The organism is Kitasatospora cystarginea (assembly GCF_039533515.1).
In the GTDB taxonomy this organism is placed as follows: domain Bacteria; phylum Actinomycetota; class Actinomycetes; order Streptomycetales; family Streptomycetaceae; genus Kitasatospora; species Kitasatospora cystarginea.
Genome location: NZ_BAAATR010000009.1, coordinates 110,693 through 168,149, shown reverse-complemented (window position 1 = coordinate 168,149; position 57,457 = coordinate 110,693). Strand labels below are relative to the sequence as shown.

Annotated in this window: 47 protein-coding genes (1 of these 47 only partly in view); 21 read left to right on the top strand and 26 right to left on the bottom strand. The window is 72.1% G+C overall.

The window, feature by feature from the left end; all coding sequences use genetic code 11:
- A protein-coding gene (locus tag ABD369_RS13130; RefSeq protein ID WP_344636518.1) for a transglycosylase domain-containing protein crosses the window boundary here: on the bottom strand, nucleotides 1-1,263 show its 5' portion. 1,059 nt of this gene lie to the left of the window's left edge; the window shows 1,263 of its 2,322 coding nt (coding positions 1-1,263); it begins with the start codon at nucleotides 1,261-1,263; its stop codon lies off the left edge, out of view.
- Nucleotides 1,264-1,363: 100 nt separating this feature from the next.
- The gene (locus tag ABD369_RS13125; RefSeq protein WP_344636517.1) at nucleotides 1,364-2,239 is read right to left on the bottom strand and encodes an alkaline phosphatase family protein; all 876 of its coding nucleotides are present in this window, start codon (nucleotides 2,237-2,239) and stop codon (nucleotides 1,364-1,366) included.
- A 210-nt stretch (nucleotides 2,240-2,449) separates the two neighbouring features.
- On the opposite strand from ABD369_RS13125, the gene coaE reads away from it, so the two are divergent.
- The gene (coaE, locus tag ABD369_RS13120) at nucleotides 2,450-3,043 is read left to right on the top strand and encodes a dephospho-CoA kinase (protein WP_344636516.1); all 594 of its coding nucleotides are present in this window, start codon (nucleotides 2,450-2,452) and stop codon (nucleotides 3,041-3,043) included.
- A 31-nt stretch (nucleotides 3,044-3,074) separates the two neighbouring features.
- Here coaE and ABD369_RS13115 read toward each other — a convergent pair whose 3' ends face one another.
- The 3 genes from ABD369_RS13115 to soxR form a co-directional block, all read right to left on the bottom strand.
- The gene (locus ABD369_RS13115; protein ID WP_344636515.1) at nucleotides 3,075-3,461 is read right to left on the bottom strand and encodes a VOC family protein; all 387 of its coding nucleotides are present in this window, start codon (nucleotides 3,459-3,461) and stop codon (nucleotides 3,075-3,077) included.
- Between the two features lie 65 nt (nucleotides 3,462-3,526).
- A complete protein-coding gene (locus ABD369_RS13110; protein WP_344636514.1) occupies nucleotides 3,527-4,375 on the bottom strand; it encodes an SAM-dependent methyltransferase in 849 nt (282 codons plus the stop codon).
- A gap of 37 nt (nucleotides 4,376-4,412) precedes the next feature.
- Nucleotides 4,413-4,931 (bottom strand): redox-sensitive transcriptional activator SoxR, encoded by a 519-nt coding sequence (gene soxR, locus ABD369_RS13105; protein WP_344636513.1) that lies wholly within the window; start codon nucleotides 4,929-4,931, stop codon nucleotides 4,413-4,415.
- Nucleotides 4,932-4,986: 55 nt separating this feature from the next.
- Between soxR and ABD369_RS13100 the strand changes: the two genes are divergently transcribed.
- Both ABD369_RS13100 and ABD369_RS13095 read left to right on the top strand, forming a co-directional pair.
- A complete protein-coding gene (locus tag ABD369_RS13100) occupies nucleotides 4,987-5,703 on the top strand; it encodes a transketolase (protein WP_344636512.1) in 717 nt (238 codons plus the stop codon).
- A gap of 58 nt (nucleotides 5,704-5,761) precedes the next feature.
- Nucleotides 5,762-6,655 (top strand): transketolase family protein, encoded by an 894-nt coding sequence (locus ABD369_RS13095; RefSeq protein WP_344636511.1) that lies wholly within the window; start codon nucleotides 5,762-5,764, stop codon nucleotides 6,653-6,655.
- A gap of 40 nt (nucleotides 6,656-6,695) precedes the next feature.
- Here ABD369_RS13095 and treZ read toward each other — a convergent pair whose 3' ends face one another.
- The 3 genes from treZ to glgX form a co-directional block, all read right to left on the bottom strand.
- A complete protein-coding gene (treZ, locus tag ABD369_RS13090) occupies nucleotides 6,696-8,435 on the bottom strand; it encodes a malto-oligosyltrehalose trehalohydrolase (protein ID WP_344636510.1) in 1,740 nt (579 codons plus the stop codon).
- Nucleotides 8,432-10,849 carry a malto-oligosyltrehalose synthase gene (treY, locus tag ABD369_RS13085; protein WP_344636509.1) on the bottom strand — a complete coding sequence of 806 codons (2,418 nt, stop codon included), beginning with the start codon at nucleotides 10,847-10,849 and terminating at the stop codon, nucleotides 8,432-8,434. The genes treZ and treY overlap by 4 nt, the downstream gene beginning before the upstream one ends.
- Before the next feature lie 75 nt (nucleotides 10,850-10,924).
- Entirely contained in the window at nucleotides 10,925-13,045 is a 2,121-nt protein-coding gene (glgX, locus tag ABD369_RS13080) for a glycogen debranching protein GlgX (protein ID WP_344636508.1), read from the bottom strand.
- A gap of 399 nt (nucleotides 13,046-13,444) precedes the next feature.
- On the opposite strand from glgX, the gene ABD369_RS13075 reads away from it, so the two are divergent.
- From ABD369_RS13075 to ABD369_RS13035, 9 genes are all read left to right on the top strand, one after another.
- Nucleotides 13,445-14,704 (top strand): SAV2148 family HEPN domain-containing protein, encoded by a 1,260-nt coding sequence (locus ABD369_RS13075; RefSeq protein ID WP_344636507.1) that lies wholly within the window; start codon nucleotides 13,445-13,447, stop codon nucleotides 14,702-14,704.
- A gap of 653 nt (nucleotides 14,705-15,357) precedes the next feature.
- A complete protein-coding gene (locus tag ABD369_RS13070) occupies nucleotides 15,358-15,507 on the top strand; it encodes an FDLD family class I lanthipeptide (protein ID WP_344636506.1) in 150 nt (49 codons plus the stop codon).
- A gap of 162 nt (nucleotides 15,508-15,669) precedes the next feature.
- The gene (locus ABD369_RS13065; RefSeq protein WP_344636505.1) at nucleotides 15,670-17,001 is read left to right on the top strand and encodes a lanthionine synthetase C family protein; all 1,332 of its coding nucleotides are present in this window, start codon (nucleotides 15,670-15,672) and stop codon (nucleotides 16,999-17,001) included.
- An 89-nt stretch (nucleotides 17,002-17,090) separates the two neighbouring features.
- A complete protein-coding gene (locus tag ABD369_RS13060) occupies nucleotides 17,091-20,306 on the top strand; it encodes a lantibiotic dehydratase (RefSeq protein ID WP_344636504.1) in 3,216 nt (1,071 codons plus the stop codon).
- Nucleotides 20,303-22,141 (top strand): ABC transporter ATP-binding protein, encoded by a 1,839-nt coding sequence (locus ABD369_RS13055; protein WP_344636503.1) that lies wholly within the window; start codon nucleotides 20,303-20,305, stop codon nucleotides 22,139-22,141. The genes ABD369_RS13060 and ABD369_RS13055 overlap by 4 nt, the downstream gene beginning before the upstream one ends.
- Entirely contained in the window at nucleotides 22,141-23,094 is a 954-nt protein-coding gene (locus ABD369_RS13050) for an MsnO8 family LLM class oxidoreductase (RefSeq protein WP_344636502.1), read from the top strand. The genes ABD369_RS13055 and ABD369_RS13050 overlap by 1 nt, the downstream gene beginning before the upstream one ends.
- A gap of 192 nt (nucleotides 23,095-23,286) precedes the next feature.
- Nucleotides 23,287-25,425, top strand: coding sequence for an iron uptake transporter permease EfeU (gene efeU, locus ABD369_RS13045; RefSeq protein ID WP_344636501.1), 2,139 nt, complete (start codon nucleotides 23,287-23,289; stop codon nucleotides 25,423-25,425).
- Nucleotides 25,425-26,708, top strand: a complete 1,284-nt coding sequence (efeB, locus tag ABD369_RS13040; RefSeq protein ID WP_344636500.1) for an iron uptake transporter deferrochelatase/peroxidase subunit — start codon at nucleotides 25,425-25,427, stop codon at nucleotides 26,706-26,708. The genes efeU and efeB overlap by 1 nt, the downstream gene beginning before the upstream one ends.
- Before the next feature lie 162 nt (nucleotides 26,709-26,870).
- A complete protein-coding gene (locus ABD369_RS13035) occupies nucleotides 26,871-27,572 on the top strand; it encodes an exonuclease domain-containing protein (protein ID WP_344636499.1) in 702 nt (233 codons plus the stop codon).
- An 84-nt stretch (nucleotides 27,573-27,656) separates the two neighbouring features.
- Here the strand turns inward: ABD369_RS13035 and ABD369_RS13030 are convergent, their stop codons facing one another.
- Nucleotides 27,657-28,586 (bottom strand): polysaccharide deacetylase family protein, encoded by a 930-nt coding sequence (locus ABD369_RS13030; protein ID WP_344636498.1) that lies wholly within the window; start codon nucleotides 28,584-28,586, stop codon nucleotides 27,657-27,659.
- 143 nt (nucleotides 28,587-28,729) lie between these two features.
- On the bottom strand, nucleotides 28,730-29,614 hold the full coding sequence (locus ABD369_RS13025) for a phosphotransferase enzyme family protein (RefSeq protein ID WP_344636497.1): 885 nt from the start codon (nucleotides 29,612-29,614) through the stop codon (nucleotides 28,730-28,732).
- A 417-nt stretch (nucleotides 29,615-30,031) separates the two neighbouring features.
- On the opposite strand from ABD369_RS13025, the gene ABD369_RS13020 reads away from it, so the two are divergent.
- From ABD369_RS13020 to ABD369_RS13005, 4 genes are all read left to right on the top strand, one after another.
- Nucleotides 30,032-32,209 carry an MMPL family transporter gene (locus ABD369_RS13020; protein WP_344636496.1) on the top strand — a complete coding sequence of 726 codons (2,178 nt, stop codon included), beginning with the start codon at nucleotides 30,032-30,034 and terminating at the stop codon, nucleotides 32,207-32,209.
- A 321-nt stretch (nucleotides 32,210-32,530) separates the two neighbouring features.
- Nucleotides 32,531-32,737 (top strand): cold-shock protein, encoded by a 207-nt coding sequence (locus tag ABD369_RS13015; protein WP_153460276.1) that lies wholly within the window; start codon nucleotides 32,531-32,533, stop codon nucleotides 32,735-32,737.
- 236 nt (nucleotides 32,738-32,973) lie between these two features.
- Nucleotides 32,974-34,665 (top strand): DEAD/DEAH box helicase, encoded by a 1,692-nt coding sequence (locus ABD369_RS13010; RefSeq protein WP_344636495.1) that lies wholly within the window; start codon nucleotides 32,974-32,976, stop codon nucleotides 34,663-34,665.
- Nucleotides 34,666-34,830: 165 nt separating this feature from the next.
- A complete protein-coding gene (locus ABD369_RS13005) occupies nucleotides 34,831-35,415 on the top strand; it encodes a hypothetical protein (RefSeq protein WP_344636494.1) in 585 nt (194 codons plus the stop codon).
- Nucleotides 35,416-35,523: 108 nt separating this feature from the next.
- Here ABD369_RS13005 and ABD369_RS13000 read toward each other — a convergent pair whose 3' ends face one another.
- The 12 genes from ABD369_RS13000 to ABD369_RS12945 all read right to left on the bottom strand — a co-directional run bounded on the left by ABD369_RS13000 (nucleotide 35,524) and on the right by ABD369_RS12945 (nucleotide 46,415).
- A complete protein-coding gene (locus ABD369_RS13000) occupies nucleotides 35,524-36,063 on the bottom strand; it encodes a hypothetical protein (protein ID WP_344636493.1) in 540 nt (179 codons plus the stop codon).
- A gap of 69 nt (nucleotides 36,064-36,132) precedes the next feature.
- On the bottom strand, nucleotides 36,133-36,864 hold the full coding sequence (locus tag ABD369_RS12995) for a sirohydrochlorin chelatase (protein ID WP_344636559.1): 732 nt from the start codon (nucleotides 36,862-36,864) through the stop codon (nucleotides 36,133-36,135).
- Nucleotides 36,865-37,123: 259 nt separating this feature from the next.
- On the bottom strand, nucleotides 37,124-38,056 hold the full coding sequence (locus tag ABD369_RS12990; protein WP_344636492.1) for an ABC transporter permease: 933 nt from the start codon (nucleotides 38,054-38,056) through the stop codon (nucleotides 37,124-37,126).
- The gene (locus ABD369_RS12985) at nucleotides 38,043-38,846 is read right to left on the bottom strand and encodes an ABC transporter ATP-binding protein (protein ID WP_344636491.1); all 804 of its coding nucleotides are present in this window, start codon (nucleotides 38,844-38,846) and stop codon (nucleotides 38,043-38,045) included. The genes ABD369_RS12990 and ABD369_RS12985 overlap by 14 nt, the downstream gene beginning before the upstream one ends.
- A 193-nt stretch (nucleotides 38,847-39,039) precedes the next feature.
- Complete coding sequence (locus ABD369_RS12980; RefSeq protein WP_344636490.1) at nucleotides 39,040-40,188, bottom strand: aliphatic sulfonate ABC transporter substrate-binding protein; 1,149 nt, start codon at nucleotides 40,186-40,188, stop codon at nucleotides 39,040-39,042.
- A gap of 212 nt (nucleotides 40,189-40,400) precedes the next feature.
- Nucleotides 40,401-41,759 carry a sulfate adenylyltransferase subunit 1 gene (locus ABD369_RS12975; protein ID WP_344636489.1) on the bottom strand — a complete coding sequence of 453 codons (1,359 nt, stop codon included), beginning with the start codon at nucleotides 41,757-41,759 and terminating at the stop codon, nucleotides 40,401-40,403.
- 2 nt (nucleotides 41,760-41,761) lie between these two features.
- The gene (cysD, locus tag ABD369_RS12970; RefSeq protein WP_344636488.1) at nucleotides 41,762-42,727 is read right to left on the bottom strand and encodes a sulfate adenylyltransferase subunit CysD; all 966 of its coding nucleotides are present in this window, start codon (nucleotides 42,725-42,727) and stop codon (nucleotides 41,762-41,764) included.
- Between the two features lie 208 nt (nucleotides 42,728-42,935).
- The gene (cysC, locus tag ABD369_RS12965; protein ID WP_344636558.1) at nucleotides 42,936-43,517 is read right to left on the bottom strand and encodes an adenylyl-sulfate kinase; all 582 of its coding nucleotides are present in this window, start codon (nucleotides 43,515-43,517) and stop codon (nucleotides 42,936-42,938) included.
- A gap of 55 nt (nucleotides 43,518-43,572) precedes the next feature.
- Nucleotides 43,573-44,265, bottom strand: a complete 693-nt coding sequence (locus tag ABD369_RS12960) for a phosphoadenylyl-sulfate reductase (protein WP_344636487.1) — start codon at nucleotides 44,263-44,265, stop codon at nucleotides 43,573-43,575.
- Nucleotides 44,255-44,425, bottom strand: a complete 171-nt coding sequence (locus ABD369_RS12955; protein ID WP_344636486.1) for a hypothetical protein — start codon at nucleotides 44,423-44,425, stop codon at nucleotides 44,255-44,257. Before ABD369_RS12955 ends, ABD369_RS12960 begins: the two co-directional genes overlap by 11 nt.
- Entirely contained in the window at nucleotides 44,422-46,146 is a 1,725-nt protein-coding gene (locus ABD369_RS12950; RefSeq protein ID WP_344636485.1) for a nitrite/sulfite reductase, read from the bottom strand. The genes ABD369_RS12955 and ABD369_RS12950 overlap by 4 nt, the downstream gene beginning before the upstream one ends.
- Before the next feature lie 185 nt (nucleotides 46,147-46,331).
- Entirely contained in the window at nucleotides 46,332-46,415 is an 84-nt protein-coding gene (locus tag ABD369_RS12945; RefSeq protein WP_317634116.1) for a putative leader peptide, read from the bottom strand.
- Between the two features lie 269 nt (nucleotides 46,416-46,684).
- Here ABD369_RS12945 and ABD369_RS12940 point away from each other — a divergent pair, with 269 nt between their 5' ends.
- From ABD369_RS12940 to ABD369_RS12920, 5 genes are all read left to right on the top strand, one after another.
- Nucleotides 46,685-47,941, top strand: coding sequence for a YihY/virulence factor BrkB family protein (locus tag ABD369_RS12940; RefSeq protein WP_344636484.1), 1,257 nt, complete (start codon nucleotides 46,685-46,687; stop codon nucleotides 47,939-47,941).
- 197 nt (nucleotides 47,942-48,138) lie between these two features.
- Nucleotides 48,139-49,617: a glycosyltransferase family 39 protein gene (locus ABD369_RS12935; protein WP_344636483.1), complete on the top strand. Its 1,479-nt coding sequence runs from the start codon at nucleotides 48,139-48,141 to the stop codon at nucleotides 49,615-49,617.
- 482 nt (nucleotides 49,618-50,099) lie between these two features.
- Nucleotides 50,100-51,188 (top strand): ribosome small subunit-dependent GTPase A, encoded by a 1,089-nt coding sequence (gene rsgA / locus ABD369_RS12930; RefSeq protein WP_344636482.1) that lies wholly within the window; start codon nucleotides 50,100-50,102, stop codon nucleotides 51,186-51,188.
- Nucleotides 51,189-51,354: 166 nt separating this feature from the next.
- Entirely contained in the window at nucleotides 51,355-52,980 is a 1,626-nt protein-coding gene (locus tag ABD369_RS12925) for a DNA-3-methyladenine glycosylase 2 family protein (protein WP_344636481.1), read from the top strand.
- Nucleotides 52,977-53,480: a methylated-DNA--[protein]-cysteine S-methyltransferase gene (locus ABD369_RS12920; RefSeq protein ID WP_344636480.1), complete on the top strand. Its 504-nt coding sequence runs from the start codon at nucleotides 52,977-52,979 to the stop codon at nucleotides 53,478-53,480. Before ABD369_RS12925 ends, ABD369_RS12920 begins: the two co-directional genes overlap by 4 nt.
- Nucleotides 53,481-53,646: 166 nt before the next feature.
- Here ABD369_RS12920 and ABD369_RS12915 read toward each other — a convergent pair whose 3' ends face one another.
- The 4 genes from ABD369_RS12915 to ABD369_RS12900 form a co-directional block, all read right to left on the bottom strand.
- On the bottom strand, nucleotides 53,647-54,189 hold the full coding sequence (locus ABD369_RS12915; RefSeq protein ID WP_344636479.1) for a MarR family winged helix-turn-helix transcriptional regulator: 543 nt from the start codon (nucleotides 54,187-54,189) through the stop codon (nucleotides 53,647-53,649).
- A gap of 285 nt (nucleotides 54,190-54,474) precedes the next feature.
- Complete coding sequence (locus ABD369_RS12910) at nucleotides 54,475-55,095, bottom strand: DUF305 domain-containing protein (protein ID WP_425557603.1); 621 nt, start codon at nucleotides 55,093-55,095, stop codon at nucleotides 54,475-54,477.
- 137 nt (nucleotides 55,096-55,232) lie between these two features.
- Entirely contained in the window at nucleotides 55,233-55,913 is a 681-nt protein-coding gene (locus ABD369_RS12905; protein ID WP_344636478.1) for a thioredoxin-like domain-containing protein, read from the bottom strand.
- A 113-nt stretch (nucleotides 55,914-56,026) separates the two neighbouring features.
- Nucleotides 56,027-56,560 (bottom strand): hypothetical protein, encoded by a 534-nt coding sequence (locus tag ABD369_RS12900; RefSeq protein WP_344636477.1) that lies wholly within the window; start codon nucleotides 56,558-56,560, stop codon nucleotides 56,027-56,029.
- Between the last annotated feature and the right edge of the window lie 897 nt (nucleotides 56,561-57,457).

Here is a 57,457-nt window from a genome sequence, read left to right as displayed (position 1 = left end):
TTCCAGCGCGGCTGCCGCGACGATCGGCTTGAAGGTGGAGCCGGTCGGGTAGCCCAGGCCGCCGCCCATGTTCTTGGGCACGTTCAGGTTGATCTGGGTCTGGTTGTCGTCCACCCCGTACGGGCGGCTCTGCGCCATGCCGAGGATCTTGCCGGTGCCCGGCTGCACCAGGGTCATCACCGCGGCCGGCTTGTCGGAGGCGTCCGCGTTGTTGGTGACCGCGTCCTGCACCGCCTTCTGGTCCTTGGGGACCAGCGTGGTGTGGATCTGCAGGCCGCCGCGGGCCCACAGCGCCTGGCGCTCGTCGGCCGTCCGCCCGAACGCCGGATTGGAGAGCACCGTGCGGTGCACGTAGTCGCAGAAGAAGCCCTCGCCCAACTGGGCGGTGATGCAACCCTGCTGAGGGTGGGTGACGTTCAGCTTGAGGTCGGTCGCGATGGCGTCCTGGGCCTGCTGCTGGGTGATGTGCCCGAACTCGGCCATCTTGCGCAGCACGGTGTCGCGGCGCTGCTTGGCCTGGGTCGGGTGGGCGATCGGGTCGTAGCCGGAGGGCGACTGGACCAGGCCCGCCAGCAGCGCGGCCTGCGGCAGGCTCAGCTCGTCCGCGTGGACGCTGAAGTACCGCTCGGAGGCCGCCTCGATGCCGTAGGCCCTCTCGCCGAAGAAGGTGATGTTCAGGTAGTTGGTGAGGATCTGGTCCTTGGTGAGGGTCTCCTCGACCTTGATCGCGTACTTGAGTTCCTTGATCTTCCGGTCGAGCGTGGCCCGCTGGGCCTGGAGGACCTTCGTCTGGTCGTCCCCGGCCTCCTCGACGAACACGTTCTTCACGTACTGCTGGGTGAGGGTCGAGCCGCCCTGCGCGGTGCCGCCGGCGTTGGCGTTGGTGTTGACGGCACGCAGGACGCCCTTCAGGTCGATGGCGCCGTGCTGGTAGAAGCGGTTGTCCTCGATGTCCACCAGTGCGGTCTTCACCAGCGGGGACATCTGCTTGCTCGGTACGACCGTGCGGTCCCGGTCGTAGACGGTGGCGATCACACCGCCTTCGGCGTCGTAGATGGTGGACGCCTGGGAGAGCGGCGGAGTCTTGAAGTCGTCCGGCAGGCTGTCGAAGTCCTGCACCGCCGCCTGTGCACCGAGTCCCGCCGCGCCGACCGCCGGCAGCACGAGCCCGGCGGCCAGTACGCCCCCCACGACGCAGGCGCCTATGAAACTGGCGCTGAGTCGTATGTTCTTGCGGAGACCGTTCGGCGTTCTGCGTGGCATGGGCCGACCATACGTCGACCCCGGTAAAGCCAGTACCTGATTTTCGACACACCTTCGTCACAGGATTGTGACGACTGGTCAGATGAGTAAAGACTGGGTGTCAGCTGACCACAACCGGTGTGCCGGCCTGGGTGAACGGGCGGCCGTCCAGGGTCCAGTGCGGGTCGGGGACGATCTCCAGGGCGGCGTAGACGTGCGCGGCGACATCGGTGTGGTGCAGCGACCCGAGGGGTGCGCCCGGGATGATGCCGGGGCCCTGGGCGGCGATCCAGGCGGTGCGCTCCAGTTCGCTCCGGCCGCCGTGGCCGCCCTGGTCGACGTGCCCGTGATCGGTCACCACGATGACCGTCCAGTCCTCGTCGGGGCGGCCCTCGACCGCCGTCAGCAGCCGGCCGAGCCGGGCGTCGGCGGTCTCGATCGAGCGGCGGTACTCCTCGCCGCAACCGAGGAAGTGCGCGGTCTCGTCCACCGCGCCGAGGTAGACGAAGGACGCCTGCGGTTGGTCCTCGCCGGTCAGCACGTGCACCGCCTCCGCGGTGACCCGCTCGTCGCAGACCTCCCACGCCTCGGGGGTGTCCTCCAGCGGCGCTATGTAGGACAGCCGGCTCGGCGCGGCGAACAGCGGGCCGCCGCTGCGGGCCAGGAACAGCGGCTCCCAGCCGCCCACGGCGAAGGTCCGGCGGCGGTGCACGGCGGCCAGCCGGGTGGTGAAGTCCGGGAAGACGTCCAGCCGGTTGCCGCCCAGGTGGTTGCCGAGCACACCGTGCTTGGCCACGCCGACGCCGGTGGCGATGGTCGCCCAGCACGGGCCCGACATGGTCGGGGTCACGTCGTCCACCTCGACGGGGGCGAGGAAGCCGGCGGCGGCGACCGAGTCCAGGTGCGGGGTGTGCAGCTCGGGCAGCAGGTCGAGGCGGACGCCGTCGATGCCGACGACCAGGACGCGACGGGGGCCGGCGGACCACAGGCTGGACACGGGAACTCCAAGGGGACGAGCGGCTGGGCAGGGGTCTCTCCGGCACCCTAGCCCGGGCGAACGGCTGCCGGTCGCGGCCCGGTCGCACCTTTCCCGGAGTTCCCGGGGACACGACTCGCACAGTTCGCCGAACGGGTGTGTGATGTTCATCCGCCGTTCCAGTGCTCATCCGCCGTCGGGGCGGCCGACGGGCGGCGGTAGCCTGGCGGCATGCTGAGGATCGGACTGACGGGTGGGATCGGCGCGGGCAAGAGCGAGGTGTCACGGCAGTTCGCCGCACTGGGTGCGGTGGTCGTGGACTCCGACCTGATCGCCCGTGAGGTGGTGGCACCGGGCACCGACGGTTTGGCGGCCGTGGTCGCCGAGTTCGGCTCCGGGATCCTCCGGGAGGACGGGTCGCTCGACCGCCCCGCGCTCGGCGCGGTCGTCTTCGCCGACCCGGCGCGACTGGCAGCGCTCAACGCGATCGTCCACCCGTTGGTCCGGGCGCGCTCCGCCGAACTCGAGGACGCGGCGGGGCCCGAGGACATCGTGGTGCACGACGTGCCGTTGCTCGCCGAGAACGGGCTGGCGCCGCTGTACGACCTGGTGGTCGTGATCGACGCCGACGACGAGGTACGGCTGGACCGGCTCGTGCGCCTGCGCGGCATGACCGAGGCGGAGGCCAAGGCCCGGATGGCGGCCCAGGCCTCCCGCCAGCAGCGGCTCGCGGTCGCGGACCTGGTGATCGACAACAGCGGGACGCTGGCCGACCTGACCCCCCGGGTCCGGGGGGTATGGGAGCAACTGCGGGCGCGCCTCTAGCGGTTGACCGAAACGCCCCGGGGCGAGGCCCCTACTCGGGCTGGAGGAGATCCCAGCGGTTGCCGTACAGGTCCTCGAAGACGGCGACCGTGCCGTAGGGCTCGTGGCGGGGGTCCTCGAGGAAGGTGACCCCGGCGGCGGTCATCCGGCGGTGGTCGGCCTCGAAGTCCTCGGTGTACAGGAAGAGGCCGACCCGCCCGCCGGTCTGGTCGCCGATCCGGGCCCGCTGCTCGGGCCGGTGGGGACGGGCGAGCAGCAGAGCGGTCTCCCGGGACCCGCGCGGCGCGACCACGACCCACCGCCCGCCGTCCTCGCGCGGGCTGTCCTCGCGCAGTTCGAATCCGAGCGCGTCCACGTAGAAGGCGATGGCCTCGTCGTAGTCGCGGACGAGCAGGGCGGTGAGTCCGATGTGTGCCATCCCGCCATGCTGCCATCGCGGCGCACGCGCACCGGGGAGTCGACACCCACGGCCCGTCCGCGACCCTACGGCTTGCGGGCGACCCCGGCCCAGAGCCCGGTGGTGGCGTCGGTGCTCCGGGCCTCCTGGTCGGGGCGCCAGAGCGGGGCGGTGACCAGACCGGGCTCCAGCAGCTCCAGGCCGTCGAAGAAGCGCAGCACCTGCTCCCGGCTGCGGGGGGTCAGCTGGGCGGTGGCGGTGCGGTAGACGGCCGTGCCCTTCTCGTGCTCGGCGGGCGACGCGAAGTCCGAAGTGCCGTGCGAGAGCGCGAGATAGCTGCCGGACGGGAGGTCGTCGACCAGCTGCCGGACGATCCCGTACGGGTCGTCGGACTCGTCGATGAAGTGCAGGATCGCGAAGAGCAGCAGGGCGACCGGCTGCCCGAAGTCGATCAGTTCGCGCACCTCGGGGGCGGCCAGGACGGCGGCCGGATCGCGCAGGTCGGCCTGGACGACGGTGGTGGTGCCGTGGCTGCCGGCGAGCAGTGCGCGACTGTGCACCAGCACGATCGGGTCGTTGTCCACGTAGGCGACCTTGGCGTCGGGGTGCACCTGCTGGGCGATCTCGTGGGTGTTGCCGGCGGTGGGGATGCCGGTGCCGATGTCCAGGAACTGCGTCACACCCAGCTCGGCGAGGTGCCGCACGGCCCGCTGCAGGAAGTCGCGGTTGGCGCGGGCGCCGAGCCGTACCATCGGCCCGAGTGCGATGACCCGCTCGGCCGCCTCCCGGTCGGCGGGGAAGTTGTCCTTGCCGCCCAGGTAGTAGTCGTACATCCGGGCGGGGTGGGGTATCTCGGGACGAAGGTCGGCGGGCGGGCGCAGCTCCGTGCCGTCGGGCGACATCCAGTCCAGTGAGATGTTCTGATGGTCGGTCATGATGAACCTCGTTCCCCCGCAGGCTTCCCCGTGACTGCTATGTGTCTTGGCACGCAGCATAGATGGACGATCCGGCCGGCGGGTGCGGTTCCGGTCCGCTGGACGGGTCCCGGGTGAGCAGGTAGCGCGCTCCGGGGCCGGTCGCGGCGGCGCGGTCCTCGGCGTTGTACAGCGAGCAGCGGGAGAGGGAGAGGCAGCCGCAGCCGATGCAGCCGGTCAACTTGACCTTCAGCTGCTCCAGTTCGGCGATCTGCTGGTCGATCCGGGACTGCCAGGACTGCGCCACTCCGCTCCACTCGGCGGTGCTGGGCGCCCGGTCCTGAGGGAGTCGGTCGAGTGCGGTGCGGGCCTCTTCCAGGGAGAGGCCGACCCGCTGGGCGGCCCGCACGAAGGCGACCCGGCGCAGCGTGGAGCGGGCGTAGCGGCGCTGGTTGCCGGCGGTGCGCTCGGCGTGGATCAGTCCGAGCCTCTCGTAGTAGCGCAGCGCCGAGGTGGCCAGCCCGCTGCGTTCGGCGAGCTGACCGATGGTCAGGAGGTCGTGCCTGGAGGGTGCCATGGGCGGAGAATAGCGCGCTTGACTTGAAGTCGACTTCAACTTGCATGCTCTACCCATGACCACCGCACTCGCTCCGCAGCGCTCCGCCCGCCCGTACGGCTTCGCCGACCTGCCCGGCCTGATGGCCCGGATGACCGGTGACGAGAAGCACGGACCGGCTGCCACCTCCACCCTCGACGCCCTCTGGGTGCTCTACGACCGGGTACTCGACGTCTCCCCTTCGAGCGTGGAGAGCCCCGACCGGGACCGCTTCCTGCTCTCCAAGGGCCACGGCCCGATGGCCTACTACGCGGTGCTGGCCGCGAAGGGCTTCCTGGACCCGGAGATCCTCGCCAGCTTCGGCACCTACGACTCGCCGCTCGGCCACCACCCGGACCGGCTGCTGGTCCCGGGCGCGGAGATCTCCTCCGGTTCGCTCGGTCACGGGCTGCCGCTGGCGGTCGGCACCGCGCTGGGCCTGCGCGCCCAAGGGCTGCTCGACCCGGCGGTGTGGGTGCTGATCGGGGACGCCGAGTTCGACGAGGGCAGCAACCACGAGGCGGTCGCCTTCGCGGGCGCGGCCGGGCTGGACCGGCTGCACGTGGTCGCCATCGACAACTCCTCGGCCACGCACGGCTGGCGCGGCGGGATCGCCTCCCGCTTCGAGGCCGAGGGCTGGTCCGCGGTCACCGTGGACGGGCGCGACCACCAGGCCCTGTACGAGGCGTACACCGCGCCGCACCCGGGCCGGCCGCATGCCGTCGTCGCCCGGGTCGAGCCCAAGAACTCCTGAGTCCCCCGGGTCCCGTCCCTTCCCGCGTCCTGCCCTCCCGAGCCGAAAGAGACCACCGATGGAAACCATGCGCGAGCGCTTCTTCGACGTCACCACCGACCTGCTGGACCGCGACCCCAGGATCGCGCTGCTGCTCGCCGACATCAGCGCTGACCCGTTCACCGAGGCCGCGCGCCGCCACCCCGACCGGGTGGTGAACGTCGGCATCCGGGAGCAGCTGCTGATCGGCGCCGCCGGAGGGATGGCGCTGACCGGGATGCGGCCGATCGCCCACACCTTCGCCAGCTTCCTGGTGGAGCGGCCCTTCGAGCAGGTCAAGCTGGACCTCGAACACCAGGGTGTCGGCGCGGTGCTGGTCAGCGCGGCGGGCTCGTACGACTGGCCGGCCGGTGGCCGTACCCACATGGCGCCGGGCGACGTCGCGCTGCTGGACACCCTGCCCGGCTGGACCGTCCATGTGCCCGGCCACCCGGACGAGGCCGAGACCCTGCTGCGGCACGCGGCGGCGGACGGCGACCGCAAGGTGTACGTCCGGCTCTCCGCCCACCGCAACGCGGAGGCCCGGCCGGTCACGCCGGGCCGGTTCCTGCGGGTGCGGGAGGGGAGGCGCGGGGTGGTGCTGGCGGTCGGGCCGATGCTGGACGCGGTGCTCGACGCCACCGAGGGGCTGGACGTCACCGTGCTCTACGCCGCAACCGTCCGCCCCTTCGACGCGGCCGGGCTGCGCGCCGCCCTCGGCGACCGGCCGGACGTGGTCCTGGTCGAGCCCTACCTGGCGGGCACCTCCGCCAACGAGGCCCATGACGCGCTGGCCGACCGCCCGCACCGGGTGCTGGGCCTCGGCGTCCCCCGCGAGGAACACCGCCACTACGGCTCCATCCCGGAGCACCTCGCCGCCTACGGCCTGGACGCGGCCGGCCTGCGCGACCGCATCACCGCGTACCTGTGGTAGCCCGCCCCGGGCTGGCCGGGGGTCCCGCGCCCGGCGGAAGTCAGCCGACCTCGACCACCGCGACCGAGTCCGGGGCGAGGAAGAGCGAGTTCTCCCCGCTGCCCGGCCAGCAGTCACCGAACAGCGCGAGCGTCCCCGCGTAGGGCCGGTCCAGCACCACCTCGCGCGGAGTTCCCCCGCCGAGGTTGACCACCACCCGGTACGGTCCGCGGTGCACCACCAGCCAGCCCTCCTGCTCGTCGTAGGCCACCCGCACGGCCGAGAGGTCGGGGTCGGCCAGCTCGGGATGGGCCCGCCGGAGTCTGATCAGCCGCCGGTACCAGTCCAGCAGCCCGAGGTGCGGCTCCCGGCGCGGTTCCGTCCAGTCCAGGACGGAGGCGAGCACCGTGGCCGGCGCCTGCGGGTCGGGCACCTGGTCCGAAGTCCAACCGAACTCGGTGAACTCCCGCCGTCGGCCCTCCCGTACGGCCTCGGCGAGGGCCGGGTCGGTGTGGTCGGTGAAGTACTGCCAGGGTGTGGTGGCGCCCCACTCCTCGCCCATGAAGAGCATCGGCGTGAACGGCGAGGTGAGCACCAGTGCCGCACCCCCGGCCAGCCGCCCCGGGGAGAGGGTGGCGGAGATCCGGTCGCCGGTGGCCCGGTTGCCGACCTGGTCGTGGGTCTGCAGGTAGCCCAGCAGCCGGTGCCCGAAGGCCGCCGGGAACGGCCGGCCGTGGCTGCGCCCGCGGAAGGACGACCAGCTGCCGTCGTGGAAGTAGCCGCCGGTCAGGGTCTTGGCCAGGGCGGCCAGCGGCCGGCGCGCGAAGTCCGCGTAGTAGCCCTGGCTCTCGCCGGTCAGGACGACGTGCAGCGCGTGATGGAAGTCGTCGCTCCACTGCGCGGTCAGCCCGAACCCGCCCGACTGGCGCGGATCCGTCACCCGGGGGTCGTTCAGATCGGACTCGGCGACCAGGAACAGCGGACGTCCGGTGGCTTCCCCGAACTCCGTCACCGCACAGCCGAGTTCCTCCAGGAAGTGCAGCGCCCGCCCGTCCACCAGGGCGTGCACCGCGTCCAGCCGTAGGCCGTCCACCCGGTAGTCCCGCAGCCAGGCCAGCGCGCTGCCGATCAGGAAGTCCCGCACCTCGTCCGAGCCCGGTGCGTCCAGATTGACCGCCGCTCCCCACGGGGTGTGGTGCCGGTCGGTGAAGTACGGCCCGAAGGCGGAGAGATGGTTCCCGGACGGGCCGAGGTGGTTGTGCACCACGTCCAGGACGACGCCGAGGCCCTTGCGGTGGGCCGCGTCCACGAAGCGCTTCAGCCCGTCCGGGCCGCCGTAGGGCTCGTGCACCGCCCAGAGCGAGACCCCGTCGTACCCCCAGCCGCTGCGCCCGGGGAACGGACAGAGGGGCATCAACTCCACGAAGTCCACGCCGAGTTCGACCAGGTGGCCGAGCCGCTCGGCCGCCGCGTCGAAAGTCCCGGCCGAGGTGAAGGTGCCGACGTGCAGCTCGTACACCACGCAGCCGGGCAGCGGCCGCCCGTGCCATGGGGTGTCCGACCAGCGGAAGTCCTCGTGCGCCACCGGACGGCTCAATCCGTCGGGCCCGTACGGCTGGCGCCGCGAGCGCGGGTCCGGCAGCGGCGGGCCGCCGTCCAGTCGGAAGCCGTAGTCGCCGTTCGGCGCGTCGGCCTGCCACCAGCCGAGCCGCCCCGCCTCCGGCACCATCGGGTGCGCGACGCCGTCCACCTCGACCTCCACCAGGGTGGCCTCGGGGGCCCAGACCCGGTACGTGGTCACCGGCCACCACCCTGCTCAAGGCGCAGCAGCGCGACCGGATACCGCTCGAACAGCGAGGCCACCGGCACCGCACCCCCGGCGATCCGGTGCGAGGTCAGCTCGTCCCTCCAGCGGCCCCCCGGCAGCTCCAGCACCGTGTCGCGCCAGCCTCCCTGCCGTTCCAGCCCGTACGGCAGCCTGGTCACGGCGGTGACCGTCTCGGGCCCGCGGGCGAAGGCCAGCAGATGGGCGGCGGCCGGGCCCTGCGCGGCGAGCGGACGGTACGGCCCGAGCGGATGGTCACGGCGCAGGTGCAGGGCGGTGGTGGTCAGGTGCAGCTTCTCCCTGGCCAGGTCGCCCGGGCGGTCGACAGCGGAGTCGGTGAGCCGGACCGCCACGGCGGAGAGGTCCACCGGGGCCCGGTTGTCCGGGTCCACCAGGGTGTACAGCGGCTCCTCGCTGCCCTGGTACAGGTCGGGCACGCCCGGCATGGTCAGGTGCAGCAGGGCGGCCGCCAGGGTGTTGCTGCGCGCGTAGGGGGAGATCATCTCGACGAAGCCGGCGATCCTCGGGCAGAGGCCGGGATCGGCGAGCACACCGCGTGCGTAGTCGGCCAGCGCCTGCTCGAACCGGGTGTCCGGCGCCGTCCAGGAGGTGTGCAGCTTCGCCTCGCGGGCCGACTTCAGCAGCACGGACACCAGCCGGTCGGCGGAGAGCGGCCAGGCGGCCACCAGGGTCTGCCAGAGCAGCCAGGCGGTGCTCCGGTCCGGGCAGAGACCGGCCGAGCAGGTCCAGGCCAGGCACTCGTCGGCCCAGTGGCCGGGCACTTCGGCCAGCACCGCGAGCCGGGCCCGGGCGTCGGCGCTGCGCTTGGTGTCATGGGTGGACAGCGCCGTCATGGAGAGCGGCCAGTGCTGCTCCGAGTCCCGGCACCAGGCGTGGAACTCGTCCGGCCGCACCCCCGGGTGGGCGGGATCGCCGCCGACCTCGTTCAGGCTCAGCAGTGCGTTCCAGCGGTAGAAGGCGGTGTCCTCCACGCCCTTGGCGGCCACCGCCGAGGCGGTCTGCGCGAACCGGGTGCAGAACTCGTCCTTCGCCGCCCCGCGCCCCAGCCGGCCGAGCACCAGATCGCGGACCAGCGCGGCGGTCGCCGCCGCCCCGGGCAGGTCCGCGAGCGCCGCCGGGCCGTTGCCGAGCGCCGCCTCGACCTGCGCCACCGACTCCTCGGGCGCGCTCTCGCCCGGCCGGACGTAGGGCCGGTAGCCGGGGTACGCCGTCAGCAGGTGGCGCAGCGTCTCCCGGACGGTCCACGGCGCGTGGTCGGCGAGCGCGGGCTCGGTGGCGCAGATCCGCTGCACCAGCCGCACCAGGCGGTCCAGTTCGGCGGCCAGTTCGCCGTCGGGAGCGGTGAGTTCGGCCCGCCCGCGGGCGGCGGCGGCCGCCGCCGTACCGGCGCCGGTGTCCCGGCGGTAGGCCGTGATCAGTTGCTCGGCGCCGGCGTGGTCGGTGAGTACGCCGTCGATCCGGCGCAGCGCGTCGTAGCCGGTGGTGCCCGCGCACGGCCAGTCGGCGGGCAACTGCTCCCGGCCGGTGAGGATCTTCTCCACCACGGTGTACGCGCCGCCGGTGGCCTCGGCCAGTCGCTCCAGGTAGCCGCGCGGATCGGCCAGGCCGTCGGGGTGGTCGATCCGGAAGCCGTCCAGGACGCCGTCGGCGTGCAGCCGCAGCAGGGTGCGGTGGGTGGCCTCGAAGACCTCGGGCACCTCGACCCGCACCGCGATCAGCTCGTTGACGGTGAAGAACCGCCGGTAGTTCAGCTCGGCGCTGGCCAGTTGCCACCAGGCCAGCCGGTACCACTGGTGCCGCAGCAGCTCGGGCAGCGGCAGGTGGGCGGTGCCGGGGCGCAGCGGGAAGGTGTGCTCGTGGTAGCGCAGCACCTCGCCGTCGGTCTCCAACTCCTCCAGTACCGCGCCGAGTCGGTCGCCCAGCAGCGGCAGTAGCAGCCGGCCGCGGGCGGGAGCGTCGGCCGGCCCCGGCTGGGCCGTCCAGTCGATGTCGAACCAGTGCGCGTACGCCGAGTCGGGGCCGTCCCGCAGCACCTGCCAGAGCGGCTGGTTGAGCTGCTCGGGCACCGGGAGCGCCATGTGGTTGGGCACCACGTCGGCGATCAGGCGCAGACCGTGCCGTTGTGCCTCGGCGGCCAGCGACCGCAGGGCGCGCTCGCCGCCGAGCTGTTCGCTGATCCGGCCGTGGTCGACGGTGTCGTAGCCGTGGGTGGAGCCGGGTACGGCCTCCAGCAGCGGCGACAGGTGCAGATGCGAGACACCGAGCGCGGCGAGGTAGGCGACCGCGTGCTCGGCGTCGTGCAGGGTGAACCCGGGCTGGAGCTGCAGCCGGTAACTGGCCGTCGGACGGGGTGCGGCGGCGGATGTCATGGGGGGATGCCTACCCGGGCTCGGGGGCCGCTATGGCCGCGTGGTGCGAATGGTCCAACCGGCGCGGCACGCCGGTCAGGTCACTCGCTGCAGTACCAGCAGCGAGTGGTCGGTGAGCCAGATGCTGTCGCCGGCCTTGACCCTGGTGCCGGTGCCCGGCGCGGGCAGCACCGGCAGGGTGGTGTCCACCACGACCTGCCAGGTCTCGCCGTGGTCGGCGGGCACGGTGAACTCGAGCGGTTCGAAGTGGGCGTTGAACAGCAGCAGGAAGGAGTCGTCGACGATCTTCCCGCCGCGCCGGTCGGGTTCGGAGATGGCGTCGCCGTTCAGGAAGACCGTCAGGGACTTGGCGTAGCTGGTGTCCCAGTCCCGCTTGGTCATCTCCTCGCCGGCGGGGGTGAACCAGGCGATGTCGGTGAGGTCGTTGTGGGTGCCGGAGACCGGGCGCCCGTGGAAGAACCGGCGGCGCCGGAAGACCGGGTGGTCGCGGCGGAGCCAGATCATGCCCTGGGTGAACTCCAGCAGTCGCGCCTCCGGGCCGTCGCTCTGCGGCCAGTGCACCCAGGTGAGTTCGTCGTCCTGGCAGTAGGCGTTGTTGTTGCCGCGCTGGGTGCGGCCGAGCTCGTCGCCGTGGGACACCATCGGCACGCCCTGGGAGAGCATCAGGGTGGCGATGAAGTTGCGCTGCTGGCGGGCGCGCAGCTCCAGCACGCCGAGGTCGGTGGTCTCACCCTCCACGCCGCAGTTCCAGGAGCGGTTGAAGGATTCGCCGTCCCGGTTCTCCTCGTGGTTGGCCTCGTTGTGCTTCTCGTTGTAGGAGACCAGGTCGCGCAGGGTGAAACCGTCGTGGCAGGTGACGAAGTTGATGGAGGCGATCGGCCGGCGGCCGTCGTCCTGGTAGAGGTCGGAGGAGCCGGTCAGCCGGGAGCCGAACTCGGCCAGCGTGGCCGGCTCGCCGCGCCACAGGTCGCGGACGGTGTCCCGGTACATGCCGTTCCACTCCGTCCACAGCGGTGGGAAGTTGCCGACCTGGTAGCCGCCCTCGCCGAGGTCCCATGGCTCGGCGATCAGCTTGACCTGGGAGACCACCGGGTCCTGCTGGACGACCTCGAAGAACGAGGAGAGCCGGTCCACCTCGTGGAACTGCCGGGCCAGGGTGGCCGCGAGGTCGAAGCGGAAGCCGTCGACGTGCATCTCGGTGACCCAGTAGCGCAGCGAGTCCATGATCATCTGTAGTACGTGCGGGCTGCGCATCAGCAGGCTGTTGCCGGTGCCGGTGGTGTCCTCGTAGAACCGGCGGTCCTTGGCGGCCAGGCGGTAGTAGGAGGCGTTGTCCAGGCCGCGGAAGGAGAGGGTGGGGCCCAGGTGGTTGCCCTCGGCGGTGTGGTTGTAGACGACGTCCAGGATGATCTCGATCCCGGCCGCGTGCAGCGACTTGACCATCGACTTGAACTCCTGCACCTGCTGACCCCGGTCGCCGCCGGAGGAGTAGGAGGAGTGCGGGGCGAAGAAGCCGATGGTGTTGTAGCCCCAGTAGTTGGACAGGCCCAGGTCGCGCAGCCGGTGGTCCCGGGCGAACTGGTGCACCGGCAGTAGCTCGATCGCGGTGATGCCCAGCTTCGCCAGGTGCTCGATCACCGCCGGGTGGGCCAGGCCCGCGAAGGTGCCCCTGATCTCCTCGGGGATGCCCGGGTGGAGCCTGGTGAGCCCCTTCACATGGGCCTCGTAGAGCACCGTGCGGTGGTAGTCGGTGCGCGGCGGGCGGTCGGTGCCCCAGTCGAAGTACGGATTGATCACCACCGAGTGCATGGTGTGCGGGGCCGAGTCCAGGTCGTTGCGGCGCTCGGGGGCGCCGAAGTGGTAGCCGTAGACGGATTCGTCCCAGTCGATGTGACCGCTCATCGCTTTGGCGTACGGGTCCAGCAGCAGCTTGGCGCTGTTGTGCCGCTGGCCCAGGCCCGGGTTGTGCGGGCCGTGCACGCGGAAGCCGTACCGCTGTCCAGGCTGGACGCCCGGGAGGTAGGCGTGGCGGACGAAGGCGTCCGTCTCGCGCAGCTCGACGGCCGTCTCGGAACCGTCCTCGCCGAGCAGGCAGAGCTCGATCCGGTCGGCGCTCTCGGAGAACACCGCGAAGTTGGTGCCGGCGCCGTCGTATGTGGCGCCCAGCGGGTACGGCTGCCCTGGCCAGACCTGCATATGCCTCAACTCACCTTTGGATGACGGCAATTGGTGCTCGAACGGACCTCGCACCGCGGAATGCTCCACCATGCGCGGCCCGGCTGCACCGTGATGTACGGCACATGGGGCATCCTCCCCAATGGCCGCCCGCGGGCCGTGCTCATTCGTTCGTTGTTCGCCCGAACGGGTGTCCGTGAGCCGGTTGCGGCGCGCTCGCACTGCGTCACGGTCCGTTCTCGAAGGGGTCGTTGTCCGGTCAACGGGCTGCGTCGCGCGTCGCGCGCGCAGTACCCTTGATCGTCCGGCGCGCTCCGGACCCCATGCGGAGACAGGCCTCGCCGGGACCGCCAGGGTTGAGACTGTGTCAGCGGATGGTCCGTCACTCCAGGTGATCGGGACAAAGAGGTGAGGTAGCGCATGGTGGTCCCCGCAGACGGCCGGGGCGGCCCCGAGGGCCCCGGGCGGAGCGAGGCGCCGACGGTGGTCATGCACACGTCCTCGCCCGGCCGGATCGCCATCCCCGCCCAGTCGGGGTCGCCCGAGGGCCCGGTCCTCGCCTGGTCCGCCGACCAGTGGGAGCAGGCCCATCAGCGGGTCCGGCTGACCGGACGCGCGTACGTCTGGCTCAACCTGGTCGAGCAGCGGCTGCGCGCCCTGGTCGGCGAGGTGCTGCGCCCCGTCTACGCCCCCGCCCACGGCGAGGACTGGGTGACGGCCGCCGCGGGGCCCAGCGGCGAGGAGTGGGTCTACCGGGCCGGCGCCGTCCGCGAGGTCAGCCGCCGCAAGGGCTATCTGCTCGACCCGGCCGACGACGACCCGCTGGTCTTCCTCACCATGCCCCAGCTGCGCGAGCTGATGGTGCAGCACTGGCCCTGCTTCGAGCCGTACGTGCTGGACCGCCGCGAGGTCGAGCTGGCGCTGGACGAGCTGGAGGTCGCCCGGCACGTCGTCTCGCGCAACCGCAGCCTCTCGCAGACCGTGCTGGCCCAGACCGAGCGGGCGGCCGCCCGGCTGCTCGCGCTGCTCGACGGCGGCGCCGGCGGAGTGCCGGCCGACGTGGTCGAGCAACTGATCGCCGGACGCTACGCGGACGTGGTCGCGGTGCACGCCGACCGGGTCAGGCTCCAGCGCGACCTGCCGGTGGAGGACCTGCTGGACGGCGCCCGGCGGCTGGACGCGATCGGCATCGGGCTCGGCATGCTCTGCCAGAACTACACCGGCAAGCGGCTGATCCGGCTCGCCTCCGAGGGCTGCCGGGTGCGGCTGCTCTTCCTCAACCCGGCGAGCAGTGCGGTGCGCCGACGTGAGCGCGAACTCGGGCTCGGTCGAGGCGAGTTGGCCCGATCGATCGAGATGAACATCATGCATGTGCGCCGGGTGCGGGCCCGTCTGCGCGACCAGGGCGGCTTCGAGATCCGGGTGTTCGACGAGACCCCGCGGTTCACCGCCTACCTGGTGGAGGGCCCCCGCTCGGTGGCCTCGGCCGGCGGCCGGCGGCGCTCCGAGGGGCTCGGCGTGGTCCAGCCCTACCTGCGGCGCTCCCGGGGTATCGAGTCCCCGGCCCTGGTGCTGCGCGCCGGCGCCGGACAGCTGCCCGGCGGTCAGGAGGCCGGGCTGCTGGAGATCTACCGCGAGGAGTTCGAGGGCGTCTGGACGGACTCGCGCGCAGTCTCCTGAGGGCGGCATCCCGGGGTGTCGCCAGCTTCGCCGGCGATCCGCTGTGGAGGTGCGGGGCTGTTCGTGGGGATCTCCGCACCCCGGTAGGGCCTCCCGGCCGCTTCCCGGGGGCTTCTCGGCGCCCTCGGCCACCCCGGGGCCGCCGCCCGCGGTGTGCGCCCGGCCCCGTACCGGCGTGCCGGCCTCGGCCCTCCTCGCCGTGGTTCCGGCTCATCCGTGACGCGGCCATGCCCGTCCATGGGGTTTTCCGAGGTCTTCAGTGGCACGTGTCGAACGTCCATCACATCTTTGGCCGGCGGCTCGCGTCGTGCCGGCAAGCAGTTTATTCGGAGATGATCTCCGTAAACTGGCCGAAATATTCAAGACGCCGCGAAAGCGCTGAAGGTGGACATCTCTCGTCGCCAGTTCGAATCGAGGAAATGCGGAAACCAGCCATGTTGGTGGCTGTTCCGGTCGCGTCAACACTGATCTGACCCGCATCCTCCCAATCGCTGTGAGCTGGGTCACAGTGATTGTGGCTGAAATTGATTGCCTTAATCGGCCGTCGCGTTCGAGTGGCGTGCTAGAAACTCCCCCAGAGCCGCTCCCACGCGCTGAATTCGTTGGAGCCCGGCCGGGGGAGCGGGAACACATGAATTCACTGGAGGTAAAAAATGGAGCAGGACTTCGATCTCGACGTCCGCGTGGCTGTTGCCCCGCAGAACGCCACGCCGCAGGGTTTCGCGAGCATCGGCTCCACCTGCTGGTCCTGTGGCGACTCCTGCAACTGCCCGTTCACGGTCGGGTACCCCACGATCTGCTGATCGCCTGCCGGAGCTCGCCCTGAGGCGGAGGCTCCCGGCGCTTTCCCGCGCCGGGAGCCTTCCGGGAAGTCGGGAGCTTTCCGGGGAACTGTCGGCGGCCGGGCTCGGCGAGCCGTTCGGAGAATTCTGCCAAGTTTTGATGTGAATCTGGGGGAGTCCGCGGTGGCGGTGCTGGAATTCGATGCGAGGACCGCCGAGGTGGCCCGGGCTGTGGCCGATCGGCTGGCGATGTTCGCCGGTGCGGCGGTGGGGCCGCTGGAGAAGTCGGCGGGGCACGAGTCCGTGCCGGACGGGTCGGGCCTGGCCGATGGCCACCCGGGGATCGCACTGTCGCTGCTGCATGCCGGAAGGGCGCTGGACGAGCCCAAACTGATCGACGCGGCGCAGGCCCTGCTCCGCCGTTCCGCGCAGGCCACTGCCGAAAGGCCACTGTCCGGCGCCAGTCTTTACGGCGGCACCGCGGGCTTCGCCAGCGTCCTGCTCGAGTTCTCGGCGTACGACCGCCGCTACCTGCCGTCCCTGCGCCGGATCGCCGACCGGCTCGGCGAGCAGATCGCGGCCGAGCCGCGCCCGGAACCCGGGGAGGGACTACCGGTCGCCGCCTTCGATGTCATCTCGGGTGCCGCCGGCCAGCTGGCCGCGGCGGTCCGGCTCTGCTCGGCCCTGGAGGCCTCGCCCGGCGACCCGATCCACACCGCGGCCGAGCGGCTGACGGAGTACCTCCTGCGGGTGACCGAGCCGGACAGCCGGCAGCGGTTCGGCTGGTTCACGTCGCCGGACTACTACTCGGCCTATCCGGGATACGAGGAGCAGGCCCCGCACGGGATGTACAACCTGGGCTTCGCACACGGCCTACCAGGCATCGTCTCGGCACTGTGCGTCGCGGCCGCCGCCGGGATCGGCGGCTGTGGTCCGGCCGAACACCTCGCACGGACCACGGCCTGGCTGGTCGAGCACCAGCTCGCGGACGACGTGCCCGGCGCCGCCTGGCCGAACCTCCTCCGGGCCCAGGAGGAGACCGGTCTGCCCGTCGCCCCGCTCGGCCAGCGGTCCGCGCGCGCCGCCTGGTGCTACGGCGCTCCGGGCATCGGCATCGCCCTGCTGAGTGCGGCCAAGGTGCTCGGCGACACCGCCCTCGAGGCGACCGCGGTCGGGGCCCTGCAGCGGGTGGTGGACTGGGCGCCGGCCGAGCGGCACATCTTCTCGCCCAATCTCTGCCACGGCCACTCCGGACTGCTGGCGGTCTACCAGCGGGCCCATGCGGTCACGGGTTCGGCGTCCTTCCGGGCCATGGCCGAGGACTCGCTCCAGGCCGTGCTGTCGCTGGCGGACGAGGCCCGCCCGTACGTGGTGGTGGACGAGCCCAGGCGTGGCGAACTGGTCGACGACCCGGGATTCCTCAACGGTGCGGCCGGCGTGCTGCTCGCGCTCTGCGGTGTGCTCGCACCGCGGGCGACGGGATGGGACGAGATCTTCTTCCTCACTCCGGCCTGACCGGGCCCGAAGACCACGACGGCGCCGACACGGCTCCAGAACTGCCTTACCTCGTAACAGCGTTTCCCAAGCACAGCTAAGGAATGAGCGTGACCCGTCGGAACGCCGAGATCAGCGACCGGAAGTCCGGGAGAAGCCGCGACTACGTTGCACGGGACTTCTTCCTGCTCCGCGCACCGGGCCTGCCGACCCGGGAGCTGACCAGCCTGCTGGCCGCCGGAACGGGGCCGGCGGGCGCGGACCCGTCGGGGTGGGAGGCCCGCTATCTGCAAGGTCTGCTGGAGCTGTGGGCGAGGCCCGGGGTCCGCTCGGCGATCTCGCTGGCGGCGCCGGACCTGGCCCGGGCCGTGGCGGGTATCGACACGCTCTCGGCCCGGGACCAGCGACGGATGATGATGAGCCTGGGCCGGTACCTGAACCGGATGAGCATGCGGGCGACCCCGTTGAGCACGGTGGCCGGTGTCGCGGTGGGCACGTTCGGCGGAACGGACTCCGCCGCTGCGCCCGCCCGGCTCGGCGTTCCCGCGATCAGCACGGCCGTGGCCAGACCGGACATGGGCTGGGTGCTGCACCTGTTCAAGGCGGTCACCGGCGCGCCGCAGGTCCGGACCGAACTGGAGCTCCGGGCCAACGACCTGATCCACCGTGGCCGAGGCCGGGCCTGGCTGTCAACGGCCGACGCGTACGGCGAGGGGTCGCGACGCTCGGCCTCCGTCCGCTGGTCCCCGGCCGTCCAGCTCGTCCTGGAGTCGGCCCGCACCCCGAAGACCTTCGGTGAGCTGCGGGACGAGCTGACGCAGCGGTATCCGACGGTCCCGCCGGAGAAGGTCACCGCACTTCTCGACCAGCTGGTCGAGTTGGACTTCCTGATCACCGCGCACCGGCCGGCCCTGCTGGAGACGTCGGAACAGCCGCCGCTGTCGGCCCGGTTGGCGACCGCCTACGACAGCGACGCGACAGCCGCGCTGACGTCCGCGGAGGCGGCGGTGGCCGAGTTCAACGCCGTCGGCGACGTGGCCGCCCTGGAGGCGCTCCAGGAGCAGATCGCCCCGCTGGCGCGGCGGGTGAGTGAGGACTACACCGGACCGCTGCTGCGGGTCGACGCCCGGCTGAACGTCCCCGCCCCGCCCGTCCTGCCGGCCGAGGTCCAGGCGCTGGCGGAGGACGCCGCCGAGGTCCTGGCCACCGTGGGTGACGTCTACCAGTACCCGTGGCAGCTGCGCGACTACGCGACGGCGTTCACCGAGCGCTACGGCGCACAGGCCGAGGTACCGGTCCTGGAGGTGCTCTCCGAGGAGACCGGGCTGGGCGCGCCGAACAGCTATCAGAATCCTCCGCGTTCCTTCGAGCTGCAGCCGATGACCACGCGCGACCCGAGCAGGGAGGGCCGGGACGCGGTCCTGCACCGGCTCGCGGCCGACGCTCTCAGCCGCGGCAGTCTGGAGGTGGTCCTCGACGAGCGGTGGATCGCCGAGCTTGGGCAGTTCGCCGACGACCGGCCGCTGAGGCCCGCGATCGACGTACACCTGCAGGTGGTGCCGCCGACGGCGCCGGGGTCCGGCTGGCGCGGGGTGGTCACGGCGGTGGCGCACGGCGGCCGTACGTTCGCCCGGTTCCACGACCTGCTCGGCGCGGAGGGGCGCCGGGGCCTGGAGGAGCTGGCCGAGGCGGAGGCGGCGCTGCTGCCCGGGGTCGCGGTGGTGGAGCTGACCTACCTGCCGGAGCGGGCCCGGGCCGCGAACGTCTCGGTCCGTCCGGCGGTACGAGCGCTGGAACTGCCGGTCAACGTGGCACCGGGGCGGCCCGCGCATGAGGTGATCGCGCTCGAGGACGTGGTCGTCGGCGTGCGCGAGGGCCGGCTGTACCTGCACAGCCCGGTCCTCGGGTGCGATCTGCACGTCACCCAACACACCATGCTCAACCCACTGATGGCGCCGAACGTCGGCCGCTTCCTGCTCGACGTCTCCTCGGCGGCCTTCCACGGCGTCTCGTCGTTCGAGTGGGGCGGTCTGGCCGGCAGCATGCCGTTCCTGCCCCGGGTCGTCCGGCGGGACCTGGTGCTGAAGCGCGCACGCTGGCTGCTCCGCGCCGCCGAGCTGCCGGCCGGCTGCACCAGCTCGTCGGCGGCCTTCACCGCGGCCGTCGCCGCTTGGCGGGAGCAGTGGAACGTGCCGCGCCTCGCCTACCTCACACAGGGCGACAACACGATTCTGCTCGACCTGGAGAGCGCCCCCTCGCTGGAGGAACTCCGGCTGGCCGCGGCCCGGGACACGGCGGCCTTCCAGCTGCAGATCGACGAGGCGTTGCCGGGCCCGGAGGAGGGCTTCCTGCGGGATGCGGCCGATGCCCCCTTCGTCGCGGAGGTCGTGGTCCCCGTGGTGCGCGAACAGCGGGCGCCGGCGCCGCGGGCAGTGGCCCCCGCACGCAGGCGGATCACCGAAGCCGAGCGGTCGCGACCGGTCGGTGGGCCGTGGGTCTACGCCAAACTTTATGTGGAGCAGGACGCGCAGGACGCCCTCCTGCTCGAGGAAGTGACGGCGCTGACGCGCTCGCTGGCCGAGGGCCGCCTCGCGGGTCAGCCGTTCTACCTCCGGTACGGCGATCCCGCCCCGCACCTGCGGTTGCGCTTCCGGGCCGCGGATCCGGCCCGGGCCGCCGCACTGCTGGGGGAAGTCGCGCAGTGGGCCCACGGCCTGGCAGTCGAGGGCCGGATCACGGACGTCACTTTCGAGACGTACCGCCGCGAGATCGAGCGCTACGGCGGCCCCGACCTGATCGACGCGGCCGAGGGACTGTTCTGCCGGGACAGCGCCGCGACCCTGGCACTGCTGCGGCACCTCGCCTCACCGGCACAGGCGGGTGAGACCGCGTTGGACCGGACCGCGCTCACCGCGCTCAGCCTCGAAACCGTCGGCCGGGTGCTGGTACCCGATTTCGCCGAGCGGCACGCCCTGGTGCGGTCGATGGCCGGCTCGCAGGCCGGTGGCGTGGAGTACCGGGCCGTCGCGCGTCGCCTCTGGCAGGGCTACACCGCCCCCGCCGGCGGCGAGGCCGCGGCGCTCGGGCAGGTGAGGGCCGCCTGGCAGTCCGAGGGAGTCGGGTACGCCGCCCAGGTGGCCAAGCTCGCCGCGGCCGGCGAACTCTGGTCGGATCAAACGTCCATCCTGCGCAGCCTGTTCCACATGCACTGCAACCGGATGGGCCTGCGGCGCGAGGGGGAGGACGCCGCCTACGGCATGTGGCGGCGGCTGCTGGACCGGGTCGCCACGGCCGAGGGCGTGCCGACGGCGGGGCGGAACCGGTGAACCCGCGCCTCTGGCACCGGCGGCTGGCACAAGCGCCGCGACCGGGGCTGGCCGTGCTGAGCCGGTCCTGGCGCGGCGACCGCGCCGGGACCGCGCAGCTGGCTCTGATATCGCTGGTCATCGGCGTCCTGCCGGCCGGTCAGGTCAAACTCACGGCAGCGCTCGCGACGGCCCTGCTGAGCGCGGCAGGCGGCTCCGACCCGCAGGTCCGCGGCATCCTGGTCTGCCTGTCCCTGCTGTCCCTGCTCGGCCTCGGCGCGCAGGTGCTGTCCCTGCTGCAGAGCCGGGCAGTGCAGCGCTGTCAGAGCAGGCTCTCGGCCCACATGTCCGACGAGATCATCAGCCGCGCGACCCTCTTCACCCTCTCCGAGGTGGAGGACCCGAGCGTGCAGGACTCGCTGCAACGAGCCGTCCGGGAGGTGGCGTTCCGACCGGGGATGATGCTCGCCCAGTTGGTGCAGGCGGCCACCCAGGTGGTCACCTTCGGCTCGGTCGGCGCGATCCTGTGGACCCTGGACTTCCGCGTCGCGCTGCTGGCCATGCTCGCCCCGTTTCCCACCCTGCTCGCACAGATCCTGCAGGGCCGCCGTGCCCACGCGTTGGAGCACAGCCGGTCCGAGGAGCGGCGCCGGCTCAACTACTGGCAGCACCTGGCCTCCCAGCCGAACTCGATGAAGGAGGTGCTGGCCTTCCGGCTCGCCCCGGTGGTCCTCGCCAACCACCGGCGACTGCTGGCCGGGATCGTCGGCGCGGACCTGCGGCTGGCGAACCGGAACTTCCGCCTGGCCATCCCGATGGTGATCGCGACCGCGGTGCTGACGGTCTCCGCACAGGCCACGGCGGTCCTGATCGGCACCGACGCCCGGCACGTGGCCGGGCTGCTGGCGGTGATCCAGGCGATCGGCATGCTGCAGGGCAGCATGCAGCAGCTCTTCGGTGCGGTGTCCGGGATGTACGTGAACCAGCTCTACCTGCGCAACGTGAACGAGTTCCTCGCGCTCGGACACACGCCGCCCCCGCAGGGCGAGTTGACCTTCCCTCAGGAAATCGTCGCCGGTGTCGAGTTCCGCGGGGTGTCGTTCAGCTACCCCGGCAGCGGGCAGCGCGCCCTGGAGAACGTCTCGTTCACGCTGAAGCCGGGCCAGGTGACGGCGATCGTCGGCCTCAACGGCGCGGGGAAGTCCACCCTGGGCAAGCTCCTCGGCCGCCTCTACGAGCCGACCGAGGGCTCGATCGTCGTCGACGGCGTCCCGCTCACCGATTTCCGGCTGGACAGCCTGCGCGACCGCGTCTCCTACGTCTTCCAGAACTACGTCGAGTACCAGCTCTCGGTGGGCGAGAACATCTCGCTCGGCCTGGTGCACGAGACCGATCAGGGAGCGGGGCGGGTCGAGGCCGCGGCTCGCGAGGTGGGGATGCACGAGCACATCGCCTCCCTCCCGCAGGGCTACCAGACGCAGGCGGGGAAGCTGTTCACGGGCGGCGTGGAGTTCTCCGGCGGCCAGTGGCAGCGACTGGCCATCGCGCGGGGCACGGCACGTTCGGCGAGCGTCAGGGTCATGGACGAGCCCACCGCAGCGCTCGACACCATCACCGAGGCCGAGCTGCTCGACACCCTGGCCACGGCCTCGGCCGGCCGGGTCTCGCTGCTGATCGCCCACCGCTTCTCGTCCGTGCTGCGCGCGGACCGGGTGCTGGTCTTCGACCGCGGCCGGCTGGTCGAGGACGGCGATCACCAGGAACTGATGAGCCTCGGCGGCCTGTACGCGCAGATGTACGAAGCGCAGACCGCCGGGCACCAAGGCGTGGCGGGAGCCGGAACGGGAGCCCGATGATGAAACTCACCGCATTCGACCAGGTGCCGGTCTTCGGCGCGACCGGCCCGGCCGGCGCCGCCCGGGAGTCGGTCCGACTCGCCGTGGCGGCCGAGCGCCTGGGGTACGACCGCTTCTGGATCGCCGAACACCACGGTGCGACCAGCGGCTGCGGCTCGCCCGAGGTGCTGGTCACCGCTGCTGCCGCCGCGACCAGCACCATCCGGGTGGGCGCCGCCTCGGTACTGCTGCCCCACTACGCGCCGTTGAAGGTGGCGACCACGTTCAACCTCCTGGAACGGCTCTTCCCCGGCCGGATCGACCTCGGCATCGGCCGCGGTCCCGGCGCGGGCGAGGCGATCACCCGGCTGCTCGCGCGGGAGGGCGGGGCGCCTTACCAGGAGAAGCTCAAGCACCTCGTGGCACATGTCACCGACGGGACGGACCTGCTGCCCGAGTCCACTCCGCCGCAACTGTGGCTGACCGGCGCCGGTGGCGGCGGTGCGCAGCTCGCCGCCCACTACGGGCTGCCGTTCTGCCTCGCGCAGTTCGCCCACGGCACCCTGCGGCCGGAGATCGTCGAGCTGTACCGCGAGAGCTTCCGTCCGGGGCCGCTCGGGGTGAGCCCCCGCGTCAGCATCGCCGTCCGGGTGGCCTGCGCGGACGACCCGCGGGACGTCCGGCTGCTGCGCTCCGTCCTCGCCTGGGCCGCCGCCCCGTCGGACCGCCGGACTCTCCCGTCCTGGGAGGAACTTCGCGCCCTCGGGCCCACCGCGCCCTCGCCGAGCCCGGACAGCATGTCGCTGCTGGCCGGCGTTCCCGCGGAGGTGGCCGATCAGCTCGGTGTCCTGATCGCCGCCTACGCTCCCGACGAACTCGCGATCAACACCGTCTGCCCCGACTTCGACCTCCGGGTGCGGACCTTCGAGCTGGTCCGCACCATGGTCCCGGCTGCCCAGGACTCAAGGCACTGAGGGGACTGCCTGGCTGACGCCGCACCGGGAGCCGGGCCCGTCTCAGGTTTTGCCATTCTCCCAGGACTGCTTGACCCGCCCATTACTAAGGCACGCCTAAGCTAAGTCCGCGCCCTGGACAGTTCCTGTCCGGGGCGTCGTTTCTGAGTACAGGCACTGCCGGGGCCGGTCCCGGGGAGGAGAGTCCTCGACATGTGGGACGACGCGTTTCCCAGTTTCCTCATCGGCCTACGCGAGGGGCTGGAAGCCGGGCTGATCGTTTCCATCCTGGTCGCCACCTTGGTGCGCTCCGGTCAGAAGGCCCGCCTGTCGCAGGTCTGGACCGGGGTCGCGGGCGCCGTGGCACTGGCCCTCAGCTTCGGCTCGGTGCTCACCTTCACCGCCGCCAAGCTCTCCGGTCCGGCCCAGGAGGCCTTCGGCGGCACGCTCAGCCTGATAGCGGTCTGCTTCGTCACCGCGATGGTCTTCTGGATGCGCAAGTCCGCGCGCAACCTCTCCTCGGAGATCCGCGAGAAGGTCACCGCCGCGCTCGCCATGGGCGCCGGCACGCTGATCCTCACCAGCTTCCTGGCCGTTGGCCGGGAGGGTCTGGAGACGTCCCTCTTCCTGTGGAGCACCATCCAGACCGCCAACGAGTCCACCGGGCCGGTGGTCGGCGCGGCGACCGGCCTGGTACTGGCCACCGGGCTCTGCTGGGCGCTGTACCGCCGGGTGCTGAGGATCAACCTCACCAGGTTCTTCACCTGGACCGGTGCGGTACTGATCGTCATCGCGGCCGGCGTGCTCAGCTACGGCCTGCGCGACCTGCAAGAGTCCGGCGTGCTGGGCGGTGGCACCGCGTACGCCTTCGACGTCAGCAAGCACGTCGACGCCTCGTCCTGGTACGCCACCCTGGTGCAGGGCGTGCTCAACCTGACCGTCACCATGACGGTCGTTCAGGTGCTGGCCTACGTGGCGTACCTGTCGATCGTGATGACGCTCTTCGTCCAGGGCGTCCGGATGACCGCTGAGGCCAAGCCCGCTGAGGCCAAGCCCGCTGAGGCCAAGCCCGCTGAGGCCGAGGCGGCCGCGGCTGAGACCAAGCCGGCTGGGACCAAGGCCGCCGAGACCGGGACCCCCGTGGCTTCGGAGCCGGCTCCAAGCGCCTCGAAGGGCGCTCCCGCCCAGGGTGGCCGTCCGCGCTGGCTGGTCCCGGCCGCCCTGGTCGCCGTCCCCGCCGTGGTGGCAGGCGCCGTGATCGCGGTCAGCGACGGCAAGCCGGCAGGCAGCTCCACCGTCTCGGTCTCCGAGGAGGACTGCGGCAAGGGGTTCGCCGCGCCGCAGCCCGGCCGGCAGGTCTTCCAGATGCACAACACCGGCAGCAAGGCCTCCGAGGTCTACCTGATCAACCCGGGCAGCGGCGCCGTCTACGGCGAGATCGAGGGCCTGGCCCCCGGCACCACCCGCGCGCTGATCGCCACCATAGGCTCCGGCGACTACGCCTGGCGCTGTGTCCCGACCGGCGGAAAGTCCGTCACCTCCGCGAGCGTGCGCGTCACTGGAGGCACCGAGGTCAAGGCCGTCGTCCCGGTCACCGAGGGCGACCTCGACGCCCCGCTCGCCGCGTACAAGGAGTACGTCACCAAGAACCTGGCCACGCTGCTGACCCAGAGTCAGCAGCTGCAGTCGGACATCCACGCGGGCAACCTGGACGCCGCCCGGACCGACTGGGTCACCGCGCACACCCAGTACGCCTCACTCGGCGCTGCCTACGGCACCTTCGCCGACTTCGACGGCAAGATCGACGGCCGTCCGGACGGCCTGGCCGACAAGGCGCAGGACAAGGACTTCACCGGCTTCCTCCGCCTGGAGTACGGCCTGTGGCACAACCAGAGCGCCGCCGACCTCACCCCGGTGGCCGACCAGCTGGTGAGTGATGTGGACGGGCTCGGCAAGGCCTTCCCCACCCAGAAGTTCGACCCCACCGACCTCCCGCTGCGCACCCACGAGATCCTTGAGAACACCCTCCAGTTCGAGCTCACCGGGGACACCGACCAAGGCAGCGGCACCAACCTGGCGACCGCTCAGGCCAATGTCGCGGGCACCAGGGAACTGCTGACGGTCCTTCAACCGCTGCTCCAGTCGCGCGCACCCGAGCTGCTGACCGGGATCGACGCTGGCATGATCCGGGTCAACGGCCTGCTCGACGCCGCTCACCGTCCGGACGGCAGCTGGACCCCCGTGGAGCAGCTCGCGCCCACGGCCCGCCGCCAGCTGAACGGTGCCACCGGTCAGCTGCTCGAAGACCTCGCCAACGTCCCCACCCTGCTCGAAATCCGGAAGGCCGCCTGATGACCGACCAGCCCGCTGTCACCGGCTCCTGCCCCTTCGGCTTCGGCGGGTCCGACCGCCGCAGCTTCGTCAAGGCCGCACTCGGCGCGGGCGCGGGCGCCGCCGCCGTCGCCGGGGGTGCGCTCACCCTCGGCGCCACCCCGGCCACCGCCGACAGCCCGAACCGGCCCAAGACCGGGACCGTCCCCTTCCAGGGCGAGCACCAGGCCGGCATCGCCACGCCCGCCCCCGGCCACGCGATCTTCGTCTCCTGCGACGTCGTCGCCAAGGACCGCAAGGCGCTGGAGGACCTGTTCCACACCCTGACCGACCGGATCCGCCTCCTCACCGGGGGCGGCACGCCGAAGGACCTCGGCGTCGGCGCACCGCCCTCCGACAGCGGCATCCTCGGCCCGGTGCTGCCGGCCGACAACCTGACCGTCACGGTGGGCGTCGGCGCCTCGCTCTTCGACGACCGCTTCGGGCTGGCCAAGGCGAAGCCGGTCAAGCTCGCGCCGATGAAGACCTTCCCGAACGACAACCTGAACGACGCCGAGCTGCACGGCGACCTCTCGCTGCAGATCTGCGCGGAGAGCCAGGACACCGTGCTGCACGCCCTGCGCGACATCGCCCGGCACACCCGCGGCGCGATGCAGATCAAGTGGCGGATCGACGGTTTCCAGAGCCCCAGCCGCCCCGACGGTGCCCAGCGCAACCTGCTCGGCTTCAAGGACGGCATCGCCAACCCGGACACCACCTCCTCCCGGGCGATGGACAAGCTGGTGTGGGTCACCGAGGGCATGGGCGAGCCCGCCTGGGCGGTCGGCGGCAGCTACCAGGTCATCAGGATCATCCGGATGCTGGTCGAGTTCTGGGACCGGGTCTCGCTCGCCGAGCAGGAGAAGATGTTCGGCCGCCGCAAGGACACCGGCGCCCCGCTGGACGGCGCCAAGGAGACCGACGCGCCGGACTACGCCAAGGACCCGGACGGCAACGCCATCCCGCTGACCGCGCACATCCGGCTCGCCAACCCGCGCACCGACAAGACCGCCGACTCGCGGATCCTGCGCCGCGGCTTCAACTACGACCGCGGCGTCGACAGCGTCGGCGACCTCGACATGGGTCTGGCCTTCTGCTGCTACCAGCAGGACGTGGTCCGGCAGTTCGAGGCCACCCAGACCCGGCTCATCGACGAGCCGCTGGTCGACTACATCTCGCCCACCGGCGGTGGCTACTTCTTCGCGCTGCCCGGCGTCAGGGACAACGCCGACTGGCTCGGACGCGGACTCTTCGCCGCCGTCTGACCCGCCGCCCCGGCCGGTCCCGCCGCAGCCCCGGTACGACCAGTGCCGGGGCCGCGGCACGTCCGCGGACGGTCACGGTCCGGCTGCCACGGCCCGGCTGTCACAGGCACCCGCGATGATGAGGGACAGACCACGGCGAACGGACGGAAGGACACACCCCAGATGAGCTGGTGGAAGGAGCCACTGGTCGGCTTCGACCTGGAGACCACGGGCACCGACCCGGCGCACTCGCGGATCGTCACCGCCGCCCTGGTGGAGACCCTCGGAGGCCGGGTCGAGAGATCGTTCGGCTGGCTGGTGAACCCCGGGGTGCCGATCCCGGCGGAGGCCGCCGCGATCCACGGCATCAGCGACGAGCACGTCCGCACCCAGGGCCGCCCGGCGGCCGAGGCCGTCGAGGAGATAGCCACCGCCCTGTGTGACCGGCTGGCGCTCGGGCAGCCCGTGGTCGCCTTCAACGCGCCCTTCGACCTCTCGCTGCTCGACGCCGAGCTGCGCCGCCACGGCCGCCGCTCCCTCGCCGACCGCCTCGGCGGCAGCGTCGGCCCGGTGGTGGACGCCCTGGTGATCGACCGCTCGGTGGACCGCTACCGCAAGGGCTCCCGCACCCTCCAGCACGTCTGCGAGGTGTACGGGGTCGAGCTGGCCGACGCCCATGAGGCGGGCAGCGACGCACTGGCCGCCGTCCGGGTCGCCGTCGCCCTCGGTGAGCGCTATCCCTCCCAGGTGGGCGATCTGACTGTCGAACAGCTGCACGAACATCAGATCGACTGGTACCGCGCCTGGGCCGAGGGCCTCCAGGCGTGGTTGCGCAAGGGCAAGGACGCCGAGGCCGTCATCGATCCGCGGTGGCCGTTGCGCTGAGACCTGGCGGCGCCCCCCGGGAGAGCATAGGGGCGCCGGTGGGCGGAGTGCGCGTGCCCCGGCGCCGGCGGTTCAGACGGCGGCTCAGGTGGCGGGGAAGTCGAAGGTGTAGCCGTGGGTGGTGAGCCAGGGGAGGAGTTGGCGCAGCGCCGCGACGGTCTGGCTGCGGTCGCCGCCGCCGTCGTGCATGAGTACCACCCCGCCGGGCCTCAGACCGTGCTGTACGGCGGCGACGATCGAGGCGACCCCGGGGCGGGACCAGTCGCGGGTGTCGACCGACCAGCCGAGCGGGCGCATCCCGTGCTGAACGGCGATCAGCCGGTTCTCGGCGCTGAAGTCCCCACCGGGCGCGCGGAACCAGGCGACCTCGGTGCCCGGCCCGCCCGCCTCGCCGATCATCTCCTTCGCCGCCGCGATCTCGTACGCCTGCCGTTCGTGCGACAGCGTGTGCATCGGCTGCGGGTGGTGGACGGTGTGGTCGCAGAGGCGGTGCCCCTCGGCCAGGACGCGTTTCACGGCGGCCGGCCGGGCGGACGCCTGTGGGCCGATCTGGCAGAACGTGGCGTGCGCGCCGTACTGCGCGAGCAGGTCGAGGATCTGTCCGGTGTACTGGCTCGGGCCGTCGTCGAAGGTGAGCGCGACGGTACGGCCGGCGGAGGCGGCACGGTACACGATCGAGGTCGTACCGCCCGGGGCGGAGGCGGCCGGTGGCGGCGCGGGCGCCGTGCTGCCGGGCGGGTCCGGAGTCGGGGTCGGGGCGGGCGCCGCGGAAGTCCTGCCCCTGGCGGACGGAGCGGCGCTCGTAATGGCTGGGGATGCGGCGGGTGGGGCTGCGGCGGATGAGGACATGGCGGACGGGGTGGCGGCGGCGGAGCCGGACGCGCCGGGCGCCGCCGGTCCGGCGGCGTGGGGGTCGGCGGGGCTGCAGCCCGCCAGCAGGACGGGCGCGAGCAGCACGGCCAGGCCGTACCCGAGGGCGTGGACGAGAGGTGACCGAGGGCTGGGTATCCGCATGGCGACGGCTCCTGACGTCGTACTGGCTGCCTCGGGGAGTGCGGGCAGCCACCGGTACGACGTGTGCCGTCGGGGTGCGGTTCCTCGAGGTGCGTACGGAGACGACCCTTGGGGCGGAAGGGGAGGAAGTGGATGATGGGGGATCAGAAGGGGTACCAGCGCACCGCGGTGGCGCCGTCCCGGAGCGAGGCGACCCGGCGGCGGAACTCGGTGAGGGCAGCCTGGTTGCCCGGGACCTGCTGCGCGACCCAGGAGGCGCTGGCGGTCTCCCGGGCGCCGCGCAGTACGGCGAAGCCGGGCCAGTCGCGCACGTCCCAGCCGTAGGTGGTGGTGAAGGCGAGGTAGTCCTCGGCGGGGACGCCGTACCGGTCGTGGCTGAGGGCGAGCACCACCAGGTCGTGCTCGCGCAGGTCGTGGGAGACGTTCTCCAGGTCGAGCAGGACCGGCCCGTCGGCGGTCAGCTGGACGTTGCGCGGCAGGGCATCGCCGTGGATCACGCCGGGCGGCAGCTGCGGGGTGAGCTCGGCGATCGCGGTGGCGAAGCCGGCCCTGCGCTCGCGCAGGAAGGCGGCGTCCGCCGGGTCGATATGGCCGTCCGCGCTCGCCAGCCAGCGGTCCACGGGTGCCAGCAGATCGCGGCGGCCGAGCTCGAACGGCGGGTCGGGCAGCCGGTGCAGGGCGCGCAGCAGCGGGGCGAGGTCGGTGGGTGCCGCGGCCCTGACGGCGGGGCCGAGCCGGTGCCAGAAGGTGACGGGGTGTCCGTCGGCGACCAGCGGCTCGGGCAGGTACGGGCGGACCACTGGTACGTCCTGCCGGCCGAGCCAGTCGGCCACGGCCAGTTCGCGGCGGGCGCGCTCGGTCAGTTCGGGGCCGCGCCCGACCTTGGCCACCACGGCGGGGTCGCCCAGATCGAAGACGGCGTTCTCGCCGAGGGCCAGCAGCCGGGCGTCCACCGGGTCGGGCAGCCCGGCGGCGGCGCAGGCGGTGGTGAGCAGGGCCCGGGCGTGGGGTCCGTCGAAGGCGGTCATGGAGTGAATCATGGCGCATGGGGGCCGGGGCCGGTCTCGGGGTTTCCCGGGCCCAGGTCAGGGGCGGGAACGGTGGGCGGAACCGGGGAGACCCGGGGTTCTCCCTACTCCTCAGGGACAGGTTCTCCTTCTTGTGGGTAGGGGATGGATCCACCCTGAGGGGGAGGGATCTCCACCCCGAGCACGAGGCGTCGGGGTTGGTCAAGAGGCCACGATGGACCGGGGCCGGATTTCGGCTCCCAGGGGGCACGATCCAGCGGGGGGCCACTTGCCGGTCGGCAAGTAAGCATCCCGTAGGATGCACTCACTCACTTACCTGCCGACCGGCTAGAGCTCTGCTCTGCCCCGGTCCAGCCGTCGCCCGATGTCCCGTCCCCCAAGGGCTGCGGTGAACCATGCCCAGGAGGCACTACGAGCATGTTCCACCGAATAGGACAATTCGTCGTCAGGCGGGCGTGGTGGGTGATCGCCGTCTGGGCCGTCGGCGCGATCGCACTCCTGATGACCGCGCCGACCGTCACGGCGCAGAACGACGAGAGCGCCTTCCTGCCCAAGCACTACGAGTCCATCCAGGCCATCGAGCTGCAGGCGAAGGCATTCCCGGCCAACTTCTCGCCCGGCGCCCTGCTGCTGTTCGAGCGCGCCGACGGTGGCAAGCTGGATGCGGCCGACCAGACCACCATGAAGAAGGTGGTCCAGGGGCTGACCGACGAGCACATCAAGAACGTCGACCAGATCCTCCCGGTCGGCCCGCAGAGCATGTCCAAGGACGGCAAGTACGCGCTGTCCATGGTCGCGATCAACAAGGCCACCCAGGGGCAGGACTACCTCGACGTCGCCAAGGACCTGCGCACGGACGGCGGCAAGCTTGCGGACGGTTCGGCGCTGAAGTTCCGGGTCGGTGGCCCGGCGGCGTCCGCGCTCGACATGCAGGACTCCTCAGGGCTCGCCAACGCCCTGATCGGGATGGGCTCCTTCGTGCTGATCCTGGTGATCCTCGCGATCATCTTCCGCAGCGTCCTGGTCGCGCTGGCGCCGCTGCTGCTGATCATGCTGGTGATCTCGCCGACCGCCAACGGCCTGATCAGCTACGCCACCAAGTTCTTCGGCCTGAAGGCCGACAACACCATGTCGGCGATGCTGCTCGTGGTGTTGCTCGGTGTCGGTACCGACTACTTCCTCTTCCTGATGTTCCGCTACCGCGAGCGGCTGCGGGCCGGTGAGGACCGCAAGACGGCCGTGGCCAACGCGGTCGGCCGGGTCGGCGAGGCGATCACCTCCGCCGCCGGTGCCGTCGCCGCCGCCTTCGCGGTGCTGGTGCTCTCCAGCCTCGGCATGTTCAAGTCGATCGGCCCGGCGCTCGCCATCGCCGTCGTCACCACTGCCATCGCCTCGGTCACCCTGGTGCCCGCAGTGCTCTCGGTGATCCCCGCCAAGGCCCTGTTCTGGCCCGGCAAGAAGTGGATGGAGGAGCGCGAGGGCGCCCGCTTCGCCGCTCTGGGCCGGATGGTGCAGCGCCGTCCCGCCATGGTCGCCATGGCCTCCGGTGGTGTGCTGATCGCGCTCACCCTGGCCGCGCTCGGCTACAAGGGCACCTTCGACCTGAGCGGCGGCTCGATGCCGAAGAGCAAGGAGTCCATGGTCGTCCAGACCAAGATGATGGACGCCTTCTCGGCGGGTGCGGCCGACCCGAGTCACGTCCTTGTGACCAGCACCGCCGACGGCGCCAAGCTCGACCAGGGGGCGCTGAAGACCTATGCGGGCAAGCTCGCCGAGGTCCCGGGCGTCGCCCAGGTGCTGCCCGAGCCGCAGCTCAGCAAGGACGGCGCCACGGCGGACTTCACCGTCATGCTCAAGGACGACCCTGCCAGCAACGCGGCCCTCGACACCGTGACCAAGCTCCGGAACACCGCCCACACGGACGCCCCGGACGGGACCAAGGCCCTTGTCTCCGGTAGCACCTCGGTGAACAAGGACATCAACACGGCGATGGCGCACGACTACAAGCTGGTCTTCCCGCTCGCCGGCCTGCTGATCATGGTGATCCTCGGCCTGCTGCTGCGCAGTGTGGTCGCCCCCTGGTACCTGATGGCCTCGGTGGGTCTCGGCTTCGGCGCCACGCTCGGTGCCACCAGCCTGATCTTCCAGCACATGGTCCACCAGCCGGGCCTGATGTTCATGCTGCCGATCTTCATCTACCTGTTCGTGGTGGCGATCGGCACCGACTACAACATCCTGATGGTCGCCCGGCTGCGCGAGGAGGCCGCCGAGGGGCGCTCGCCGCGTGAGGCGGCGGCCGAGGCGATCCGCCACGGCGGTCCGACCGTCGGTGCGGCCGGCTTCATCCTGGCCGCCTCCTTCGCCACCTTCATGCTGGCCGGCAACGTCCTGTTCAGCGAGATCGGCTTCTCGATCGCCTTCGGCATCCTCGTCGCGGCCTTCGTGATGGCGCTCTTCTTCACCCCGTCGGTGACCGCGCTGCTCGGCCGAGTCGCCTGGTGGCCCGGCCACGGCGCGATGCCAGGGCGCGGGGCCCAGGCACCGCTGGCCGGCGTCCCGTACGAGGACGACCGGGAGCCCGCCGGTCATCACTGAGGGTGAGTGGCAGTGGGTAGGCGGTAGCCCGGAGTAAAGGGCAGGGGGCATGCGGTGAACTGGCCGCATGCCCCCTCATCCGTGCAGGTAAACCCGGTGCACTGGCACTGTGGCGAGGGAAACTTTTCCGATCAGTTGACGGCCCGCCGTGCTACAGTCGAGGCAGTTGCAGTTTTGGTTCCCATGAACGTTTGTGTGCGCCTGCTGGTACCAACCAACAGGCGCATTTGTTTTGTCCGGTGTTTTGTCTCCGGATGGGGATCGCGGCGACCCGGGGCTCGCGAGGTGCGTGTCCCGATGCCCCAGAAAGAGGAGACGGTTATGGCTACCGGCACCGTGAAGTGGTTCAACAGCGAGAAGGGCTTCGGCTTCATCGAGCAGGCCGAGGGCGGCCCGGACGTCTTCGCCCACTACTCGAACATCGCTGCCCAGGGCTTCCGTGAGCTGCTCGAGGGTCAGCAGGTCGAGTTCGACGTGACCCAGGGCCAGAAGGGCCCGCAGGCCGAGAACATCCGCGTCATCGGCTGACTTCGGCACTTGCCGACAGTCTGAGTCGCGAAGCGAGGGCCCGCACCGCAAGGTGCGGGCCCTCGCCCATGCCGCCGAACGGCCGGGGCGGCGCACCTCCACACCCTGACGGCCGACCCACCCCCCCAGCCTCCGGCCGGGGGCGACGACCCATGGCCTGCCGCCACGGCATCCGCGATCCTCTGCGATCATCACGCGGTACCCGCGGCCATCGGCCGAACAGGACTGGAGAACCCATGACCACCCCTGCCCGCCCGCCGCGCAACCGTGCCACGGACCGCCAGCGAGCCACCGACCGCACCCGCGGCGCCGAGCGCTCCGGCGCCGACCGCACCCGATCGGCCGGCCGCGGCTCGTCCGGGCCGCGCCGGGCTCCGCGGGCCCGTACCGCCGCGCCGCAGGTCGCCGAGGACTTCACCGTCATCGAGGGCACCCCCGCCCGCCCGGCCGCCGAGAGCTTCGCCGAGCTGGACATGCCGAAGGCACTGGTGTCCGCGCTCACCAAGGAGGGCGTCACCGAGCCCTTCCCGATCCAGGCCGCCACCCTGCCCGACTCGCTCGCCGGGCGCGACGTGCTCGGCCGGGGCCGGACCGGCTCCGGCAAGACCCTGGCCTTCGGCCTGCCGCTGCTGGCCCGTACCGCCGGGCAGCGCGCCTCGGCCCGCCGCCCGCTGGCCCTGGTCCTGGTGCCCACCCGTGAGCTGGCCCAGCAGGTCACCGAGGCCCTCACCCCGTACGCCAACGCGGTCAACCTGCGGATCACCACCGTGGTCGGCGGCATGTCGATCAACAAGCAGTCCAATGCGGTGCGGCGCGGCACCGAGGTCCTGGTCGCCACCCCCGGGCGACTGGACGACCTGATCAACCGGCAGGACGTCCAGCTCGACCAGGTCACCGTCACCGTCCTGGACGAGGCCGACCAGATGGCCGACATGGGCTTCCTGCCGCAGGTCACCAAGCTGCTGGAGCAGGTCGCCGAGGGTGGGCAGCGGATGCTGTTCTCTGCCACCCTGGACCGCAACATCGACCGCCTGGTGCGCCGTTTCCTGGCCGACCCGGTCACCCATTCGGTGGATCCGTCGGCCGGCGCGGTGACCACCATGGACCACCACCTGATCCAGCTGGACCCGGCCGACAAGGCCGAGGCCACCGCGCGGATCGCCGCCCGCGAGGGACGCGTCATCATGTTCGTGCACACCAAGCACGGCGCCGACCGGCTGGCCAAGCAGCTGCGGGCCAACGGTGTGCAGGCCGCCGCGCTGCACGGCGGCAAGTCCCAGCCGCAGCGCAACCGCACCCTGGACCAGTTCCGCGACGGCCAGGTCACCGCGCTGATCGCCACCAACGTCGCCGCCCGGGGCATCCACATCGACGGCCTCGACCTGGTCGTCAACGTCGACCCGCCGATCGACCACAAGGACTACCTGCACCGCGGTGGCCGCACCGCGCGGGCCGGCGAGTCCGGCACCGTGGTCACCCTGGTGCTGCCCGAGCAGCGCCGCGAGGTCAACCGCCTGATGTCCACCGCGGGCATCCGGCCCACCGTCACCAAGGTCCGTCCCACCGACGCCGAACTGGCCCGGATCACCGGTGCCCGCACCCCCAGCGGTGTCGCCGTCCTCCCGATCCCGGCCGTGGTCCAGCCCGCGCCGGCCGCCGCTCCGGCCGCACCCTCCGGTGCGGCGCCCGCCCGCCGCCGCCCGCCCCGCCGCTCCGGCCTGCCCGCCGACGTGGACGCCAGCGGCAACGCCAAGCGGCCGCGCCCCAAGCAGCGCTTCGGCGCCGCCGGTTCGGGCACCGGCGAGGGCGGTGGCCGCCGGATGGCCGCCGGCTTCATCGGCAAGGCCTCGGGCCGCCCCAAGCCCGGCTCGGGCGCCAAGAGCGGCTCCAACTACGGCACCGGCCGCCAGCGCCGCAAGGCGGACTGACGCACCGCGTCAACACGGCTGGGGCGGCCGCCGATCGTCCGGTGGCCGCCCGAACCGCCCGATGCCGGGATCCTGTTGCGGCCCGGCGGGCCGGGCGCGGACCCCGGCGGTCCCGACGGCCGGCCCGTGGAGCTCGGGTGCGATCTCTTCGACGGATGGGGACGGATGGAACTCGGCGCGCGGCTGGCCCGGCAGGAGGGCTGCCTGGACGAGCTGTTGCGGTCCCTCGGGGTCGAGTGGACGGAGCCGGACGACCCGAGGGTGGCGGCGTTCGCCCAGCGGGAGCCGTACTTTCCGCAGTATCACCGGATCGGGCACAAGCGGCAGTCGGCCGTCCGGGAGCTGACCGGGCGGCGGGCACTGGTCGAGCGCCACTACGAGCTCGTGCTCCGGGCGCTGGTGAGTGACGACGACCGGAGCTCGCCGCGTTCGCTGGCCGCCGTGCTGGTCGAGTCGGTCGGGCGCCGGCGGGTGCAGGAGAGCCTGGTCCGGGCGGTCGAGGACGGCGACCCGTACCAGCAGGTCTGCGCGGCGGGCGCCTGGCCGTGGGTGCTGGCACCGCTCGACTACGCGGGCGAGGAGGACTTCCGGGCCGGCCGGCCGACTCCGCGGAGCCTCGCGGCCCGGGCCGCGCTGTCCGACCTGGCCTCACGCTTCGAGGCGGGCCTGCGGGCGGCGCAGGCGGCCTGCCGGGACGACTGGACTCGCGACCGACTGTCGGCAGCCCTGGACGGATGGCCGCCGGCCTGAAGTGACGGCGGTCCGGCGGCGCGCACTGACGGTCGAGGCCGGGCCAGCCCGGTCCGGTGAGGTGGGCTGCACCCGGCGCCAACGGCTCGGTGCGCGGGGTGTCCTGGATCAGGCGGGGGTGTCCTGGAGCGCCGGCTTGGCGAGGGCACTCCGCCAGACGGAGGCGAGCAGCAGGGCGCCCGGGGCGATGCCCGCGACCGCTGCGATGACGGCGGGGGAGGAGCCGCAGGCGGCCAGGACCAGACCGGCGGCGCCGCACAGGGACATCCCCGCGGCCAGCAGGCGCAGGGCGGCCATCCGCCAGACGGCCGCGAGGCCGAAGAAGTGCACGCCGACCACGAGGGCGATCCAGCCGACCGTCGCGTGCGGGGCGTGCAGCACTGAAATGATGACGAAGAAGCCGGCCGCTGCGGCGATCACCTCGGCGGCCACCACGAGCCAGTAGCCGCGTCCGAAGGTGCGCTGCGGCGTCCCGGTGGTCCGGGGCGCGGGGGCCCTGCGCAGTGCGGCGAGCAGTCCGAGGAACGCGGCTGCCCCGAGCGCCCGTAGGGGGATGGCGATGGCTGACGGGAGGTCACCGGCGTTCGCCTGGATGAAGATCAGCCCGAATGTGCCGCCGATGAGCGGGCCTGTCTGATTGGATGTCACGTCGCACAGTCTCACCGAGCCGGATCGCAGCGCAAAAAACGTCGGGTCGGCACGGGGACGGCAAGCCGTTCAGGCGATCAGGGCGGTGGTCCGGTCAGCCGCCCGGTGTGCCCGGTCGTACCGGTGCAGGAGGAGGCGGGCGAGTTCCGGCGCGGCTCCTAGGACGGGGGCGGTCAGGTCGGCACCGGCCTCGGCGGCGGCCGCGGTGATGCGGTCGGGGAGCAGGCCGGGCGCCAACAGGTAGGGAGCGACGGCGACTTGGGTGACGCCCGAGGCGCGCAGTGCGGCGACGGCCTCGGGAACGCGCGGACCGCCGGCCGAGGCGTAGGCGACCTCGACGGCGGCCCAGCCCCGGGTGCGCCGCCAGTCGGCGGCGAGTGCCCGGGTGGCGGCGTCGGCGGCCGGGTCACAGGACCCGGCGGCGGACAGGACCACGCCGGTGCGGGCGCGCACGGCGGCGGAGCGCACGTCGAGACCGGCCTCGGCCAGGCGGCGGTCGAGGGCGGCGAGGAGCAGTGGGGACGGACCGAGGACCTCGGCCAGCGGCAGCACGGCACCGGCCTCGCGCAGGGCCGCCGGGATGTCGCTCTTGGCGTGGAAGGCCCGGTTGAGCAGCAGTGGTACGGCGACCGCGGGGGTGCCGTCCAGCCGCCCGAGCACCTGGGGGATGCGCGGGGCGCAGTGGTCCAGGTAGGCGGTGGCGATCTCCAGTCGGGGGCGCAGCAGGCGCAGCCGTTCGACCAGGGCGTCCACGGTGGCGGCGTGCCGGGGGTCACGGCTGCCATGGGCGATCAGTAGCAGGGTGGGAGCCGGGAGTGCCGTACGGGGAAGGGGAGTTGGCGTTGAGACCGGGAGTGGGCGGGGCCCTGCGTGGGCGCGGACGCGGCGCAGGGGGCCTCCGGCGGACCTGGCCGAGGGGTCGGACGGCGCCGGGCAGGCCGCCGCCGTCCCGGGGCCGGTGGTGAGGCGGGCCGGGGCGGAGGCGGGCGGTCTGCTCGTGGACATGTGCGGCCCCTCGGTGCGATCGGGCGTCGGCGGCGGAAGGTCGGGTGGTCCGGCGTCAGCGGTTGGTGGTCAGCAGGCCGCGGCTGCGGAGCACGGTGCGTTCGATCGGGGAGAAGACGAGTAGGTCGATGGCGATGCCGACGGTGAGGATGAGGATGATGCCGAGGAGGACGCCGGGCATGTCGATGTCCTCACGGCGGTTCTCCAGGTAGCGGCCCAGGCCCAGGCCGAGGTCGGGGGAGGAGGCGATGAGTTCGGCGGCCATCAGGGAGCGCCAGGAGAAGGCCCAGCCCTGTTTGAGGCCGGCGAGGTAGCCGGGGAGGGCAGCGGGTAGCAGGACGTGGCGGGCGCCGGTCAGGCCGGTGGCGCCCATGGTGCGGCCGGCCCGCAGGAACAGCGGGGGGACTTGGTCGATGCCGGAGACGAGGCCGTTGGCGATGGAGGGGACGGCGCCGAGGAGGATCACGGCGTACATCGCGGAGTCGTTGATGCCGAGCCAGATGACGGCGGCGGGTACCCAGGCGACCGAGGGCAGGGACTGGAGGCCGGAGAGGATCGGGCCGATCGCGGCGCGTACGGGCCTGGTCCGGGCGACCAGGAGTCCGATCGGGGTGCCGATGGCGACGGCGGCGAGGAAGCCGGAGATGCCGCGCCAGAGGCTGGTCCAGATGATGGAGAAGAGCGTTCCGGCGTACCAGAGGTCGGTGAGTGAGTGCCAGACCATGGCGGGGCTGGGCAGTTTGTAGGTGTCGGTGAGGTGCAGGGTGAAGGCGAGCTGCCACAGGCCGAGTACCAGCGCGATGGCGATCACCGGGGGGAGGACCTTTTCCCGCAGGGTCCGGGTGATCGGGGCGTGCTGGATGGTGACGCTGTCCAGTGCGTCCAGGCCGGCGCCGAGGTCCTCGGTGCTGACCGGGCTGTCCTTGGCCGGGGTGTTGTCGGCTGTGGGGCGCTGGGTCTGCACGGGTGCGGTGTCAGTGCTTGCCATGGCGGCGGATCTCCCCACGCAGTTCTTCGGTGATCTCGATGGACAGGTCCGCGACGCCGGTGTCCTCGATGCGGCGCGGCTGGGGCAGGTCGATGTGCCATTGGCGGCGTACTCGGCCGGGGCGGGAGGAGAGCAGGACGACGCGCTGGGCGAGTCGGACGGCCTCGCGGACGTTGTGGGTGACGAACAGGACGGTGAGCTCTCGTTCGGCCCAGATCCGGGTGATCTCGTCGTGCAGGACGTCGCGGGTGATGGCGTCCAGGGCGGCGAACGGTTCGTCCATCAGCAGGACGCGGCTGCCCTGGGCGAGGGCGCGGGCTAGGGCGACGCGCTGGCGCATGCCGCCGGAGAGTTCGTGCACCCGTTTGCCGTAGGAGCCGGAGAGGCGGACGAGTTCGAGCAGGCGCTCGGCTTCGGGACGGCGTTCGGGGCGGGGGATGCCGGCCAGGCGGAGGGCGAGTTCGATGTTGCGGCCTGCTGTCAGCCAGGGGAAGAGGGCGTGTTCCTGGAACATCAGGGCGGGGCGGCCGCTGGGGACTTCGATGGTGCCGGTGGTGGGCCGGTCGAGTCCGGCGATCAGGTTGAGCAGGGTGGACTTGCCGCAGCCGGAGGCGCCGAGCAGGGTGACGAACTCGCCGGGCGCGACGTCGAGGGAGATGTCGTCGAGGACGGGGGCGGCGGTGCCGGGGCGGCCGTAGGTCTTGTGGACGTGGGAGAGCCGGATGGCGGGGGCGTGGCCGTCGGGCTCACTTCCGGTGGCGGCCTGCGAGGTGGTCAGTGCCGGGGGCATGCCGGGCACCTCCTGCGTGAGTGGTCGGGGCCCCTCGCCCCCAGCCTTCGGCCGGGGGTACCCCCGCCCGGTGGCGGGCGAGGAGGGAGGGACGGGGTGGGCGGAGGCTCGGGCCGGGGCCGGCCCCGCTCCGTCCGGTGACTGGGCATCGACGGGGACGGAGCGGGGCGGGCCACGGAGCTGTGCAGGGCGGCTACTTGGCGCCGAGTCCGGCGTCCGCGACGGCGGGCCGGCCCTTGGCCTGGAGCACCTTGTTGAGCAGGGTCAGGTCGTAGATCCCGGCCAGGTCAGGCTTCTTGAGCAGTCCGGCGGTCACCGCGTGGTCGGCCTCGGTCTGCAGGGTGGCGGCCAGCGGGTCGTCGATGAAGTCGATGTCCTGCCAGGCCGGGTCGAGGACCGCCGCGTCCAGCGCGCTGCCGCTGTCGGCCTTGAGCCGGGCGTTGGCGTCGGCCTTGGCCTGGTCCGGGTTGGCCTTGATGTAGGCGTTGGCGTTCACCGAGCCGCGCAGTACGGCCTCGACCACGTCCGGGTGCTCCTTGAGGAACTTCTGCGAGACGATGATGTTGGTGATCACGAACTTGCCGTCGGGCCACAGGGACTTCTCGTCGAGGAGTTCCCTGGCGCCGAGGGTGACCAGCTTGGAGGCGGTCGGTTCGGGCACCCAGGCGCCGTCGAGGGAACCGGACTTGTAGGCGTCGGGGGTGACCTTGTTGTCGGTGCGGACCACCGAGACGTCCCCGCCGCCGGTCTGCGGATCGACCCGGTAGCCCTTGTCGGCCAGGTAGTCGAGCAGCGCGACGTCCTGGGTGTTGCCCAGCTGCGGGGTGGCGATCCTCTTGCCCCTGAGGTCGTCCGGTGACTTGATCCGGTCGGGGTTGACCACCAGCCTGACGCCGCCGGATGCGGAGCCGCCGATGATGCGCAGCGACTGTCCGTTCGACTTGGTGTAACCGTTGACCGCGGGGGAGGGGCCGATCCAGCCGATGTCGATGGAACCGGCGTTCAGCGCCTCGATCTCGGCCGGACCGGCGTTGAAGGTCTGGGTCCTGATCCGGGTCGCGCCCAGCTCCTTCTGGAAGAAGCCGTCCCCCAGGCCGACCAGGGCGGTGCCGTGGGTCAGGTTCGGGAAGTAGCCGATCTTCACGGTGTCGGCGGAGAGCTTCGAGCCCGAGGAGGCGGCCGGGGCCGCGCTGGGGGCGGAGTCGGCCGCCTTGGAGCCGTAGCCGCAGGCCGAGAGCAGGAGGACGGCGGTCAGGCCCGCCACGGCGGCGGTGGCGGACCGTCTGATCCGGCCGGGGCCGGGGCGCTTGCGGGCATGCGGGATCGCCGGGTTCGGTGCCATGGGAGTCGTCCTGTTCGTGGAGGTCGGGGTGGTGTGCGGCCGGGTCGGGGTGCCGGACAGGCCGGGCGGTCGGTGAAGGGACAGCCCGGTGGCGCGGGCTCAGCGCCCGTGTCCGCCCGCACATCGGTTCAGACCGCCCTGGCCGCTGCCGAGGGTCCCTCCGCCGATGCGGCCGCCTTCCTTGTCCATGCCCGAGAACGCCTCGCTGGGCATCAGACCCAGTCCTCCTCAACGGGTTCGGTGGCGCGTACGGTCTCGAAGGCCTCGCCCGCCATGCCGGCGGTGAGGGTGGTGCCGTCGGCCGGGTCGATCAGCAGGAACGAGCCGGTGCGGCGGTTGTCCGCGTACTCGTCCAGCGCCAGCGGCTCGGCGGTGCGGAGCGTCACGTGGCCGATGTCGTTGACGTTCAACCCCTCGGCACCGGACCGCTGTTCGAGGCCCCCTTCGCTGATCGGCGCAGTGATGTCGATGCGGTACGAGATGTCCTTGACGAGCGCGCGCACGGTCCGGGTGGTGTGCTTGAGCAGCACCTTGTCCCCGGCGCGCAGCGGGCGCTCGCCCAGGTGGCAGACGGTGGCCTCGATGTCCTTGGTGGGCACGGGAGCCCGGCCTGCCGCGATCAGGTCGCCGCGGGAGATGTCGATGTCGTCGGCGAGGCGGACGGTGACCGACCGGGGGGCCCAGGCGATGTCCGTCTGCGCACCGAGGGCGTCGATGGCCGTGACGGTGGTGGTGTGGCCGGAGGGCAGGACGGTGACGGTGTCGCCGACCCGCAGCACGCCGGACGCCAACTGCCCGGCGTAGCCGCGGTAGTCGTGGTACTCCGCGCTCACCCCCTGTCCCCGCTGGGGTCGGATCACGTACTGGACGGGGAGACGGGTCGGCTCCAGGCTCGGGTCGGTGCCGACCGGGACGGTCTCCAGGTGTTCCAGCAGGGTCGGGCCGCCGTACCAGTCCATGCGGGCGGACGGCTCGACCACGTTGTCTCCGGCCAGTGCGGAGATCGGGACGGCGACGATGTCCTTGACGCCGAGCGAGGCCGCGTAGGAGGTGAACTCCTCGGCGATGGCGGCGAAGACGGGCTCGGCGTAGTCGACCAGGTCCATCTTGTTGACCGCCAGCACCACGTGCGGGACGCGCAGCAGGGCGGCGACGGCGGCGTGGCGGCGGGTCTGCTCGACCACGCCGTGGCGGGCGTCGACCAGCACCACGGCCAGTTCGGCGGTGGAGGCGCCGGTGACCATGTTGCGGGTGTACTGCACGTGGCCGGGGGTGTCGGCGAGGATGAACCGGCGCCTGGGGGTGGCGAAGTAGCGGTAGGCGACGTCGATGGTGATGCCCTGCTCGCGCTCGGCGCGCAGGCCGTCGGTGAGCAGCGCGAGGTCGGGCGTGTCCTGGCCGCGCTTTTGGGAGGCGCGTTCGACGGCCTCCAACTGGTCGGCGAGCACGGACTTGGAGTCGTGCAGCAGGCGGCCGACCAGGGTGGACTTGCCGTCGTCGACGGAGCCGGCGGTGGCGAAGCGCAGCAGCGAGGTGGCGCCGCTTCCATCGATCAGGGGGGCGGTGGTCATGTCTAGAAGTACCCCTCGCGCTTGCGGTCTTCCATGGCGGCCTCGGAGAGCTTGTCGTCGGCCCGGGTGGCGCCGCGTTCGGTGAGGCGGCTGGCGGCGATCTCGGCGATGACGGCCTGGATGTCGGTGGCGTCGGAGTCGACGGCGCCGGTGCAGGACATGTCGCCGACGGTGCGGTAGCGGATCAGCCGCCGTTGAGGCGTCTCGTGTTCCTTGGGGCCGCCCCACTCGCCGGCGGTGAGCCACATGCCGCCCCGCGCGAACACCTCGCGCTCGTGGGCGTAGTAGATCTCCGGGAGGTCGATGTTCTCGCGCTCGATGTACTGCCAGACGTCCAGCTCGGTCCAGTTGGAGAGCGGGAAGACGCGCACGTGCTCGCCGGGAGCGTGGCGGCCGTTGTAGAGCGACCACAGCTCGGGGCGCTGACGGCGCGGGTCCCAGGCGCCGAACTCATCGCGCAGCGAGAAGACCCGTTCCTTGGCGCGGGCCTTCTCCTCGTCGCGGCGGCCCCCGCCGAAGACCGCGTCGAAACGGTTCTTCTCGATGGCGTCCAGCAGCGGAACGGTCTGCAGCGGGTTGCGGGTGCCGTCCGGGCGTTCGCGCAGCAGGCCGCGGTCGATGAAGTCCTGGACGGAGGCGACGTGCAGCCGCAGGTTGTGCTCGGCGACGGCCCGGTCGCGGTAGGCGATGACCTCGGGGAAGTTGTGCCCGGTGTCCACGTGCAGCAGCGAGAACGGTATCGACGCCGGCGCGAAGGCTTTCAGCGCCAGATGCAGCATGACGATCGAGTCCTTGCCGCCCGAGAACAGGATCACCGGCCGCTCGAACTCCCCCGCCACCTCGCGGAAGATGTGCACCGACTCCGCCTCCAGCGCGTCCAGGTGCGACAGCGCGTGGGGGTACCCCCGGCCGGAGGCTGGGGGAGGGTTCTCGGTGGTGTCCACCAGGCTCCGGGTCGCCGTCGTCATGCGAGACTCCTAACGCTCTGCTGAACGGTGATGAACTCTGCAGGTCCAGTCGGTCGGCTGGACCTGCCGCCGGGTCGGCGGGAAGTGATGCCTTCGGAGCTGGTGTGGGACCTCGTCTCGGGTTCGCTCCGGAGGCTGCCGGCCGTGAAGCGGGAAGGTCCGCCGGGCGACCGGAGGAGGCTCTGGCCCTTCGGGGTCAAGGTGGGGATCAAGCCAGGCCCCTCTCGGTCAGGAATTGGTGCAGCTCGGCGGCGGACTCGGCCACCGAACGGCCCTGCGTGTGAATCCGCAGCTCCGGGTCGTCCGGGGTCTCGTACGGGTCGTCCACACCGGTGAGGCCGGACAGCTCGCCAGCGGCCTGCTTGGCGTACAGGCCCTTGACGTCGCGCTCGGAGCAGAGCTCGACGGGGGTGGCGACGTGGATCTCCAGGAACTCCGTGCCGTTGGCGGCGTGGCGCTCGCGGACGGCGGCACGCGCGTCGGCGTAGGGCGCGATCACCGGTGCGAGCACCTTGACGCCGTTGGCGGCCAACTTCTGGGCCACGAAGCCGATCCGGGTCACGTTGGTGTGCCGGTCCTCCCGGCTGAAGCCCAGTCCTTTGGAGAGGAACTCGCGGATCTCGTCACCGTCCAGGACCTCGACCCGGTGGCCTCCGGCGCGCAGTCGCTCGGCGAGGGCGAAGGCGAGGGTGGTCTTGCCCGCGCTGGGCAGCCCGGTCAGCCACACGGTGGCGCCGCGCTCGCAGGGGGCGGCCGCGGGGGCCGCCTCTGCGGCTCCCCGGGCGGCCAAGGTGTTGGCTGTCGTCACGGTGATGTCCTTTCCGGGTAGTGGATTTGACGCATTGTCAGGAGTGGATGCCGCACTCGGTCTTGCCCGAGCCGGCCCACCGGCCGGCCCGGCCCGACTCGCCCTGGGTGGGCTTGGCGGTGCAGGAGAGCGGCGAGCATCCGATGGAGGTGTAGCCCTCCCACAGCAGCGGGTTGAGCAGGACTCCGTTGGTGTTGACGTAGGCGTCCACGTCGTCCTGGGTCCAGCGGGCGATCGGCGCGATCTTCACCTTGCGGCGCTTGGCGTCCCAGGACACCACCGGGGTGCCCGCGCGGGTCGGCGACTCGTCGCGGCGCAGGCCGGTCGCCCAGGCGTCGTACGCGCCGAGGCCGCGGCCCAGCGGCTCGACCTTCCGCAGCGAGCAGCACAGGTCCGGGTCGCGGTCGTGCAGTGCGGGACCGTACCGGGCGTCCTGCTCGGCCACGGTGAGCTTCGGGGTGAGCGTGATGACGGTGACCGGCATTGTCGCCTCCACCGCGTCCCGGGTGCCGATGGTCTCGGCGAAGTGGTAGCCGGTGTCCAGGAACACCACGTCCACGCCGGGGAACACGGTCGAGGCCAGGTGGGCGACGACGGCGTCCGCCATCGAGGAGGTGACGCAGAACCGCTTGCCGAAGGTGTCGGCGGCCCAGCGCAGGATCTCCTGCGGGGTGGCGTCCTCCAGCTCGCGGCCGGTCCGGTTCGCGAGCTCCTCCAGATCAGTGCTCATGTGCCTTGCTCCCGTCGGCAGTCGACAGCAGTCCCAGGAACTTCAGTTGGAAGGCCCGGCGACAGGCCGCGCACTCCCAGGCGCCGTGGCCGGTCTCGGACGGACGCAGGTCCTCGTCCCCGCAGTACGGGCAGTAGAACGGCGCCGCGCGCTCGCTCACGACAGCGCCTCCTCGTCGGCGCGGGCGGTCCACTGGGCGAACCGCTCGCCCTCGCGGCGCTCGGCCCGGTAGCGGGTCAGCAGCCGCTCGACGTAGTCGGGCAGGCCGTCCTTGGTGACCTTGAGTCCGCGGACCTTGCGGCCGAACCCGGCCTGGAGGCCGAGCGCGCCGCCGAGGTGCACCTGGTAGCCCTCGACCTGCTCGCCGTTCTCGTCCGTCACCAGCTGGCCCTTGAGGCCGATGTCCGCGACCTGGATCCGGGCGCAGGCGTTCGGGCAACCGTTGATGTTGATGGTCAGCGGCTCGTCGAACTCCGGCAGGCGCCGCTCCAGTTCGTCGATCAGGGTGCGGCCGCGCTCCTTGGTCTCGACGATGGCGAGCTTGCAGTACTCGATGCCGGTGCAGGCCATGGTGCCGCGGCGGAACGGGGACGGGGTGACCCGCAGGTCCAGTGCCTCCAGCCCGGCCACCAGCGACTCGACCCGGTCCTCGGCGATGTCGAGGATCAGCATCTTCTGCTCGGCGGTGGTGCGCAGCCGGTCGGAGCCGTGCTCGGCGGCCAGGTCGGCGATCTGCGAGAGCAGCTTGCCGTTGACCCGGCCGACGCGCGGGGCGAAGCCGACGTAGAACTTCCCGTCCTTCTGCCGGTGCACGCCCACGTGGTCGCGCCAGCGGCCGCTGGGCTCCTCCGGCGCGGGGCCGTCGATCAGCCGGTGGCGCAGGTACTCGTCCTCCAGTACCTGACGGAACCTCGTGGCGCCCCAGTCGGCGACCAGGAACTTGAGCCGGGCGCGGTTGCGCAGCCGGCGGTAGCCGTAGTCGCGGAAGATGCCGATCACGCCACCGAAGACGTCCGCGACCTCCTCCAGCGGCACCCAGGCACCCAGCCGCACGCCCAGCCTGGGGTTGGTGGAGAGCCCGCCGCCGACCCAGAGGTCGAAGCCCGGGCCGTGTTCGGGGTGCACCACGCCGACGAAGGCGACGTCGTTGATCTCGTGCGCCACGTCGAGCAGCGGCGAGCCGGAGATCGCGCTCTTGAACTTGCGCGGCAGGTTGGAGAACTCGGGGTTGCCGATGAAGCGGCGGTGGATCTCGTCGGTGGCGGGCGTGCCGTCGATGATCTCGTCCTCGGCGACACCGGCGACCGGCGAGCCGAGGATGACGCGCGGGGTGTCGCCGCAGGCCTCGGTGGTGGACAGGCCGACGGCCTCCAGCCTCCGCCAGATCGCCGGCACGTCCTCGATCCGGATCCAGTGGTACTGGACGTTCTGCCGGTCGGTCAGGTCGGCGGTGCCGCGGCCGTATTCCTCGGAGACCTCGCCGATCGCCTTCAGCTGTGCCACGGTCAGTCGGCCGCCGTCGATGCGCACCCGCAGCATGAAGTACTCGGCGTCCAGCTCGTGCGGGTCCAGGATGGCCGTCTTGCCGCCGTCGATTCCCTCCTTGCGCTGGGTGTACAGGCCCCACCAGCGCATCCGGCCGCGCAGGTCGGCGGGGTCGATGGAGTCGAAGCCCTGGTGCGCGTAGATCGTCTCAATACGTGTCCGTACATTGAGACCGTCGTCGTCCCGCTTGAACTGCTCGTTGGCGTTCAGCGGAGTGAAGTGGCCCATGCCCCACTGGCCCTCGCCGCGGTGGCGGGTCACCTTGCGGGCGGCGGCGGGGCGGCGAACAGGTGCGCTCTCGGCCGCGGGCTCGACCGTCTCGGGAGTGGTTGCCATGGTGTCGTCCTTAGGCAGCAGGCTGGGGGCGGGGCTGGCAATCCCGGCCGCGAAACCGCTTTTGACCTGCGGATATCAAGAGACGCAGGCAGGCGGTGACCTCGGCCGGAGGGCGCCGTTTCGTCCGCGTCTGCGGGGATGGCAGGTGGTGGCGCCGGGTGCGGTGGTGGCAGCGGGGGTGGGGCTCAGGTCACCGGACAGATGGCGCTGGACACGCGAAGGAGATCGACGTGCAGTCGACCTACCAGGGTGGCTCCGGCGCTAGGCATGGCAAGAGATTCGCACGGCCGGCGACCCGCGGTCCACTAACATCCGAATAGTGGACTGATTCATTCCATTGCATGAGACGCTGTGGGGAGGGTCCAGACCGGAGCCGCTGCGTCAGATGTCGCTCCGTACCGGTGTGTCCGCGGCCACCCCATCGCTCCCCCTCATACGTGTCGCACGGGATGCCGCCGGCGGCGCCGTCCGCCGGCGAGTCCGCGGGCGCATCGCCGCTCGGACCGGCGGTGGGTACCGGGCCCGCTACCGTAGGGGAGTGCAACCAGCAGGGGAAACCTCCAGGACGACGCCCGACCGGCCTTCGCGACGCCGCGGCAGGCGTCGGCGTGCCAGGGCGGCATGGCGGACCACACTCTGGGCACTCATCAAGGACACCACCAACACCTGTGTCGAGTACCGGGTCACCGGACTCGCCGCGGAGGCCGCGTTCTTCACCCTGCTCTCCATCCCGCCACTGCTGCTCGGTCTGGCCGGCACCCTCGGCTACCTCGACGAGATCCTCGGCGCCGGCACCATCGACAAGCTCAAGCAGGACATCGTCACGGCAGCCGGGACGGTGCTCTCGCCCAGCTCGATCAACCAGATCGTCCAGCCGCTGTTGACCGGGGTCTTCGACAGGGCCCGGCCCGACCTCATCTCGATCGGCTTCCTGTTCTCGCTCTGGTCCGGCTCGCGCGCGCTGTACATCTTCATCGACACCATCACCGTGATGTACGGGCTCGACGGGAAGCGCGGCATCGTCAAGACCCGGCTCATGTCGCTCGGCCTCTACCTCGGCGCCCTGGTGATCGGCTCGCTGGTGCTGCCGCTACTGGTCGCCGGTCCGGGACTGGTCGTCTACGAGCTGCCCATGGCGGCGGGCGTGATCAACGCGCTGTACTGGCCCGCCACCATCCTGCTGCTGGTCGCCTTCCTCACCACGCTGTACCACGTGGCCGTCCCGGTCAGCACCCCCTGGCGGGAGGACATCCCCGGCGCGCTGGTCGCCCTCGGCGTGCTGGTGGTCTGCAGCGTGCTGCTCCGGATATACCTGATCCACTCGGTCGAGGGCCCCACGGTGTACGGGTCGCTGGCCGCACCGGTGGCGGTGCTGCTGTGGATCGGCGTGGTCGCGCTGGCCGTGCTGATCGGCGCCGCGATGAACGCCGCGATAGACCGCAGGTGGCCCACGGTCGAGACCGCCGACGCGCGGGCCGAGAACGAGCGGGCCGACGAGGAGGCCGCAGCGGCGGCGTTCCGCGAGGTCAGCGCGCGGCGGGCGGTGGAGCGGGCCCGGCTGGCGCGGGAGCTCGGGCTCGGCGAGGGCCACGAGGAGGACCTGGAGGACGAGGAGGACGACATCGACGTCCCGTCCGAGTACCCCGAACGGTGGGCGGAGATCCTGCCGCCCAAGGACCTGCGCGGACGCCTCCGTGCCGGCGGCATCCGCCGCCAGCCCCCGCCCCCACCCGACTCCGACCGCCCGGGCAGCCGTTCGGGCGGCCCCCACCACGGGCCCTGGACCGGTCGGTAGCGAGACCGGGTACGCGGCTCGGCGCCCGGCCGACCCGGCGGACGGCCGACCCGGCGCCCGGCCGACCCGGCGCCCGGCCGACCCGGCGCCCGGCCGACCCGGCGGACGGCCGGGACGCCGCGTCTCAGACGGGCGATCACCAAACCAGAGCGGCAGTCCGGTTCGGGCTCGAAGGGCAGTCCGCATACTGGATGACCGTGACCGGAATCGTGACCACCGACAAGACGGCGACGCCGGAGCGGGGCTGGCCCGTCCTCCTCCCGCCGGCCCTGCTCACCCTGCTGCTGGGGTTCTGGGGCGTCGAGCGGGGCGGGAGCATCTGGCGGGACGAGGTGGTGAGTTACCAGGTCGCCCACCGCAGCCTGCCCGAGATCTGGCGGCTGCTGCACGAGATCGACGCGGTGCACGGGCTGCACTACCTGCTGCTGAACACCGTCTTCCGGTTATGGGACGGCGGCCTGCCGGCCCTGCGCCTGCCATCGGTGCTCGCGATGGCGCTCGCCGCCGGAGCACTCGCCGAGACCGGTCGCCGGCTCGCCGGGCGCCGTGCCGGACTGCTGGCCGGGCTGGTCTTCGCGCTGGTGCCCGCCGTCCAGCAGTACGCGCAGGAGGGCCGCAGCTACGCCTCGGTGTGCGCGGCGGTGGTACTCGGCAGCCTGCTGCTGGTCCGCGCCTGGCAGCGCCCTACGGCCCGGGCCTGGACGGCGTACGGCGCGGTGATGCTGATCGGAGCGCTGCTGCACGAGTTCGCGGTACTGGCGATGGCCGCCCACGCGCTGACGCTCTGCTGGGGCCGGGCCGGTCGCCGGGTGTGGGCCGGCTGGGCCGTGGCGGCCGCGGCCGTGCTGGCGGGCGTGTTGCCGTTGAGCCTGATCAGCCGGGCGCAGGCGGACCAGGTCGCGTGGATCACCACGCCCGGCTGGTCCGACGTCTGGGCGCCGGCCCTGACCAGCGCCGTCGGCGCGCTCTGCGCCTGCCTGCGGCAGCCCGCCGCTCCCGGCGCGCCGTGCCGGGCCCGGGCGTTGGCGTTGCCCCTGCTGGTCCTGCCCCCGGCGGCGCTGATCCTGGTCTCCTTTCTCGACCCGCTGTACGTGGACCGCTATGTGGTCTTCAGCTACGCGGGTCTCGCCCTGCTGCTCGGTCTCGCCCTCGACCGCGCCTGGGCCCGGCTGCCACGTGCGCTGACCGAATGGCCCGTCCCGGGACGGCCGGTGGTCGCCTCGTTGGCGCTGACCGTCCTGGTCCTGGCGCCGCTTCCGCTGGAACGCGGGCTGCGGACCCCGCAGAGCAGGCCCAACGACGTGGCGGCGGCGGCCCGCGCGGCACGGGACCTCGGCCGTCCGGGAGACGCGGTGCTCTTCGTCCCCGGCGCCCGCCGGGAGGCCGCGCTCTACGACCCGGCCGCCTTCGCCGGGTTGCGCGACCTGGCGCTGGCACGGACCGGTGCGGACTCCGGCACCATCAACGGCGTGGAGACCGGACCCGAGCGGATCCGTGCCGCCGTGGCCGCCCAGCGCCGGGTGGTCCTGGTCACCGACCCGCGCCCACGGGCCGGTGCCTCCGCGCGCGACCAGGCCAAACTCGCCGCGCTGGCAGCCAGGTTCACGCCCTGCCGCACCCGGGCGATACATGGCATCACGGTCACCCTCTACACCGTCCGGGGAGCCTGCGGCTGACCTGCGCGATGAAGGCCGGTGTTGTGTGACCGAACGTCAGAATAGCTCTTGTCGAGCGGAGTTGATCACTCGAGCACTGTCGGGAGTGGCCTCTTGGACATGGTGGGCCGGCTACGTCCAGAGCCCTGTCGGTGGTCGTCGATGGCCCGGGAGCGAATCGATGACGCAGGCCGAGCAGCGACGGGCGGTCCGCGGTCGGGCTGTGGTGGTGCCCCGCCGATAACCGGTGGCGGCGACGGGCGGCCCGAACTACGGTGGCGTTGTTCGGAACGGTCCGTCAGGGGCCGTTCCGTCGGCTGTCGAGATGACGAGGGAGGTGGCGACCGTGGTGGCTGTCGTTGTCCGGCGCGTTGCCCGTGCCAAGAAGACCGGCGTTCCTACCTCCGTGGTCTCCGGCCGACCCCCTCTCACAACCATGCGCTGACGCCCGAGCGTCGAACGCGCACGGCCGGGGCCACCCTTTTCCCGAAGGGTCATCCCCCTTGAACAACTTCTCCGTCGCCCCCCTGCTGTCCGGCTTCGGCTGGGACGAGGCGTGGGCTGCCGAGTTCACTCCCCTCACCGAGGCCGGACTCACCCCCGCGCGTATCGCCCGGGTGGACCGCGGCCAGTGCGAGGTCGTGCTCGCCGACCCCGAGTCGGGCGAGCTGCGGACCGTGCGGGCCGACTCGCGGCGGGTCCTCGACCCCGACCCGGTGAACAACCCGTGCACCGGTGACTGGACGGCCGTCGACCTGGCGGCCGAACCGATGGCCACCCTGGCGGCGCTGCTGCCGCGCCGTACCGCGATCGTCCGCAAGGGTGCCCGCGGACGCTCGGAGGGGCAGGTCCTGGCGGCCAACATCGACTCCGTACTGATCGTGGTGTCGCTCGCCGCCGAACCCGACCTCGGCCGGATCGAGCGCTTCCTGTCCCTGGCCTGGGAGAGCGGCGCCGAACCGCTGGTCGTCCTCACCAAGGCCGACGTGGTGGACGACGCGGAGTACATCCGGTCCGATGTCGAACAGATCGCGCCCGGAGTGACCGTCCTGGTGGTCAGTGCCGAGACCGGCGAGGGGATCGACGTCCTGCGCGCCTGCCTCGGCGGTTCGACCGCGCTGATCGGCCAGTCCGGAGCGGGCAAGTCCACCCTGACCAACGCCCTGACCGGGACGGACACCATGGCAGTCCAGCGGACCAGGGACCGGGACGGGAAGGGCCGCCACACCACCACCACCCGGGAGCTGGTCCCGCTGCCCGGCGGCGGCGTGGTCATCGACACCCCCGGGCTGCGCGAGGTCGGCCTGTTCGGTGGCGAGGGCCTGCGGCAGGCCTTCGGCGAGATCGAGGAACTGGCCGAGGACTGCCGCTTCCACGACTGCGGCCACAACACCGAACCCGGCTGCGCCGTGCGGGCCGCGCTCGCCAACGGCACGCTCTCGGAGCGCAGGTGGGAGAGCTACCTCAAGCTCCAGCGGGAGAACGAGTGGATCGCCTCCCGGACCGACGCCCGGCTGGCGGCCGCCCGGTTGCAGCGCTGGAAGGCCATGACCAAGACCATGCGCGGGCCGAACAGCCCGATCCGCCGCTGACCGTCGCCGTCCACCGCCGTGCGGCCGCTCCCGACCTCGGGGGTGACCGCACGGCGCCCGTTCCGACCGGCCGTCGCACGGCGCCTGCCCCACGACTCCCGTGCTGCTGACGGTCGTGTCCGATTTCCGCCAGTCGATGCCTCTCCGGTGACGCAGACTGGACAGCGTGATCGACGACGACACCCGCTACCGAGCCGTGGACAGCAGGGACGCCCGTTTCGACGGAGTGTTCTTCACTGCCGTCCGCACCACCGGCATCTACTGCAGGCCGAGCTGCCCCGCGGTGACTCCGAAGCGGGTGAACTGCGCCTTCTTCCCCACCGCGGCGGCCGCGCAGGGCGCCGGCTACCGGGCCTGCCGTCGCTGCCGTCCGGACTCCGTCCCCGGGTCGCCCGAGTGGAACCACCGGGCGGACCTGGTGGGCCGCGCGATGCGACTGATCGGTGACGGAGTGGTGGACCGGGAGGGCGTCGCCGGGCTCGCCGACCGACTCGGCTACAGCTCACGCCAGTTGCAGCGCCAGCTGACCGCCGAACTCGGGGCCGGCCCGCTCGCACTCGCCAGGGCGCAGCGCGCCCAGACCGCCCGCCTGCTGCTCCAGACCACCGAACTGCCGGTCACCGAAATCGCGTTCGCGGCCGGCTTCGCCTCGGTCCGGCAGTTCAACGAGACGGTCCGCGAGGTCTACGACCGCACCCCGAGCGGTCTGCGCGCCGAGGTGGCGGGCGGCCGCCGCAAGCCGGCCCGGGGCGGCACGATCAGCCTCCGGCTCGCCTACCGGGGTGCCCTGGACAGTGAGCACCTGCTCGACTTCCTCGCCCTGCGCGCCGTCCCCGGCGTGGAGGAGGTCGTCCCCGGCGTGCAGACCGGGGCGGATGCAGGAGCCAAGGCCGGGCCGGGCGCCGACGCGCCGTCGGGTCCGGCCGCCGGAGCACGGAACGGCGTGCGCACCTACCGGCGCACCCTGGCGCTCCCGTACGGCCACGCCGTCGCCGAGGTGGACGGCCTCGGCCCGGGCACTGATCCGCGCCGTGGCTGGCTCGACTGCCGCCTGCGCCTGACCGACCTGCGCGACCTCACCACCGCCGTGCACCGCCTGCGGGCGCTCTTCGACCTGGACGCCGACCCGGACGCCGTGGACGCCCGGCTCGGCGCCGACCCGGTGCTCGGTCCTCTGGTCCAGGCCCGCCCCGGCCTCCGTTCGCCCGGCCATGTGGACCCGCACGAACTGGCGGTCCGGGCGGTGCTCGGCCAACAGGTCTCCGTCGCCGCCGCGCGTACGCTGGCCGGACGGCTCGCCGGCAGGTACGGCGTGCCGCTGGCGGAGCCGGACGGCGGGCTGCGGGTGCTCTTCCCGAGCGCCGCCGCCCTGGCTGAGGCGGAGCCGGGCGACCTGGCCATGCCGCAGTCCCGCCGTCGGGCACTCACCGGCCTGTGCAGCGCGCTCGCGGGCGGCACGGTACGGCTGGACGGTGGCGTCGACCGCGAACAGGCCGCCGCAGCGCTGCTCGACCTCCCCGGGATCGGCCCGTGGACGGTCGGCTACCTGCGGATGCGGGCCCTCGCCGACCCGGACGTCTTCCTGCCCACGGACGCCGGGGTCAGGCACGGGCTGATCCGCCTCGGGCAGTCGGGCGACCCCGGGGCGGCCACCGCGGCCGCGCAGGCCTGGGCACCGTGGCGCTCGTACGCGGTCCACCGACTGTGGTCCACGGCCTCGGCTGCGCCCGGGGACGCGGAACGGAGAACTTCGAGCAGTGTTTCGAACAGTACGAAGGGTGAACAGGCATGACGACGGTGTTCACGACCATGGAGAGCCCGCTGGGCGTACTGCTGCTGAGCGGTGTCCTGGACGGCAACGGTCCGGCCGCGCTGACCGCGGTGACCGCCCCCGGCCAGAAGGGGGCACTCGCCGAGCCCGCCCCCGACTGGGAACCGGACGCGCTGCCGCTGGCCCCGGCCGTGGAGCAGTTGAGCGCCTACTTCGCCGGTGAGCTCACCGTCTTCGACCTGCCGCTGGCACCGGTCGGCACCGAGTTCCGCCAGCAGGTCTGGCGTGCCCTGGAGGACATCCCGTACGGCACCACCGTCACCTACGGTGAACTGGGGGCGGCGGCCGGGCAGTCGCAGCGTGCGGTCCGAGCGGTCGGCGGGGCGGTGGGGGCCAACCCGCTGCTCGTGGTCCGGCCGTGCCACCGGGTGATGGGCGCCAACGGCGCACTCACCGGCTTCGCCGCCGGGATCGAGCGGAAGCGCTGGCTGTTGGAACACGAAAGCGGAACGCTCTTCTGACGTCCGGTCATCCGTCAGGGCTGCGGGGCTGGTGCCTCCAGGGGAGAACTTCCAACCGGGAGAGGCACTTTGGGGTCGCGGGGAACTGCGCGAGAAGCCGAGCACTTCGGTGGAGGGTTGGCCGCACGGTTCCTCGTACCCCTGCCGGGACGTTCCGTGCGGAGGCTCAGAGACCGGGGCGGTCCTCGGGGGCGCCGGGGCCGGACAGGGCGGTGGCGAGCTGTTCCAGGCCGGGGAGGGCGCGCATGACGGCGTCGCGATCGGCCGGCGAGAGGCTCTCCAGGGCGTCGGCCATCCGGCGCTCGTGAGCGCGCTGCCAGTCCCTGAGCTGTTGATGCCCGGCCTCGGTCAGGGCGATCCGGGCGGTGCGGCGGTCGCCGGGGTCGGCCTGCCGGTCGACGAAGCCGGCCTCCAGCAGCTTGCCGACCAGCCCGCTGACGGTGTTCGGGGCCAGCCGCTGGCGCGCGGCCAGTTCGCCGACCCGCAGCGGTGCGGCGGCCAGCGTCTGGAGCAGTTCGACCTGCGCCATCGGCAGCGATTCCCACGGGTACTCGGTGCGGATGCTGCTGCGCAGCGCGCGGCGCAGCCTGGTGATCACATCGGTGAGTCGCTGGGCGCGCTCGATCGCCACGGCCTTCTCCAGCGCGGACTCGTCACCGGTGTCGGTGGGGTCGGGGGAGGTGGGAGAAGGGTTGGGCAGCGATGGCATGGCGGACAGCGTAGCGCCTCTTACGCCGCTGGTTCGGCCCGCGACCAGCTCTGTCGACGATTGCATCCCATGCCGAGATGGTCGTCAGGGGATAATATCTGCAAGCGAGTGATTCTGTCTCCGACATAGTTTGAAGCACCTGTCTCACCTGGTTCTGCCGCTCGCAGCCGCCGACCGGACGGTACCGCTCTCCGAGAGGTAATCCGCACGCCGAGCAGGACGGGGTGTGGTGAACCGGCCGGTCCACCACACCCCGTCCCGCTCGGCAGGTCGTCCGATCGCCCGTCAGGAGAGCGGCTTGGCGCCGCGCTCCGCGAGCATGCCGGTGATCAGGTCGATCTCGGAGCGCTGCCCGTTGACCATGGTCTGGGCGAGCCGCTTCTCCACCGGGTTGGTGCTGAGGTCGACATAGCCCTGGGCCATCGCGACCCCGCCCTTGTGGTGCTCGATCATCAACTGGAGGTAGTACACCTCGGCGTCCCGCCCGCTGAGCCCGCGCAGTCTGTCCAGTTCGACGTTGGTGGCCATGCCAGGCATCAGCGAACCGTCGTGCGCCGGGTAGGGGTGGTCCATCTTCATCCACGCCATCGGCGGGGCGGCCGAGCTCTGGGCCAGCCCCCACTGGTCGAGCCAACCCATCAGCATTCCGCGCTGGTTGGCCTGGGTGTTGATGATGTCGAACGCCAGGTTGCGGACCGCGGGGTCCTGGGTGCGGTCCCGGACGATGAACGACATGTCGATCGCCTGCTGGTGGTGCGTCGCCATGTCCCGGGCGAACCCGGCCTCGGGCGATTCGGTCGACGGCGCGGACGCCACCGTCCCCGCCGCGGTCGAACCGCCGGCCATCAGCGCCGGGATCCCCAGCCCGAGGGCCACGGCGGCGGCCAGCGCGGCCGGCCACCACATCCGTCGCCTGCGCGGCTTCGCCAATTCCTCGATGTGCTCGATCGTCTCCGCCGCGTCCACGGATTCCACGGCCTCCACCGCCTTCTTCGGGTGCGGATCGTCCACGGTCACGTTCCCGGCCACGCCCTCACCACCGGTCACTGGGCGGTACTGCACGACGCGCCCGGCTCCTGGGTCTGCGGGCCCTGCACGTACTTGGTGAAGAACTCGTCCACACGCGGGTCCTTGGCGCTGTCCAGGACCAGCTGGGTGCCCCAGGCCGTCAGCGTGATGGTGCCCTTCTCGTCCGGGTACGGGCTCATCAGCGAGTACGGGGTCGCCTTCACCTTGGCCGACAGCGTCTTGAGGTCGTCAGGGGTGGCCTTGGCGTTGTAGGTGACCCAGACCGCGCCGTGCTCCAGCGAGTGCACCGCGTTCTCGTTCGCGAGCGGCTTGTCGTAGACCGTGCCCATGCAGTTGGCCCAGACCGGGTTGTGGTCGCCGCCGACCGGCGGGGTCTGCGGGTAGTTGACCTTGGTCTCCACATGGTTGCGGGACAGCTTGTCGTAGGTCTTCACGCCCGGGATCGGGGCCTTCGCGGCCGTGTCCTTGGCGTCCTGCTTCGACTTGGCGTCCAGCGCGACCCAGGCGCCGACGCCGATCATCCCGGCGACCAGCACGCTCGCCGCGCCGATCGCCACGAACTTGTTGCGGCGGTCGCGGCGCTGCTCCGCGGCCCGGAGCTCGGCGATCCGAGCCCGTCGGTCGGCCACCCCGGGCTTGCCAGCCGTGGCCTGGTCCTTGCCCGGCTTGTTCGACTGCTTCGATGCGGAACCCATGGGAAGTGTCCTTGTCCCCGCCGCGTGTCAGGGCACGGCGGTATGCGGTGTGGAGGGGATGGCGGAGCCGTCGGCCGTCCGCGGGGGCGGTGCGGGCCGACGGTGGGTTCCGCTCAGGACCGCTGGACCTGAAGCACGTGCAGGTCGGGCGCGTGGTCGAGCCCGGTCGGCGCGGTGGGCGCGGCCGGGCGGGGCGGCGCCTCGGGTGAGAGCGGCTGGTTCGGCACGGCGGCCGCCGGCTGCGGCGGCGCGTTCGGCAGCTGGGACTCCTGGGCGCAGAACGGGTGGCTGGAGCAGCCACTGCCGGGCACCGGATGATCACCGTCGACCGAGCACCAGGTCAGCGGCAGGCCGCCGTCGAGCGGCAGGCCGTACAGGGTGCGGGTGGTGACGCCGTGCCCGTGGGTGCCGCTCGCGCGGGTGGCCGGTGCGGCGCTGTGTGCGGTGGCGGCCGAGGGGTCGGGCAGCGCCGCGGTCACGGTGGTGGCCGGGCTTTGCCCGGGCTTCGCCGGCGCGGCCTGGGCACGGCCCGCGCAGGGCAGCACGGCCAGCAGACCGACCAGTAGCAGGACCAACAGCGCGCCCGCCGGGCGGCCCGCGGTGCTGGCCCTCCCCGGCTGCGGTGCGGTGGCTCCCGGCGCGGTCATGCGCACATATTAATCAGCCGAACGAGCGAAGCGATGCCCCTTGCAGGCCTTCATTTTTCGGCTTCGTGGCCCGCATTCGGTACCGAATCCTCCCCGGTCCGGGCAGTTCCGGCCAGGTCGGGACCGATCGGGCGCATCGGTGGCCGGAATGCTGCCCCCACCGGGTGACCGGTTGTCCACGATTCCCGGACAGCGTCGTTCTCGTTGGGGACAATGACGTCGAGTTCGGCACCCCAGCCCGCTCGGCAGACGGCAGTACATGGACGAGGAGCCGCCAGATGAGCGACCAGGGCGCACCCCCGCACCACCAGCCGGACGACGGCTGGTGGCACATGGTGTACGCGGGCCCGGCGGGCACCCTGCCGGACACCCCCGGCGCCACCGCGGACGAGGGCAGCGTCGACGACTGGTTCGACATGGTGGTGGGGATGATCGGCGTGCGGCGAGCCGGGGCCCCGAGGGTGGGCGCCCAGCGAGCGGGCGATTCGGCTGCGGGCGGTACGCACGACCTACGGGGCAGGGGCAGGAACCGCGAACAGGCCCCCTCGGCGGCGGACCACAGCGGTCGGCCGGGCTCGGCCGACTCCCTGGAGCCGCCCGAGGGACCGCCGGGGAGCGGGCGCCCGGTTCCGGCCGAGGTCAGCGTCGACGACTGGTTCGACACGGCTGCCGGCGTGATCGGTGCGAACCGCGCTGCGCCGCAGTCACCTCAGGAGCCTGCTGCTGAGACCGAGTCCGCGTCCGAGCCTGCGCCCGCGTCTGCGGCCGAGCCTGCGCCCGCGTCTGCGGCCGAGCCCGCGCCCGCGTCTGCGGCCGAGCGCGAACCCGAGGCTGAGTGCGAGCCTTCGGCCGGACGTGAGCCTGTGATCGTGCCCGAGCCAAGGCCTTCGGCCGATC

Coding starts and splice junctions, on each gene's coding strand:
- ABD369_RS13095 (WP_344636511.1), top strand. CDS start 5,762: ATGGAAACCATGCGCGAGCGCTTCTTCGACGTCACCACCGACCTGCTG.
- ABD369_RS13030 (WP_344636498.1), bottom strand. CDS start 28,586: ATGCGGATACCCAGCCCTCGGTCACCTCTCGTCCACGCCCTCGGGTAC.
- ABD369_RS13025 (WP_344636497.1), bottom strand. CDS start 29,614: ATGACCGCCTTCGACGGACCCCACGCCCGGGCCCTGCTCACCACCGCC.
- coaE (WP_344636516.1), top strand. CDS start 2,450: ATGCTGAGGATCGGACTGACGGGTGGGATCGGCGCGGGCAAGAGCGAG.
- cysD (WP_344636488.1), bottom strand. CDS start 42,727: ATGACGACGGCGACCCGGAGCCTGGTGGACACCACCGAGAACCCTCCC.
- ABD369_RS12905 (WP_344636478.1), bottom strand. CDS start 55,913: ATGGGTTCCGCATCGAAGCAGTCGAACAAGCCGGGCAAGGACCAGGCC.
- ABD369_RS13050 (WP_344636502.1), top strand. CDS start 22,141: ATGAAACTCACCGCATTCGACCAGGTGCCGGTCTTCGGCGCGACCGGC.
- glgX (WP_344636508.1), bottom strand. CDS start 13,045: ATGCAGGTCTGGCCAGGGCAGCCGTACCCGCTGGGCGCCACATACGAC.
- ABD369_RS13115 (WP_344636515.1), bottom strand. CDS start 3,461: ATGGCACACATCGGACTCACCGCCCTGCTCGTCCGCGACTACGACGAG.
- efeB (WP_344636500.1), top strand. CDS start 25,425: ATGACCGACCAGCCCGCTGTCACCGGCTCCTGCCCCTTCGGCTTCGGC.
- soxR (WP_344636513.1), bottom strand. CDS start 4,931: ATGGCACCCTCCAGGCACGACCTCCTGACCATCGGTCAGCTCGCCGAA.
- ABD369_RS13015 (WP_153460276.1), top strand. CDS start 32,531: ATGGCTACCGGCACCGTGAAGTGGTTCAACAGCGAGAAGGGCTTCGGC.
- treY (WP_344636509.1), bottom strand. CDS start 10,849: ATGACATCCGCCGCCGCACCCCGTCCGACGGCCAGTTACCGGCTGCAG.
- ABD369_RS13005 (WP_344636494.1), top strand. CDS start 34,831: ATGGAACTCGGCGCGCGGCTGGCCCGGCAGGAGGGCTGCCTGGACGAG.
- ABD369_RS12990 (WP_344636492.1), bottom strand. CDS start 38,056: ATGGCAAGCACTGACACCGCACCCGTGCAGACCCAGCGCCCCACAGCC.
- ABD369_RS12980 (WP_344636490.1), bottom strand. CDS start 40,188: ATGGCACCGAACCCGGCGATCCCGCATGCCCGCAAGCGCCCCGGCCCC.
- ABD369_RS13110 (WP_344636514.1), bottom strand. CDS start 4,375: ATGACCGACCATCAGAACATCTCACTGGACTGGATGTCGCCCGACGGC.
- ABD369_RS12960 (WP_344636487.1), bottom strand. CDS start 44,265: ATGAGCACTGATCTGGAGGAGCTCGCGAACCGGACCGGCCGCGAGCTG.
- ABD369_RS13020 (WP_344636496.1), top strand. CDS start 30,032: ATGTTCCACCGAATAGGACAATTCGTCGTCAGGCGGGCGTGGTGGGTG.
- ABD369_RS13100 (WP_344636512.1), top strand. CDS start 4,987: ATGACCACCGCACTCGCTCCGCAGCGCTCCGCCCGCCCGTACGGCTTC.
- ABD369_RS12985 (WP_344636491.1), bottom strand. CDS start 38,846: ATGCCCCCGGCACTGACCACCTCGCAGGCCGCCACCGGAAGTGAGCCC.
- ABD369_RS12900 (WP_344636477.1), bottom strand. CDS start 56,560: ATGACCGCGCCGGGAGCCACCGCACCGCAGCCGGGGAGGGCCAGCACC.
- ABD369_RS13070 (WP_344636506.1), top strand. CDS start 15,358: ATGGAGCAGGACTTCGATCTCGACGTCCGCGTGGCTGTTGCCCCGCAG.
- ABD369_RS12975 (WP_344636489.1), bottom strand. CDS start 41,759: ATGACCACCGCCCCCCTGATCGATGGAAGCGGCGCCACCTCGCTGCTG.
- ABD369_RS12945 (WP_317634116.1), bottom strand. CDS start 46,415: ATGCCTAGCGCCGGAGCCACCCTGGTAGGTCGACTGCACGTCGATCTC.
- ABD369_RS13035 (WP_344636499.1), top strand. CDS start 26,871: ATGAGCTGGTGGAAGGAGCCACTGGTCGGCTTCGACCTGGAGACCACG.
- ABD369_RS12910 (WP_425557603.1), bottom strand. CDS start 55,095: ATGTGGTGGCCGGCCGCGCTGGCCGCCGCCGTGGCCCTCGGGCTGGGG.
- efeU (WP_344636501.1), top strand. CDS start 23,287: ATGTGGGACGACGCGTTTCCCAGTTTCCTCATCGGCCTACGCGAGGGG.
- ABD369_RS13010 (WP_344636495.1), top strand. CDS start 32,974: ATGACCACCCCTGCCCGCCCGCCGCGCAACCGTGCCACGGACCGCCAG.
- ABD369_RS12920 (WP_344636480.1), top strand. CDS start 52,977: ATGACGACGGTGTTCACGACCATGGAGAGCCCGCTGGGCGTACTGCTG.
- ABD369_RS12915 (WP_344636479.1), bottom strand. CDS start 54,189: ATGCCATCGCTGCCCAACCCTTCTCCCACCTCCCCCGACCCCACCGAC.
- ABD369_RS13075 (WP_344636507.1), top strand. CDS start 13,445: ATGGTGGTCCCCGCAGACGGCCGGGGCGGCCCCGAGGGCCCCGGGCGG.
- ABD369_RS12950 (WP_344636485.1), bottom strand. CDS start 46,146: ATGGCAACCACTCCCGAGACGGTCGAGCCCGCGGCCGAGAGCGCACCT.